General features: G+C 60.2%; 51 protein-coding genes (2 of these 51 cut by a window edge). 27 read left to right on the plus strand and 24 right to left on the minus strand.

Translation table 11 applies throughout. The features are described 5' to 3' along the window. A protein-coding gene (locus ACSQ83_RS06050; protein WP_414952847.1) for a response regulator crosses the window boundary here: on the minus strand, positions 1-107 show its 5' end (the start). Its footprint begins 355 nt before the window's first position; only the first 107 of its 462 coding nucleotides appear in the window; the start codon lies at positions 105-107; the stop codon falls past the left edge of the window. Positions 108-384: 277 nt separating this feature from the next. Between ACSQ83_RS06050 and ACSQ83_RS06055 the strand changes: the two genes are divergently transcribed. Both ACSQ83_RS06055 and ACSQ83_RS06060 read left to right on the plus strand, forming a co-directional pair. After that, on the plus strand, positions 385-1,089 hold the full coding sequence (locus ACSQ83_RS06055; RefSeq protein ID WP_414952848.1) for a response regulator: 705 nt from the start codon (positions 385-387) through the stop codon (positions 1,087-1,089). Between the two features lie 68 nt (positions 1,090-1,157). Continuing rightward, positions 1,158-1,397 (plus strand): hypothetical protein, encoded by a 240-nt coding sequence (locus tag ACSQ83_RS06060; RefSeq protein WP_436227522.1) that lies wholly within the window; start codon positions 1,158-1,160, stop codon positions 1,395-1,397. 73 nt (positions 1,398-1,470) lie between these two features. Here the strand turns inward: ACSQ83_RS06060 and ACSQ83_RS06065 are convergent, their stop codons facing one another. After that, entirely contained in the window at positions 1,471-3,498 is a 2,028-nt protein-coding gene (locus ACSQ83_RS06065; RefSeq protein WP_414952850.1) for an ATP-binding response regulator, read from the minus strand. Positions 3,499-3,729: 231 nt separating this feature from the next. On the opposite strand from ACSQ83_RS06065, the gene ACSQ83_RS06070 reads away from it, so the two are divergent. After that, on the plus strand, positions 3,730-4,503 hold the full coding sequence (locus tag ACSQ83_RS06070; RefSeq protein ID WP_436227523.1) for an SDR family NAD(P)-dependent oxidoreductase: 774 nt from the start codon (positions 3,730-3,732) through the stop codon (positions 4,501-4,503). 16 nt (positions 4,504-4,519) lie between these two features. On the opposite strand, the gene ACSQ83_RS06075 is transcribed toward ACSQ83_RS06070, so the two are convergent. Further along, positions 4,520-4,903: a VOC family protein gene (locus ACSQ83_RS06075; RefSeq protein ID WP_436227524.1), complete on the minus strand. Its 384-nt coding sequence runs from the start codon at positions 4,901-4,903 to the stop codon at positions 4,520-4,522. A gap of 1 nt (position 4,904) precedes the next feature. After that, positions 4,905-5,867, minus strand: a complete 963-nt coding sequence (locus ACSQ83_RS06080; protein ID WP_436227525.1) for a hydroxymethylglutaryl-CoA lyase — start codon at positions 5,865-5,867, stop codon at positions 4,905-4,907. 190 nt (positions 5,868-6,057) lie between these two features. On the opposite strand from ACSQ83_RS06080, the gene ACSQ83_RS06085 reads away from it, so the two are divergent. Further along, the gene (locus ACSQ83_RS06085) at positions 6,058-6,462 is read left to right on the plus strand and encodes a PaaI family thioesterase (protein WP_414952854.1); all 405 of its coding nucleotides are present in this window, start codon (positions 6,058-6,060) and stop codon (positions 6,460-6,462) included. A gap of 89 nt (positions 6,463-6,551) precedes the next feature. Here the strand turns inward: ACSQ83_RS06085 and ACSQ83_RS06090 are convergent, their stop codons facing one another. Beyond that, a complete protein-coding gene (locus ACSQ83_RS06090; protein WP_414952855.1) occupies positions 6,552-7,688 on the minus strand; it encodes a glutathione-independent formaldehyde dehydrogenase in 1,137 nt (378 codons plus the stop codon). Positions 7,689-8,030: 342 nt separating this feature from the next. On the opposite strand from ACSQ83_RS06090, the gene ACSQ83_RS06095 reads away from it, so the two are divergent. Continuing rightward, positions 8,031-9,401, plus strand: a complete 1,371-nt coding sequence (locus tag ACSQ83_RS06095; RefSeq protein WP_436227526.1) for an MFS transporter — start codon at positions 8,031-8,033, stop codon at positions 9,399-9,401. Here the strand turns inward: ACSQ83_RS06095 and ACSQ83_RS06100 are convergent. The 8 genes from ACSQ83_RS06100 to ACSQ83_RS06135 form a co-directional block, all read right to left on the minus strand. Then, entirely contained in the window at positions 9,390-10,523 is a 1,134-nt protein-coding gene (locus ACSQ83_RS06100; RefSeq protein ID WP_436227527.1) for a zinc-binding metallopeptidase family protein, read from the minus strand. The two genes, ACSQ83_RS06095 and ACSQ83_RS06100, sit on opposite strands and share 12 nt — an antisense overlap. A gap of 286 nt (positions 10,524-10,809) precedes the next feature. After that, on the minus strand, positions 10,810-12,312 hold the full coding sequence (locus ACSQ83_RS06105; protein ID WP_414966708.1) for an efflux transporter outer membrane subunit: 1,503 nt from the start codon (positions 12,310-12,312) through the stop codon (positions 10,810-10,812). Beyond that, complete coding sequence (locus tag ACSQ83_RS06110) at positions 12,309-13,325, minus strand: efflux RND transporter periplasmic adaptor subunit (protein ID WP_436227528.1); 1,017 nt, start codon at positions 13,323-13,325, stop codon at positions 12,309-12,311. Before ACSQ83_RS06110 ends, ACSQ83_RS06105 begins: the two co-directional genes overlap by 4 nt. Before the next feature lie 7 nt (positions 13,326-13,332). Further along, positions 13,333-13,542 carry a DUF1656 domain-containing protein gene (locus tag ACSQ83_RS06115; RefSeq protein WP_414952860.1) on the minus strand — a complete coding sequence of 70 codons (210 nt, stop codon included), beginning with the start codon at positions 13,540-13,542 and terminating at the stop codon, positions 13,333-13,335. A gap of 40 nt (positions 13,543-13,582) precedes the next feature. Continuing rightward, the gene (locus tag ACSQ83_RS06120; protein ID WP_436227529.1) at positions 13,583-15,724 is read right to left on the minus strand and encodes an FUSC family protein; all 2,142 of its coding nucleotides are present in this window, start codon (positions 15,722-15,724) and stop codon (positions 13,583-13,585) included. Positions 15,725-15,730: 6 nt separating this feature from the next. Then, entirely contained in the window at positions 15,731-16,264 is a 534-nt protein-coding gene (locus ACSQ83_RS06125; RefSeq protein WP_414966737.1) for a MarR family winged helix-turn-helix transcriptional regulator, read from the minus strand. Between the two features lie 101 nt (positions 16,265-16,365). Continuing rightward, positions 16,366-18,087 carry a cobaltochelatase CobT-related protein gene (locus ACSQ83_RS06130; protein WP_436227530.1) on the minus strand — a complete coding sequence of 574 codons (1,722 nt, stop codon included), beginning with the start codon at positions 18,085-18,087 and terminating at the stop codon, positions 16,366-16,368. A gap of 27 nt (positions 18,088-18,114) precedes the next feature. Beyond that, on the minus strand, positions 18,115-19,320 hold the full coding sequence (locus ACSQ83_RS06135; RefSeq protein ID WP_436227531.1) for an AAA family ATPase: 1,206 nt from the start codon (positions 19,318-19,320) through the stop codon (positions 18,115-18,117). Between the two features lie 584 nt (positions 19,321-19,904). On the opposite strand from ACSQ83_RS06135, the gene ltaE reads away from it, so the two are divergent. Then, the gene (ltaE, locus tag ACSQ83_RS06140; protein WP_414952864.1) at positions 19,905-20,936 is read left to right on the plus strand and encodes a low-specificity L-threonine aldolase; all 1,032 of its coding nucleotides are present in this window, start codon (positions 19,905-19,907) and stop codon (positions 20,934-20,936) included. Between the two features lie 13 nt (positions 20,937-20,949). On the opposite strand, the gene ACSQ83_RS06145 is transcribed toward ltaE, so the two are convergent. Further along, the gene (locus tag ACSQ83_RS06145; RefSeq protein ID WP_414952865.1) at positions 20,950-21,840 is read right to left on the minus strand and encodes a LysR substrate-binding domain-containing protein; all 891 of its coding nucleotides are present in this window, start codon (positions 21,838-21,840) and stop codon (positions 20,950-20,952) included. A 116-nt stretch (positions 21,841-21,956) separates the two neighbouring features. On the opposite strand from ACSQ83_RS06145, the gene ACSQ83_RS06150 reads away from it, so the two are divergent. The 7 genes from ACSQ83_RS06150 (at position 21,957) to ACSQ83_RS06180 (ending at position 30,305) form a co-directional block, all read left to right on the plus strand. Next, positions 21,957-22,967: an aldo/keto reductase gene (locus tag ACSQ83_RS06150; RefSeq protein WP_414952866.1), complete on the plus strand. Its 1,011-nt coding sequence runs from the start codon at positions 21,957-21,959 to the stop codon at positions 22,965-22,967. Positions 22,968-23,120: 153 nt separating this feature from the next. Further along, a complete protein-coding gene (locus ACSQ83_RS06155; RefSeq protein WP_436227532.1) occupies positions 23,121-24,029 on the plus strand; it encodes a pyridoxal-phosphate dependent enzyme in 909 nt (302 codons plus the stop codon). 28 nt (positions 24,030-24,057) lie between these two features. Then, positions 24,058-24,672, plus strand: a complete 615-nt coding sequence (locus tag ACSQ83_RS06160; protein ID WP_414966700.1) for a nucleoside/nucleotide kinase family protein — start codon at positions 24,058-24,060, stop codon at positions 24,670-24,672. A 425-nt stretch (positions 24,673-25,097) separates the two neighbouring features. Beyond that, positions 25,098-26,852 (plus strand): oxalyl-CoA decarboxylase, encoded by a 1,755-nt coding sequence (oxc, locus tag ACSQ83_RS06165; protein WP_414966699.1) that lies wholly within the window; start codon positions 25,098-25,100, stop codon positions 26,850-26,852. A gap of 111 nt (positions 26,853-26,963) precedes the next feature. Beyond that, on the plus strand, positions 26,964-28,214 hold the full coding sequence (frc, locus tag ACSQ83_RS06170; RefSeq protein WP_436227533.1) for a formyl-CoA transferase: 1,251 nt from the start codon (positions 26,964-26,966) through the stop codon (positions 28,212-28,214). Between the two features lie 119 nt (positions 28,215-28,333). Then, on the plus strand, positions 28,334-28,789 hold the full coding sequence (locus ACSQ83_RS06175; protein WP_436227687.1) for a PAS domain S-box protein: 456 nt from the start codon (positions 28,334-28,336) through the stop codon (positions 28,787-28,789). Between the two features lie 64 nt (positions 28,790-28,853). After that, positions 28,854-30,305, plus strand: coding sequence for an aldehyde dehydrogenase family protein (locus tag ACSQ83_RS06180; RefSeq protein WP_436227534.1), 1,452 nt, complete (start codon positions 28,854-28,856; stop codon positions 30,303-30,305). Between the two features lie 124 nt (positions 30,306-30,429). On the opposite strand, the gene ACSQ83_RS06185 is transcribed toward ACSQ83_RS06180, so the two are convergent. Both ACSQ83_RS06185 and ACSQ83_RS06190 read right to left on the minus strand, forming a co-directional pair. Then, positions 30,430-30,780, minus strand: coding sequence for a hypothetical protein (locus ACSQ83_RS06185; protein ID WP_414966696.1), 351 nt, complete (start codon positions 30,778-30,780; stop codon positions 30,430-30,432). 132 nt (positions 30,781-30,912) lie between these two features. Beyond that, positions 30,913-31,833, minus strand: a complete 921-nt coding sequence (locus ACSQ83_RS06190) for a LysR family transcriptional regulator (protein WP_414952932.1) — start codon at positions 31,831-31,833, stop codon at positions 30,913-30,915. A 411-nt stretch (positions 31,834-32,244) separates the two neighbouring features. Here ACSQ83_RS06190 and oxlT point away from each other — a divergent pair, with 411 nt between their 5' ends. The 9 genes from oxlT (at position 32,245) to ACSQ83_RS06235 (ending at position 42,385) form a co-directional block, all read left to right on the plus strand. Beyond that, a complete protein-coding gene (oxlT, locus tag ACSQ83_RS06195) occupies positions 32,245-33,597 on the plus strand; it encodes an oxalate/formate MFS antiporter (RefSeq protein ID WP_414952873.1) in 1,353 nt (450 codons plus the stop codon). Next, positions 33,594-34,580 carry a LysR family transcriptional regulator gene (locus ACSQ83_RS06200; protein ID WP_414966695.1) on the plus strand — a complete coding sequence of 329 codons (987 nt, stop codon included), beginning with the start codon at positions 33,594-33,596 and terminating at the stop codon, positions 34,578-34,580. Before oxlT ends, ACSQ83_RS06200 begins: the two co-directional genes overlap by 4 nt. A gap of 135 nt (positions 34,581-34,715) precedes the next feature. Continuing rightward, on the plus strand, positions 34,716-35,744 hold the full coding sequence (locus tag ACSQ83_RS06205; RefSeq protein WP_436227535.1) for a 2-dehydropantoate 2-reductase: 1,029 nt from the start codon (positions 34,716-34,718) through the stop codon (positions 35,742-35,744). A gap of 114 nt (positions 35,745-35,858) precedes the next feature. Then, a complete protein-coding gene (locus ACSQ83_RS06210; protein WP_414952876.1) occupies positions 35,859-36,080 on the plus strand; it encodes a hypothetical protein in 222 nt (73 codons plus the stop codon). A gap of 64 nt (positions 36,081-36,144) precedes the next feature. Continuing rightward, positions 36,145-36,825, plus strand: coding sequence for a GntR family transcriptional regulator (locus ACSQ83_RS06215; RefSeq protein ID WP_414966735.1), 681 nt, complete (start codon positions 36,145-36,147; stop codon positions 36,823-36,825). 1,264 nt (positions 36,826-38,089) lie between these two features. After that, positions 38,090-39,337: a formyl-CoA transferase gene (gene frc, locus ACSQ83_RS06220; protein WP_436227536.1), complete on the plus strand. Its 1,248-nt coding sequence runs from the start codon at positions 38,090-38,092 to the stop codon at positions 39,335-39,337. Positions 39,338-39,438: 101 nt separating this feature from the next. Then, positions 39,439-40,221: a fumarylacetoacetate hydrolase family protein gene (locus ACSQ83_RS06225; protein ID WP_436227537.1), complete on the plus strand. Its 783-nt coding sequence runs from the start codon at positions 39,439-39,441 to the stop codon at positions 40,219-40,221. A gap of 13 nt (positions 40,222-40,234) precedes the next feature. Further along, the gene (locus ACSQ83_RS06230) at positions 40,235-40,954 is read left to right on the plus strand and encodes a hypothetical protein (RefSeq protein WP_436227538.1); all 720 of its coding nucleotides are present in this window, start codon (positions 40,235-40,237) and stop codon (positions 40,952-40,954) included. 186 nt (positions 40,955-41,140) lie between these two features. Then, the gene (locus ACSQ83_RS06235) at positions 41,141-42,385 is read left to right on the plus strand and encodes a YbfB/YjiJ family MFS transporter (RefSeq protein WP_436227539.1); all 1,245 of its coding nucleotides are present in this window, start codon (positions 41,141-41,143) and stop codon (positions 42,383-42,385) included. A gap of 141 nt (positions 42,386-42,526) precedes the next feature. On the opposite strand, the gene ACSQ83_RS06240 is transcribed toward ACSQ83_RS06235, so the two are convergent. From ACSQ83_RS06240 to ACSQ83_RS06250, 3 genes are all read right to left on the minus strand, one after another. Further along, positions 42,527-42,874 (minus strand): DUF4148 domain-containing protein, encoded by a 348-nt coding sequence (locus ACSQ83_RS06240; protein ID WP_436227540.1) that lies wholly within the window; start codon positions 42,872-42,874, stop codon positions 42,527-42,529. Between the two features lie 286 nt (positions 42,875-43,160). Beyond that, entirely contained in the window at positions 43,161-43,940 is a 780-nt protein-coding gene (locus ACSQ83_RS06245) for a carbon-nitrogen hydrolase family protein (protein WP_436227541.1), read from the minus strand. A gap of 29 nt (positions 43,941-43,969) precedes the next feature. Beyond that, complete coding sequence (locus ACSQ83_RS06250; protein ID WP_436227542.1) at positions 43,970-44,869, minus strand: LysR substrate-binding domain-containing protein; 900 nt, start codon at positions 44,867-44,869, stop codon at positions 43,970-43,972. A gap of 123 nt (positions 44,870-44,992) precedes the next feature. Between ACSQ83_RS06250 and ACSQ83_RS06255 the strand changes: the two genes are divergently transcribed. Then, positions 44,993-46,159 (plus strand): mandelate racemase/muconate lactonizing enzyme family protein, encoded by a 1,167-nt coding sequence (locus ACSQ83_RS06255; protein WP_414952885.1) that lies wholly within the window; start codon positions 44,993-44,995, stop codon positions 46,157-46,159. A gap of 121 nt (positions 46,160-46,280) precedes the next feature. Further along, the gene (locus ACSQ83_RS06260) at positions 46,281-47,912 is read left to right on the plus strand and encodes an NAD-dependent malic enzyme (protein ID WP_436227543.1); all 1,632 of its coding nucleotides are present in this window, start codon (positions 46,281-46,283) and stop codon (positions 47,910-47,912) included. A gap of 81 nt (positions 47,913-47,993) precedes the next feature. Here the strand turns inward: ACSQ83_RS06260 and ACSQ83_RS06265 are convergent, their stop codons facing one another. Further along, positions 47,994-48,518, minus strand: coding sequence for a hypothetical protein (locus ACSQ83_RS06265; protein WP_436227544.1), 525 nt, complete (start codon positions 48,516-48,518; stop codon positions 47,994-47,996). A 278-nt stretch (positions 48,519-48,796) separates the two neighbouring features. Between ACSQ83_RS06265 and pyrE the strand changes: the two genes are divergently transcribed. Continuing rightward, positions 48,797-49,312, plus strand: a complete 516-nt coding sequence (pyrE, locus tag ACSQ83_RS06270) for an orotate phosphoribosyltransferase (protein ID WP_414952888.1) — start codon at positions 48,797-48,799, stop codon at positions 49,310-49,312. Positions 49,313-49,418: 106 nt separating this feature from the next. Beyond that, entirely contained in the window at positions 49,419-49,814 is a 396-nt protein-coding gene (locus ACSQ83_RS06275; protein WP_436227545.1) for a VOC family protein, read from the plus strand. 22 nt (positions 49,815-49,836) lie between these two features. On the opposite strand, the gene ACSQ83_RS06280 is transcribed toward ACSQ83_RS06275, so the two are convergent. Both ACSQ83_RS06280 and ACSQ83_RS06285 read right to left on the minus strand, forming a co-directional pair. After that, positions 49,837-51,204, minus strand: a complete 1,368-nt coding sequence (locus tag ACSQ83_RS06280) for an endo-1,3-alpha-glucanase family glycosylhydrolase (protein ID WP_436227546.1) — start codon at positions 51,202-51,204, stop codon at positions 49,837-49,839. A gap of 1,062 nt (positions 51,205-52,266) precedes the next feature. Then, the gene (locus tag ACSQ83_RS06285; protein ID WP_414952891.1) at positions 52,267-52,698 is read right to left on the minus strand and encodes a hypothetical protein; all 432 of its coding nucleotides are present in this window, start codon (positions 52,696-52,698) and stop codon (positions 52,267-52,269) included. A 407-nt stretch (positions 52,699-53,105) separates the two neighbouring features. Here ACSQ83_RS06285 and ACSQ83_RS06290 point away from each other — a divergent pair, with 407 nt between their 5' ends. Next, positions 53,106-54,638: a sensor domain-containing diguanylate cyclase gene (locus ACSQ83_RS06290; protein WP_414952892.1), complete on the plus strand. Its 1,533-nt coding sequence runs from the start codon at positions 53,106-53,108 to the stop codon at positions 54,636-54,638. A 107-nt stretch (positions 54,639-54,745) separates the two neighbouring features. Here ACSQ83_RS06290 and ACSQ83_RS06295 read toward each other — a convergent pair whose 3' ends face one another. Together ACSQ83_RS06295 and ACSQ83_RS06300 are read right to left on the minus strand one after the other, a co-directional pair. Beyond that, complete coding sequence (locus tag ACSQ83_RS06295) at positions 54,746-55,216, minus strand: hypothetical protein (protein WP_414952893.1); 471 nt, start codon at positions 55,214-55,216, stop codon at positions 54,746-54,748. 168 nt (positions 55,217-55,384) lie between these two features. After that, positions 55,385-56,501 carry the 3' portion of an NAD(P)/FAD-dependent oxidoreductase gene (locus ACSQ83_RS06300; protein WP_436227547.1) on the minus strand. Its footprint extends 176 nt past the window's final position, so the window shows 1,117 of its 1,293 coding nt (coding positions 177-1,293); the start codon falls outside the window, past its right edge — the gene reads right to left on this strand; its stop codon occupies positions 55,385-55,387.

A 56,501-nucleotide genomic window follows, 5' to 3' on the forward strand; every position in this document is an offset into this window, starting at 1 on the left:
TCCTGATGGGCGATCAGTACCCGCGGCGCGCCGATCGGCATGCGTGCCTGCTTGTCGCTCCACACTGCAAAGTGTCTCTCGTCATCCGTGCCTGAACGATTGCTCATGGTGTCCTCCTCCTGGTTTTATGTGACTTGACGGGGCGCCGGAGCCGTCGCTGAACAAATGACATCCAGAAACGGCAACTGCGGGTCCGGCGTTGGGAGTGCTGCGGAATCGATGAGCTAGTGTCGCGATTTAACGTTTTCCGCAACACCCGGTCGAGGAGGGGACGGGCGCGAACTTTTCGGGGGGGCCGCGAACCCCCCTTCGTATCCCTGCGAAAGGGGGGTGGCGAGACCCCGTCATGCCGTTACCATCAGGGTGTGATTTACGGGAATAGCAATGGAAAACGGTAATTTCAAAACGGTGCTGCTGGTCGAGGATGAGGGGCTTACGAGAAGCGCCATGAAAAGCCTGATCCTGGCCAACGAACCGTTGCTCGATATCGATGAGGCCGACGGCTTCGAACAGGCCACGGAGAAGCTGTCCGCGCGCTCGTACGATCTCGTTTTCCTCGACTATCAATTACGGGGCAATTCCACGGGACTCGATCTGCTGAACTGGATCGGGGAGCAGGAGCGCGAGGTACAGACCATCATGTTGTCCGCACAAGACGACCGCGATACGGTGCTGGAATGCATCAGGAGCGGCGCATGCGGCTTTATTTCGAAGGCGAGTGAGCAAGGGGCGGGCGTGTTCCGCGAGGCCCTCAAGACGATTCTGAGCGGCCGCGTGTATTTGCCCAACAGCGTGCTGGGAAAGGGCGGTCACAGCCCCAAGCCGGTGGCGACACATTCCGGCGTGACGGTGGAGTCGCTGAATTTGCCGCCGCGCCTGACCGAGACGCTGCGCTACTTGCTGCAGGGTTTGTCGAACAAGGCGATCGCGAGAAAAATGAATATCAGCGAAAACACCGCCAAGGAGTATTCAAGCGATCTGCTCGCCCGGTTTCACGTGACCCGGCGAACGTTCCTGATCGTGGAAATGGCGCGGCGCGGGATCGAGATGCCGATGGGCAACCCGGCGACCGCGGGTGCAGCACGGTAGGGAAGCTGGACCTGAGAGGTTTATAAAAATAAGCGCGGAAGGGATTTGCCGGTATTTGTGCCTCCAAAATGCCGCCTCGGTCTTGCCGCAGTGGCAAGACCGAGGCAATACCGGAACCCCACCTGCGTGAAAAGATAAAAAAACTGGCGGCAGCGCCGCTTACGACCGGTGAGGACGCCGGGCGCATCGGCACGATGCCTGCGGGTTTCCCCGCGTACGACCTCAATCACCTGCTGGCTGGCATTCCGCCATTCAACCTGCATGCTGAGGTTTGCTTCGGCCCGGCGGTTGGCGCTGAAGTCTTTTGAAATTGCCTTTTGCCGGTGAGATGTTCCGACGAAGTTAACGACCGCTTGTCCTCCAGCCGGTCGGTTTTTCTCCTCAGCAAGCGCTTGCAGCTTCCTCCACCGAACGCCTCGATATCAGCGACGCAATCTGCCGGCGCAACTCCGCCGGACTGACGGGCTTGCTCAGCACGTCGTGATCGCAGGCGAGCGGCACGATAGTCGCAGACGGCTCTCCGGTCACGACCAGGCATGGGCAACGCCGCCCAAGTTTCGCGGCCCCCAGCATGGCGACTTCGCGCGCCGTCTTCGAATCGCGCAAACGGAAATCCGTGATGATGAGATCCGGATAACGTTCGATGGTATTCAGCGTTTCCTCAAATTCCTCAAAGCTGCTCGACGAGTCGAACAGGATGCCCCATTGCACGAGCAACGCTTCCGTCGATGCCCGCACGAGGCTGTCGTCTTCAACCAGCAGCACATAGAGTCCATCGAGCGGCACGGTTTGCAAATCGGCGGCCTCGCCTCGCGAACGCGGCGCGGTTTCGCCCAGAGGCGAGCCGCAAATGGGCATTTCAAGCGAGAAGCGTGAACCGCGTCCTTCCGTCGATTTCAACTCGATCCGATGCTCCTCCAGGATGGACACCACGGCGTTCACGATCGACAGGCCGAGGCCGAGTCCCCGGTCGTTGTCCTGCTCGGCGTTGCCCACCTGGAAGAACGGCTGGAAAATCGAGTCCCAATGTTCCGATGCAATGCCAATGCCGTTGTCCACCACATCAATGCGCGTTCGCGTGGCCGAACGCACGACGCCCACGATGACCACGGGCTCGGCTTTCTTGCTGGCATCGGCGTAACGAATGCCGTTCGACACCAGGTTCACGATGGCCCGCCCAAGCCAATGCGCGTCACTGCGCACGTACACGGGCGCCTCGGGCATCCGCAGCCGCAGCTCGACGCCGTGCATGGCCGCGAGCGGGCGCAATTGCTCGGCCGCTTCCAGCACGGCGATCTTGAGGTCGAAGACGTGATAGCGCGGCACGACCCGGCCCGACTCGAGCCGCGACAGATCGAGCACGGCGTTCAAGAAGCGCGCGAGGATCACGGACGACCGGCCGGATTCATCGATCAGCCGCGCGGCTTCGGTGACATCGTCGTGATGCAGCGCTTCGGCGGCAGCTTGCAGGAAGAGATTGAGCGCGTGCATGGGCTGCCGCAAATCGTGCGTGGCGGCGGCAAGGAAGTTCGACTTTTCCCGGCTGGCGGTTTCCGCGGCCAGCATCTGCTGCTCCTTGAGCGCGAGCAGTGCATTCGTCTTGGTGTCCTGATCTTTCCTCGATGCCAGCAGGTCCAGGTTCTTTCTTTCCAGTTGAACGTTTGCGGTGAGAAGCTCGTTATTGAGCACACCGAGTGCACGCTCTGCCGCGAAGCGTTCACGCGATACCCGCTCCGCATGCACGCACACGCCGTGGCCGATCACGACCACATTGAAGAGATAGAACAGGCCCATGTAGAAGTCTTCGGGCGAGAGAATCCTGATCGTGAATTGCAGGATGATGATCGCTGAAAACGTGACCACGGCGGCGGTCAGCGCCACGCTGGACTTCAGGTAAAAGAAGCCGAACTGGAAGAAAAATACGAGGTAGAGACCAACGAAATACCACGTGTAATTGAATGGTCCCGGGCTCAGGGCCACCAGCAGGAGCAGGATCAGGTTGCAGCCGTAGACGCCGGTGAGGATCACGCGCTGGGACGTGGCATGCGTCGCGAACGACGCCCTCAAGGTCAGGCTGCCGACGAACACGAGCAACACAATGCCGGCCAGTCGCAACGCCATGATCTGCATGAAGACCGGGGCAAGCACGGCGCTTTCGCGGCCGAAATTGAAGTCATACCAGAGGAAGCAGACCCATACGCTTAACGCGAGAAGCGCCGATGCACGGCGAAAGGCGCAGAAACGGCGGCAATGGTCTTCGAGGAACTGGGCTTCGAAAGCGGCTTCGGGGAAGGGCTTCGGTATCGAAAGATTGCGGACGAGGCTCAAGCCCGCATCGCGCGCGGACGAGGAGAAGAGCCGCGACGGTTTGGTCGCGCCCATGTCGGCAATATGTTCGGGAACGTCCATGATTCGCTCACTCGAAAAAGGGCGTGACCGATTACTTTAGCTGACCACGCGCCTGAAGCAAACATCGTTTTTTACAAATCCCAAGTGCCTATCCGCCATGACTGCATGTCATTGGCGTCATGACCGCCGTGCGCTCGCTAAGGCCAAGCTCTCACGTTACGCTCGCTTTCATGTTTTCCGGATCAATATTCTTCCAGAGCGTATTTGTCTGATCTTTTAAAAGGTACCGACATGTTACGCATTTTCATCACAGGGTCTGCCGATGGGCTCGGTCAAATGGCCGCCCGTCTGCTCGTGGCGCAAGGGCATCAAGTGGTCTTGCATGCCCGGCACGCCGAACGCGCGCATGAAGCAATGCAAGCCGTAAAAGGCGCAGAAGCCGCCATCTCCGGTGATTTATCGAGTATCGAAGAGACTATGCGGGTGGCCCAGGACGTTAACCGGCTAGGTCATTTCGATGCCGTGATTCATAACGCTGCGGTAGGGTATCGCGAGCCGCGGCGCATCGAGACGGTTGACGGTCTGCCGCACGTCTTCGCCATCAACACGCTCGCGCCCTACATCCTGACCGCGTTGATAGATAGGCCTCAGCGCCTGGTTTATCTCAGCTCCGGCCTGCATGAAAGCGGCGATTCCAGTCTCGACGATCTGCTTTGGCAGCAGCGGTCCTGGCAGGGGGCAAGCGCTTATTCCGATTCGAAATTGCACGATATCCTGCTCGCGTTCGGCGTGGCCCGCCGCTGGCCCGGCGTGTTGTCCAATGCCGTGCATCCCGGTTGGGTGCCGACCAAAATGGGCGGCTCGGGTGCACCCGATGACCTTAAAGCCGCGCCGCGAACGCAAGCATGGCTTGCCGTCAGCGATGAACCAGCCGCAAGCGTGACCGGCGAATATTTCTTCCATATGAAACGGCGTGAGCCGAGCGCCGCCGCCCGCGATTCGGATTTGCAGGACCGGCTAATCGAGGCGTGTGAGCGCTTGTCGGGGATTCGGCTGCCGGAGTGAGGTACGCCACCGTCCCTCAAATCAACTCGGAAATCTCGATCAGGTTCAGGTCGGGATCGCGGACGTAGACCGAGCGAATCCTCTGCGTGGCGCCGGTACGCTCGACCGGCCCTTCCAGGATCGGCCACTCGCACTGCTTAAGGTGCGCAATCACATCATCCAGCGGCACGGCTGCAATGAAGCACAGGTCCAGCGCGCCCGGCACCGGCACATGCGCCTTCGGTTCGAACTCCTTGCCGCGCACATGCACGTTGATCTTCTGGTTGCCGAACTTGAACGCAGTCCTTCCCGCGCCGAACGTTTCGAGCTTCATCTGCAGGACTTCGGTGTAGAAATGGCGCGTAGCCGCTTCGTCGATGCAAGTCAAGACAAGGTGATCCAGGTGATCGATGATGGTCATATCAGGCTCCTTCCTTGGCAAATACGTGTTGTGCGGGGGCGCCGCCTACGTCTGTTGGCGGCGCGTCGTGCAGGTCGAGCCGGCGGCCGGCCTTGAGGATCTGGCTCGGCACGTCGTGACCGATCAGGCGCGGCAGCAACTCGGCGGCGCGGAGCGTTGCGGCGAGGTCGACGCCGGTGTCGTAGCCGTCCAGTTGCAGCATATGGACTAGCTCCTCCGTACACACGTTGCCGCTTGCACCCGGCGCGTAGGGACATCCGCCAATGCCGCCAAGCGATGCATCGAAACGATCGATGCCTGCTTCGAGTGCCGCCAGCGTGTTGGCCAGCGCCATGCCCCGCGTATTGTGGAAATGCAGCGTGAGTTCGAGTGCGGGGAACGCCGCGCGCACGCGCTCGCAAAGTGCCTTCACCTGGGAGGGGAACGCCATGCCGGTGGTATCGCAGAGCGTCACGCCACGCACGCCGAGTCGAGCGAAACGTTCAGTCCAGCGCAGCACTTCTTCCACCGCGATGTCGCCTTCCATGGGGCATCCCATCGATGTGGACAACGATACATTGATGGCGACTGGCGTTGCCTTGACCACTCCAATCACATCGCTTAATTGCGCGAATGACTGGTCGCGGCTCATGCGCAGGTTCGCGCGATTGTGGGTCTCGCTCACCGACATCACGAGATTGACTTCATCGACACCGCATGACAACGCGCGTTCCGCTCCGCGCACATTGGGTACGAGCACCGTGTAGACCACGCCGTCGCGCCGCGCGATGCCATGCATCACGGCTTCGGCGTCGCGCAACGCGGGAATAGCTTTCGGCGATGTAAACGACGTCACTTCGATCTTCGCGAATCCGCACGCACTTAAGGCGTTGACCAGGGCAATCTTCGCGTCGGTATCGACGAATTGTTTTTCATTCTGAAAGCCGTCTCGGGTCGCGACTTCCTGGATATACAGGCGTTTCATAGAGCTCCTCATGTCGGATGGTGACGCGTTATACAGACATGATGAACCTGCATCGATAGCCTGAAAATCGCTGGATTTTCCACGACCGTTTCCAAATTGGAAAGGCTCACGCGGGCGGCATTGCACGCCAATCGTTTCGTCATGGCACAGTCTGGGTTAATCCCACCATTTCCGGCAGGAGCTTTCTTCGATGTCCGACTTCGTTCTCGACAATCCGTTTCTCGAATTCCTCGATGCACGCCTCGTTGCGTGGAGGAGCGGTTACGCCGAGTTCCGCATGCCCATTCAAGCGCGTAATCTGAACCGGCAAGGTGTGTTGCAAGGCGGCGCGGTGGCAACCTTGCTCGATGCCGCATGCGGTTATGCAGGTCTCTATGCCGAGCAGGATCAACCGGCCATTCATGGTTTCACGCTTTCGCTGACGGTCAATTATCTCGATACAGGGTTGGGCGAGAGCGTCACGGCAAAAGGGTTTATCGAACGCCAGGGACGCAGCATTTTTTTCTCGCGCGGGGAAGCATGGGTCGATGACAAGCTCCTGATTGCAAGCGCGCAAGGGACGTTCAAATATGCCGGCACGCATGGGAAGAAGTGATTTTTTGCAGGCCGTAAGCAGTCAAAAAAGCGCCGGTATTCAAGTTCCCGGCGCTTCTGCTTCAACCGGCATGTACGCACTTCACGAACTCAAGCTGCCGGCTTGAGCACCACCTTGGTCCAGCCGTCGTCACGCGCGTCGAAGTGTTCGTAACCTTCGGGCGCTTTCTCAAGCGGCAATTCGTGCGAAATAATCACCGATGGTTTCGCCTTGTCCGCCGCAATCAGGTCACGCAGCTTGCGGTTATAGGCCTTCACATTGGCCTGTCCCGTCGCGATGTGCTGGCCCTTCATCCACATCGTGCCGAAGTCGAATGCAAGCTGACCCTTCTGCATCAGCTTGTCTTCGGACTTCGGATCTTCGGCCACGAACACGCCGACCACGCCGATACCGCCCGTCGCGCGCACTGACTTGACGAGGTTGTTCATCGTCAGGTTCGGCACTTCATGGCCCTTGCAACTGCATTGATAACCGACGCATTCGCAGCCCCGGTCCGCGCCTTCGCCGCCGGTCATTTCCAGGACTTGGTCGACCGCTGAACCATCGCTGTCGTCAATGGGGATCGCGCCGATTTTCTCCGCGAGCCTGAGCCGGTCCGGGTGGGAATCGACGACCATCACCTTGCTCGCGCCTTTGATGCCTGCGGACATCGCGGCCATCAACCCGACTGGTCCCGCGCCGTAGATGACGACGCTATCGCCCGGTTCCACGCCGGCCAGCACGGTCGCGTGATACCCGGTCGGAAAGATGTCGGACAGCATCACGTAGTCGTTTTCCTTCTCCTCGGCATCGGGCGGCAGCAGCAGGCAATTGAAGTCGCCAAACGGTACGCGCAGGTATTCGGCTTGTCCGCCTTCATACGGTCCCATGCCGGCGAAACCGTACGCCGCGCCTGCCATGCCCGGATTGGCCGTCAGGCAGAAACCCGTCAGGCCCTTCTCGCAGTTCTTGCAAAATCCGCAGCCGATGTTGAACGGAAGACAAACGCGATCGCCCTTTTTGATGCGCTCGACCCCTGCGCCGACTTCAACGACCACGCCCAGATTCTCGTGACCGAAGATGCGGTTCGTTTCCATATTGGTCCGGCCTTCGAACATATGCAGGTCCGAGCCGCAGATGTTCGTGGTGGTGATCTTGACGAGTACATCCGTCGGTCGTTGAATTTTCGCGTCCGGCATTTCCTTCACTGTCACCTTCCGCGGTCCTTCGTATACGAGTGCTTTCATCGTTACTCCTTGGGTGGTTATTCCTTAGGGCCGCCGACGGCGGATAACGATGGTTTCAGCAGTGCGCGTTCCTGCGGCGGCCCGTTCGAGGAACCGGTAACGATGACGTGCGCCGGCCCGCTGTACGCAGATTTTGCGAATGACGGAGAGCTTTCCGCTTCGTCAGGAGCGTGTGTTCACGCCGGCTGTGCGTGCAGCCGGCAGAACCGATGTCGCTTCGGTCCTATCACCATGACGTGATCGTTCTAGGAGCAGGGTTTATGGTCGCATCTACTCGGAGGGATTGATCCAACGCGTATCCGGTGTGCCGGTTCGCTAAAAACCTTATCCGGGAGTCATCGAATGTCGAGAACGTTGGAAGCGCCGCCCCCTGAAGTCGACCTTAATACGCTGCGTAAGGTGATCCTCGCGGCATCCATCGGCAATTTCGTCGAATGGTTCGACTTTGCCGCGTATGGTTTTCTCGCGACCATCCTCACGAAGGAGTTTTTTCCGAGCGGGGACCCGGCTATTGGATTGCTCAAGACCTTCGCCGTCTTCGCCGTGGCGTTTGCGTTCCGGCCGCTGGGCGGCATTGTGTTCGGCGTGATTGGTGACCGCATTGGCCGCAAGCGCACGCTTGCCTTGACGATCCTGATGATGGCCGGAGCGACCACCCTGATCGGATTTCTGCCGACGTATGCCGCCATCGGCGCAATCGCGCCGTTCCTGTTGACGGTCATCCGCTGCGTGCAAGGTTTCTCCGCCGGGGGTGAATATGCGGGCGCGTGCGCCTACGTGATGGAACACGCGCCGCAGCATAAGCGGGCGCGTTACGGCAGCTTCGTGCCGGTGTCGACGTTCTCGTCCTTCGCCGTGGCTGCGATCGTTGCCTACGCACTCGACGCGTCGCTTTCCGCCGATGCCATGAGCACATGGGGCTGGCGCGTGCCGTTCCTGGCCGCAGCGCCGATTGGCCTGATCGGGCTGTATTTGCGGATGAATCTCAGCGAAACCCCCGCTTTTCGCGCACTTGAAGGCGAGCATGACGTGGCGCATGCGCCGCTGCGTGACACGCTGCGCACGCAAGCGGGCGGCATCCTGAAACTGGGTGCTTTCATCTCGGTGACGGCGTTGTCGTTCTATATGTTCACCACGTATTTCGCGACCTATTTGCAAGTGGCGGGCGGGTTGAATCGCGCGACGTCGCTGCTGATCACGGTGATAGCGCTGTTTTTCGCGGCGGCGCTGTGTCCGCTGGCGGGGCTCTATTCGGACTGGGTCGGGCGCCGGAAGACTGTGTTGACAGCATGCGTCATCCTGATCGCGACGGTTTACCCGTCGTTCTCGCTCGCGGGATCGGGGCACTTTTTGCCGTCGGTGCTTGGCGTGGGCATGCTGGCGATTGGCGCGGCGCTGGCGAACGTGGTGACGGCGCCTTTGTTGTCGGAGGTCTTCCCAACCCGCACACGCTATACGGCTTCAGCCATTACTTACAACCTGGCCTATACGGTGTTTGGCGGCACGGCGCCGCTCGTCGCCACGTGGCTGATCACGACAACGGGCAACAACATGTCGCCTGCGTTGTATCTGATCGTGATCTCGGTGATGGGATTGATTGGTGGATTGATGTTGTCGGAGACATCGAAGGTCTCGCTGCATGGCGCGAGTCCGGCTCTCCCCGATGCAACCACCGCCGCAACATTGAAAAGCGCACCGGGGTCAGTGGCTTAATTTACTCTTTTTGCGGCTTGCCGACGGCTTGATAACCGCTGCGACGGCTACGTCCGGCAATGGCTGGACGTGCCCCGCGGCGGCGATCACGCGATCCACGAAGCGCAGTTTCTCGACGACGGGCGGCGCGAGCGCAAACGGATAGGCGTCCGGCATGCCGAGACTGCGATTCAGGCTGTTTAACGCGTAGGTGAGCGGAAACCACTGTTTCATCAGATGATCGAACGTGGCTTCACCGGGCGGCACCTCGACCGCCAGCGTAGGGTCCAGCGAGTTCCCCGGCATCAGCGCGACGCCGCAGGCCATGGCGGTATCGACGGTATCCACGATATGCAGGTAATGCGCCCAGGTTTCCGCCCAATCCTCCCACGGATGCGTGGTCGCGTAGGCACTCACAAACGATTTGCCCCAGTTTGGCGGCGCTCCCTCCTTGTAATGCCTGGTCAGCGCTTCACGATAACTCGCGCGCTCATCGCCGAATAGCTCACGAAAATCCGTGATCCACGGAGTATTGGCGACGAGACGATCGAAATAGTAGTGACCAATCTCGTGCCGGAAATGCCCGAGCAACGTGCGATACGGTTCGCCCATCGCAAGGCGGACGCGCTCGCGCTGGGCGTCATCGGCTTCCGCGATATTCATGGTGATCAGCCCTCGATCGTGACCTGTCAGCACTCTTTTGCCGCGTTTATCTTCCAGGAATTTGAACTGCAGGCCGTTTTTCGGATTGTCCTGGCGTGATTCCACGCGCAGTCCCAGTGCACCCAGCGTGTAGAGCAGGCGGCGTTTGGCCGCTTCCAGCCTGAACCAGTAATAGCGGCGGTTCGGCACGCCCAGGTTGGGAATGGTGTGGGTCAGGCGGCAGGCGTGACACAGCGGGTCGGTGGATTCGGCCGGGACCATCCAGTTGCAGACTTTCTCGACTTCGTAGTTATGACAGCGTTTGTACAGCGTGTCCCGGTGTTCAGGGTGCCGGCTGCGCCAAAGACCGTCGCCTGCGTCTTCGAAAGCACTGATTTCAGCTATTTCGGGGATAAAACCAAGTAGCGATTCGCAGCGTTCGCAGCGAAAATTCTCGAAGAACACCAGTTGATTGCAATGATTGCAATGGAACGTTTTCATAGGCCCGGGGTATCGAAGTGCATGGAGCATGTTTCCCTGGTATGGGCATGCGCGCCGGTAGTTCATCCGAGCAACCTGCGTGCCGCGGGGAAGCGATTCCAAGGGTAGTGGTGGGCCTAGCTTACGCGCTCTGTCAGACAGACGTGTTCGTGCCCGGGAGCGGGCAGGGAAGTGTGAGGGATGTTCTGCTGTCAGAGCCGTGATGGATGCGCCAACGCGGACAGCGTCGCGCGGTTCGCCGGCATCATCATTCAGGATGCCGATCTAACGCCGATTTAACGCTAGCTCACTGATTTGTGGTGCTAGCGCTTGCTGCCACCGGCACGGTGGCGGCCTTGGCCGGGTCCGGGTTCGAGTTCGAGTTCGGGTCCATCTCCCATCCGCCGCCCAGTGCGAGGAACAAGTTGACCTGATCGAGCGCGACCTGTCCTCGTGCGGCAGCCAACTGCGAATTCGTCGTGGTCAGCACGCGCGTCGCATCCAGGTCGGCGATAAACGATTCCCGCCCGGCGAGAAAGAAACGATGAGTCTGGTCCGCGGATTCGGCTGCGGATTTCTGCGCGGCGGTCAATGCGTCGGCGCGGGTGTAATCGGCGGCATAGGTGGCGAGGCTCGACTGCGTTTCCCGCAGCGCTTTCAACACGACGCCATCGAACTGGGCCAGCGCGGCATCGGCGCCGTACTGCGCTTCCTGAATCCGGCCGCGCTGTCCGTTCGCCGGGAAGCTCCAGCTGATCAGCGGTCCGAAGCCCCATCGTGCGGTCGGCTGCGTGCCAAGATCCTCGAGCACGCCCGTTAATCCCGCCGATGCCCCAATGCTCACCGTCGGAAACAACGCGCCCGTGGCTACGCCAATCCGCGCTGTCGATCCAGCGAGCTTTCGCTCCGCCTCGCGCACGTCGGGACGCCGTCGCAGCAACGCAGCGCCGTCGCCGACAGGCAACGGCTGCGCGATCACCGGCGTCTTGTCGCAGGCAAACACGCCCTTGGGTAAGTCGGCGGGCGCACGCGCGAGCAGCGTCGCGAGCTGGTATTGCGCGATCCGCCGGCGTGCCGTGAAGACCGGAATGTTCGCCGAAAGCGTTTCCACTTGCGTCTGGCCGCTCGTGACATCGGGTGCGTTGCCGCGACCTGCCTGCTGCAAGCGCCGCGACACCGACACGCGCTGGCGCTGCAAGTCAAGCGAGCGCTGCGCGATGCGAAGCTCTTCCGCCGCGGAACAATTCTGCACGTAAGCCCGCACCACGTCGGCTACCACCGTGATGCGCGCCAGGTCGGCTGCGGCCTGCGTCGCATCGCTGTCGGCGCGCGCGGCTTCCACGCCGCGTCGAAGCGTGCCGAACAGATCGAGTTCGTAAGAAATGTTGATGCCGACATCGCCTTCATTCGCGACCGGGATCTTTTCAAAGATCAAATATTGTTCCGCCGATTCCTGTGCGCGTTTGAACGCAGCGGATGCCCCGCCTGAGAAGCCGCCTTGCGCCTGCGCCACGCCGAGAGCCGCGCGCGAGCGGCCGAGATTGGCCGCGGCAACGCGCAAATCCGTGTTCGATGCCATGGCTTGCTGGACCAGATCGTCGAGGACGGGGTCGTCGTAGAGGCGCCACCAGTGCGCCGGCACTGACCCGGTCGACACGGTCGACTGACCATCGGCACCGTCGAGCGGGGCGTTGGCGAAGGGCGCGTTAACAACAGCTTCTTTCGGCACCGAGTAGTCGGGACCGACCGTAAAACACGCGGCAAGCGCGAGCACGAACGGCGTCAGGACGAGAGCGCGCGGCGGCTTCATTGACTTGCACCCAACGTGGATACGGCCGGTGCGGAAGCGGCCGGCGTGGAAGCTGCGGCAGCGGCGCTCGCTGGCGCAGTACCTGAAGCACCCGAGGCAGCAACGACGCCGCTCGCGTCACCCGTCCTATTCGATTTGCCGAGCGGCGTGATATCGCGCACCGATACCGTCGCCGTGCGTCCCGCGATCATGCGAAAGTCTGCCGGCACTTCATCCAGCGCGATGCGCACCGGAATCCTCTGTGCCAGCCGTACCCAGCTGAACGCCGGGTTCACGTTCGGCAGCAGGTTCGATCCCTGCACCCGGTCGCGATCCTCGATCCCCGCCACGATGCTCTGCACGTGCCCGTGCAGCATCTTCGTCTCGCCCATGATCTTGATGTCCACCTGCTGCCCGATATCGATCCCGTGGAGCTTGGTCTCCTCGAAATACCCATCGACACGGAAAGAATGCAGGTCCACCACCGACAGCACCGAGCGTCCCGCCGTCACGTATTCGCCCGTGCGCGGCGCGCGATCGTTGAGATAACCGTCGACGGGACTCACAATCGTCGTGCGCTGCAGGTTGAGTTTTGCGGTATCGATAGCAACATCAGCATCCGCCAGCGCCGCTTCCGCGGTTTGCACGCGCGAGTGGCTTTCCTCGGTCACTTCGCGCGCGACGAGGTCGCCGAGCGTGCGGTTGCGGGCATCTTCCCTTCGCGCCTGATCGAGCGTCGCGCGGCGCTGCAGGGCCGTGGCCTGCGCCTGACGCAGCGTGAGCGCATAACGCGCCTGATCGATGACAAACAGCACCTGGCCTGCGTTCACCGGCTGGTTATCGACCACGTTCACTTTCACGATCAGGCCGCCCACATCGGGCGCCACTTGCACGACATCGGCGCGCACGTGGCCATCGCGCGTCCAGGGCGCGAACATGTAGTAATCGACCAGCCGCCACAACACGAATGCGGCGATCGCCACGACGACGAGCGTAAAGAGGATCTGTCCAACGGAGAACCAGGCTTTTTTCACGATAATTTCACGGTAATAGCCGATGCGAAACAATGACCACGATGCCGAGCACGATCACGTAGATCGCAAGGTCGAAAATGGAGCGATGCCAGACGAAACGGTACAGGCCGACGCGAGCAAACACCCGCGTGACGACCAGGCAGAACAGGTACGACACCAGCATCAGTACGAGCGCGGCGGGCAGGAACACGCCATAGATATCGACTTCACCGATCATCGCGCGGCGTCTTGCAAAAAGGAGTGGAAGGAGCGGCGTGTCATGCAGCAGGCCCCGGTTGGGCGGGCGATGCGGGCGCGAGCTTGAACATCTCCGGAAACAACGACAAACGCATGCCCACGAGCGCATGCAACGCATCGCGAATCTGGCGTCCGGGGAGGGCGGGCGTCCCGGCAGGCTGCGCTGCTTCGGCCGCCGCTTCTATCTGCACCGCGCCGCCGCGCCGCGTGATGCGCTCAAGCGCTGTATCGATAGCTGTCTCCAGGCTCGCCGGCACCGGCTGACGCGCGCCGCGCTCGACGCACTGCTGGAAATAGGCGCGCACGCCTTCCAGCACGTGATCGATGGAAGCAAGGTCGGCGTCGTGCAGGCGTCGCCGCAAACGCCGCAAATCGAGCGAGTTGAATGCGATTCGCAGATCGCGAAAACTTTCGATGGACGGATGACGCTGATCGTCGCTGGCGGCGAGACGCGGGATGACTTGCATGAGACGGTCGATCATGCGCGCGGTGTGATTTTTCTGGTCGTCGATGGCCCGCGCCGATGCGCTCAGCGCCACGTCGCGCCAGCCCGAGCGGATCAGCCGCGCGGCCGCCAGTTCAGCGCCGAACGGCCGCGTCACGCGAGTCCAGACGAACGCGAATAACAAACCCGCCGGTCCCGCCAGATTGCTGTTCATGAAGGTCAGGAAGTTCGCGTCGTAGGTGCCCTGGATGCTGATGAAGGTGGCGGTGTTCACGGCGGTCAGCATGGTCGCCAGGTTGAACTGCGGCCGCGGGATCAGCGTGCCGATCAAAATGAATGGGACTGCGAACATGATCACGAGCATGGGGAAGTCATGCACGGTCGGCAGGATCACGAAGAGATACAGTCCCGCGAGCACCACGGCAAGGCATGTGTAGGTAAAGAACGCGAATACCTGAGGCGCGGGTTCATCGAGGGCAGCGAAGAAACAGCACGCCACTGCGGCCAGCGTGACCGCGCCCGCGCCGTCGTTCCACCCGGACGAGATCCAGAGGCTCGACGCGATAAAAATGGCCAGCGAGGCCGATCCCGCCGAAAACAGCAGCATGCCGCGGTCGAAGTACTGCTGCGTACCGCCGAGCCGCCAGTGCCGGTAACGGGGTCGCCAACTGCCCTGTTCGTTCGCGATGATGACCCGCAGCGCGCGGCAATCCTGCCAGACATCGACGAGTTGTTTCAGGCGCCACAAGGTGTTCGACAGCAGCGCGCCTTCCCAGGTCTGCAGAGCGTCCGCGTTGGGTTGCAGGCTCGCGATCCGGCTGCGCAACGCGTCGGCCTTGGGGTCGTTATTGGCGTTGATGGCCGATGCCGCACCGGTGCGTGAGGGCAGCGGTTCATCGAACCATGTGACGATATCGGCGAGAAGTGACGCAAGACCCTCTGGCGGCGGGTTCTGGCCGTTGAACAACGCGGCCAGCGGGTCGCTGATTGCCGACATGATCGGCATCAGCAACTGCATCCGGCCACGCAGCGCCTGCGTGCGTGCCAGTACATCGGGCCGGGTATGGTCGTAGGCAAGCTGGCTCAGCAGGAATTCAAGCGCGTTGACGGTGACCGCGAGGCGTTGCCGGCATGCCGAGATCGCCGTGCCGCTGGTTCGCCCGGAAAGCGTTTCTTTCGCATAGAAAGCGGCGTCGCGGAACCACGCGTCGGTCCGTTCTATGAGCGTAGGCGCGAGGCGGCTCGGCAAGATCACGCCGCCGACCACGCTGGCGCACACAATGCCGAGCACGATCTCCTCGGTCCGCGACACCGCGAGATCGAAGATGCCCGACGGGGCCATGACGGAGGGCAGCGCGATCAACGGCATGGTGTACGCAGCCAGCATGAACACATAGCTGCGCGCGGTGCGGTCGGAGATGGCGAGCAGCAGCAGCGTGCCGGTCCATAACGCGACGACCGCGCTGAACAAGTAGGGCGACTCGACGAAGGGCGGCACGAACAGCACGGCGGCCGATGCGCCGATCATGGTGCCGAGCGCGCGATACAGCGCCTTGGAACGCGTCGCCCCCACGAACGGATTCGACACGATATACACCGTCGCCATCGCCCAGTAAGGCCGCGGCAACTCCAGCTTCAGGCCGATATACAGCGCCAGCATGGAAGCGGCGAAGGTCTTGACCGAGAATATCCATTCGCGTGAACTGGGGTACGTCATGGTGCGCTAGACGCCTTCTTCCGTATCGGTTCGGTCGGGGCCGATGGTAGGGCCTTGGTGTGACGCGTTTATTGGTGACGCGTGTGCTGGAGCCTGCTGCGTTTGACTGGATGCGCCAAGTTTAAACGCAGCGAATACCCGCAGGGTCGCCTCCAGGTCTTCCCGGCTGACATCGTTCAGGACGTCCGCACGCAATCCGATCAGTTCTTTCTCGATCTTGGCGGTGACCGACCGGCCTTCATCGGTCAGCGATATGATTTTCGCGCGCCGGTCGTCGGGGTCTTCGTCGCGACGCACGAGGTTGGCCGCGCACAGTTGGTCGAGCAGGCGCACCAGCGACGGCCCTTCGATTCCCGTCAGCTCGGCGAGCGCCACTTGGCGCACGGGTTCGTCGAGCCGCGCGGCGATCAGCAGCGGCGTCGCGCACGCTTCGGAGACGTTATAGGCTGCAATCACGCTTTGGCTCGTGCGCCGCCACTGACGCGCCGCGATGACGAGCGCGCTGCTGACGGATTGGCGAAGGACATCGATAGGCGGCATGGCGCGCATTGTATTTCGACAACAATTCGTTAGCAAGCTATTGAATTAATTTTTTGGGGCGGGATGCTTTTTTGATACAGGTGGGGCGGACAAATGGCGGGTTAGTGCCTGCTGCCGCGCCGGAGCAAGAGTTGGCTCAGGACATTGAACGCCATCGTGGGGAGTTCATCAAGTTTGCGCACAACAATGTTATGCGCATAAAACTTTTCTACGGCGTCGTCGAGCATTCCGATACCGATCAGTTCGATTCCCAAGCTTGTAATCTCGTCGATGCGCGCCCGCAGATCGGTCCGCAAGATGACCGGATGGCCATCGCCCGTAGCGGGATAACCGTCGGACAGGACCATCAGGATGCGCCGGCCGGCGCGTTGCGCGGCCAAACGCCCGGCGGCCCACGCGAGCGCTTCGCCGTCCGGATTCTCGTGACCGCAATCAATCGCACTCAGGCCGGCCGGATTGTTCGAGCCGAAGCGCTTGTAGATCTGCAGATCGAGCCGTTCTACGCGCCGGTTGAATCGGTTCACGTCCACGCCTTCGGCCAGCTTCTGCTCATAAAGTGCCCGCATTTCCGGCGATTCAACCGAGCTGTAACCTAGCACTTCGCACTTGAACGATAGCTGCATCAACGCGTCGCACAGCGCGGCGGCGCAGAGCCGGGCGAGCGCGATTTTTCCACCGGCCATGGAGCCGCTGCGATCGATCAGCAGCGTGACGGCGGCGTCGCGTCCTTCGGTCGTGCGCTTGACGCGAAACGGTGTCCGATATCCCGGCGACACCACCAGCTTCGCCAACGCCGGCCGGTCGATTTCCCCGCGCTCCTGTTCGCGTTTCCAATGCGTCTGTTCATCGGCTTTCAGCGCGCGTTCAAGCCGCGCGGTCAGCGGCGCAGTTTCCGCACGGGCGAGTGCGCGCAAGTTGCGCCATTCGGTTGCGTTTCCGTGCCCCGTGAGATCGGTGATGAGGTCGAATTCGGTCGTGAGCGGAATGGACAGGCGAGGGCGGCCATCGATCATGTCGATATCGAAGGTCATTGGCGGTGCCGGCGAGCTTGCTTCCGAGGCCTCCGCGTTGGCGTCCGATGGCGCCTGGGCTAGGCTCGCGGCATCGGAGGACGATGCCGCGTCAGAGCTTTCCTGCGATGCCGCGTCCTGTGCATCCGAGCCCGCTTCCTGCTCGGCGTCCAGCGCCTCATCGGCATCGGCGGAAAACATCATGGTGTTCACATCGCCGGCTGCCAGCGACCTGATCCGTGCCACGAGCGCCCGCGCGCCGGCCACGCTTTCCGCAGTCGAACGGCTCGCACGGGTGGCCTGGAGCAGCTCGCTCACGGCGCCCAGCGTGGCGATGAGCGCCGGCGTTTGTTCGGTCACGTCGGGCGCTTCGTCCCAGAGCGTGCGGTCGATAAACCAGATCAGCTTGTCGCGCCACGGCAAGGTCGGCCAGCGCGCGTGCGTATTTCGCGCAGTTTGTTCGCGCAGTTTCCCGACAAACCTGCGTGCGCCCGGATAGTCGATGAACAGCCGCTCGCAGACGCGCCGGTCTTCAATCGCTTGCGCAATCTGCCGGGTCACGCCGGAATTGAGCGCGTTGATTTCGCTGAGCGTGGAGTACTTCGAACGTGCCACCAGCAAGTCGAGCTGGCCGGTGAGTGCGTCCAGATCGACCGCGCCGGCAGCCTCCGGCAGCACGATCCGGTCGCGTTCCACCCGCGGACCGGTTGTGTCGAACGATACCGTCACGCCGTATCGGCCCGTAAGCACGCGCGCCATCTTGCCGAGCATGGCGTGCATCGAGTCCGGGCGGGTCAGGTTAGAGGTAGGCACGTTCAGGGTTGCGCATAAGCACGTATTTCATTCGTCGAACGCGATGTGATGCCGGATGATGCTGCGGATCAGCGCGGCGTCCTCGGCGCTGACTTTGGCGTAGATCGCCGGGCCGGCGGCGCGTTCCGGGTCGCCGGAACGCAGCATCAGGTCGGCCCAGTCGAGCAGGCGCCGGGTTGAAAACGCGCTCGCCAGGTCTTCGCGGGCGAACGCCGCGCGGCAATCGGCGGCAATGGCGGCGAGCGTTTGCGCCATCGGCCGCGTGCAACGCGCTCCCAGCGTGCGCATCAACACTTCCGCCTCCTCCGCAGGCGACAGGTAATTCATCAGGTACACGCGCCAGCGATCGAGAAACGCCTCGTTCATCAGGTTGGCGCCCTGATACAGATGCCGATACACGCTCATGGCGCCCACCGCGTTTGCGGTGGCGAACAGGCGGAAAGACGGGTGCGGCGCCACCAGTTCGTTGCCTTTTTCCTTCAGCAGCAAACGCCCGTGGGGTTCCAGCACGGCGGTGAGAACGGCGAGGATCGAAGGTTCGGCGAAATCGATTTCATCGACTACAAGCCACAGGCCTTCGCGCAAGGCGGTTGGCAGCACACCGTCCACCCAGAGCGTTTCTCCGCCTTTCACGGTCCAGAAACCGACGAAATCGCCGATAGTCGTCTGGCCGTTCATATTCGCCCGCAGCACGCCGCGTTGCGTACGGGCCGCGACCTGCTCGATCAGGCTCGTTTTCCCCGCGCCGGTATGGCCGATCAGCAGCACGCGCCGGTTCTCCACGATGTCCTGAAGGATGTCGCCGAATCGCTCGGGAAAGAGATACGCAGGGTTCAGGCGCGGCACGAGCGGACCGGGCTGGCCCATTGGCATATCTACCGTGCCGATAGCCGTTGTTGCTTCGTTTAAATCCTTGGCTTGCGGCATTTGCCCCATGGCGTGCCGAAGTTCTTTCAGAAAGCTGGTTCGTCCTTCTGCGGGCAGCGGCGCGAGCGCGGGATCGTTGGGTCGAGAAAACCCCTCCCGATGCCACTTTTGCAGCTTCGACTTGAGGTTTTCCAGGTCAACGACGGTATCGATATTGGCCGGCCCGTCGCCGTATCCATGCGCGATCCGATACATCTGCGGCCGTTCGGAGAGGGTCACTTCCCACCACTCGGCGGCCTGGCCGGTCGAGCGCGCGTAGCGGCCGGTGTGAGGATCGTCTTGCAACTTCGGTTCGGGCGCGTTCATTGGCTTACGGGCTGGAGCGTGGATGGGTGCGGATGGATGTTCGAAACTTTACACGGTCGAGGGATCAGACTTGGCGTGATGAGGTGGTTTCAGGTCTGCTTGCACGAGGTATTTAGGGTGAGATCAGCACCGGATTCTGCACTCACACGTTAGATGATGTATCGGTTCAAAAAAACATCATAACATATTGAAAAATAACAAAATTATGAGAATGATCCGCCACTCTGGAAATGTTCTCAAAAAGATCATTCAAGCCCTTGATCCGTCTAGAGAAATGCGAACATACCAGCAACACTTCTTAAAGTGTTTTCTAGAAATTTTATTCATGCTCTTCCTTAGCTGCATAAAAACTCACTAAACAATTGATTCCAAATAGAAAACTGCAAAATTAAATATTTTAGATTAGAGATCAAGCGTATCTATATGATTTAATACAGTTAAGCAGAAAATAACACGAAATTTCACCATTCCCAAATCTAGAATCCGCATGAACTAACGCCCGCAAAACCTTCACCCTCCAACACGCCACGCCACGCCTCCTCCCTGCGATGGCAAAATACCCGCTCCACCCACCAGGAGCCGCAATGAGCACCCCGATCCAGCACGATTTCCGTTCCGATACCGTCACGCGACCCAGCCCGGCCATGCGCGCCGCGATGGCATCGGCGGAGGTCGGTGACGACGTTTTCCGCGACGATCCCACCGTCACGCAACTGGAAGCCGTGATGGCCGAGCGCTTCGGCAAGGAAGCAGCGGTGTTCCTGACCTCGGGTACGCAATCGAACCTGGTCGCGCTGATGGCGCATTGCGAACGTGGCGACGAGTACATCGTCGGCCAACAGGCGCATGCCTACCGCTGGGAGGCAGGCGGCGCGGCGGTGTTGGGGAGCATCCAGCCGCAACCGCTGAACAATCAGCCGGATGGTTCGCTGCTGCTAGCGGAGATTGAAGACTCGATCAAGCCCGACGATTCGCACTACGCCCGCACGCGGTTGCTGGCGCTGGAGAACACGATCGGCGGCAAGGTTTTGTCGCAGGAGTACATGGAATCGGCGACGGCGCTGGCGCGTCGGCACGGTCTTGCCACGCATCTGGACGGCGCCCGGATCTTCAATGCCGCAACGGCGCTGAACACGCCTGTTGCCGCGCTGACGCGTTCCTTCGATACGGTATCTGTGTGTTTATCGAAGGGATTGGGTGCGCCGGTTGGCTCGGTGCTGGTCGGCAGCGCGCCGTTGATCGCGAAGGCGCGGCGCACGCGCAAGATGGTCGGCGGCGGTTTGCGGCAGGTGGGCATTCTCGCGGCGGCCGGGCTGTACGCGCTGGAGCACAACGTGGCGCGTCTCGCCGATGACCATGCCAACGCGGCCACGCTGGCGAAAGGCCTGGCGTCGTACGGACAATTGAAGGTGACGATGCCGGACACGAACATCGTGTTCGTGGAAGTCGACAGCGCCATTGCCGCTGACTTCAAGGAACATCTGGCGTCGCGTGGAATTGGCATTACGTCGGCATACAGCGCGACGAAACAGCGTTGGGTCACGCATCTGGACGTGGACAGCGCGGCGGTGGAAAACGCACTGGCAGCGGTCCGGGCGTTTTTCTCCGAACGGTAATCGCCACGCGCGTTCATTCTTCCTTGATGAAGTCGATGAACGCGCGCAACGGCGCGGGCATGTGCGTGCGGCTCTGGTAATACAGGAACGGTCCGGAAAAGCTCTCCCACCATTCGTGCAGCACGGGCACGAGTGCGCCGCTTTGTATTGCCGGCCGCAAGAACTCCTCGAACGTATAGATCATGCCCAGGCCCGCGGTCGCGGCGCCCACTTCAAGTTCCATGACGGACGCCACCAGCGGCCCGTCCGGTGTGAATCGAACCTGTTCGCTGCCGTGCTCGAAGCGCCACGCCGCCAGTACGCCGCTCGCGAATCGATGCCCGATGCACGCGTGTTCCAGCAAATCGCGCGGGTGTTTCGGCCATCCGTGCGCCGCGAAATAGGCCGGCGCGCCCGCCGCCACGAAATGCTGCGTGCGCGGGCCGATGGGCACCGCGATCATGTCGCGCTCGATCCGTTCGTCGTAGCGAATCCCGGCATCGAAACCTGCTGCCAGCACGTCGATAAACGTATCGTTCGACACCACTTCCAGCGTGATTCCCGGATGCGCGGCGAGAAACCGCGCGACGATGGGCGGCAGCACATGCATGGCCACGATAGTCGGCACGTTCAGGCGCAAGGTGCCGGTCGGGCTGTCGCGGAAACTGTTGATGGCGTCGAGCGCGCCGGCAATCTCGCCGAGCGCCGGCCCCAGCCGTTCCAGCAAGCGCTGTCCGGCTTCCGTGACCGTCACGCTGCGGGTGGTGCGATTGAGCAAACGCACGCCAAGCCGCGCTTCAAGGCGGCGAATCGCCTCGCTCAGCGCGGACGCCGAGACGCCGCGCAAACGCGCCGCTTCCCTGAAACTGCGCACCTTGGTGATGGCTACAAAAGCGCTGAGATCGGAGAGATCGGGATCGTTCATTGTGCGTTTTTTCGTACAGCCCGTGCTGTGAGGATCGGATTGTCGCACGACAAAACGCCTCGCATACTCTCTCCAACGCTCGCAATCACGCGACGCCTGACCTCAGGAGACTTGATATGAAGCATCTGCAACTTGGCGCGACGGGGCCGCGCGTATCGGCGCTTGGACTCGGTTGCATGGGCATGTCCGGCATGTACGGACCGTCCGACCGGAGCGAAAGCGTCGCCACGATTCACGCCGCGCTCGACGCCGGCATCACGCTGCTGGACACTGGCGACTTCTATGGCAGCGGCCACAACGAAGCGTTGATCGGCGAAGCGCTCAAGGGTGCGAAAACCAAACGCGACGCGACCATCATCAGCGTGAAATTCGGTGCGTTGCGCGATCCGGCTGGCGGCTGGGTGGGTTATGACGCGCGGCCGGCCGCAGTGAAGAACTTCCTGACGTATTCGATGCAGCGCCTCGGCGTGGATTACATCGATATCTATCGTCCCGCGCGACTCGATCCCAACGTGCCCATTGAAGACACCGTGGGCGCGATTGCCGAGATGGTGAAAGCAGGTTATGTGCGTCACGTCGGCCTGTCCGAGGTCGGCGCCGAAACAATCCGGCGCGCGGCTGCCGTGCACCCGATCGCCGATCTGCAGATCGAATACTCGTTGATTTCTCGGGGTATCGAAGGCGATATTCTCTCGACGTGCCGCGAACTCGGCATCGGCGTGACGGCTTACGGCGTGTTGTCGCGGGGGCTGATCAGCGGTCATTGGCAAGCGGCGCAAAATCTGGCTGGCAACGATTTCCGCGCGCATAGCCCACGTTTTCAGGGCGAAAACGCCGAACGGAACTTGCAACTGGTCGAAGCGTTGCGGCGGATTGCGGAAGCGAAGGGCGTGTCGGTGGCGCAGATCGCGATTGCGTGGGTCGCGGCGCAGGGTGACGACATCGTGCCGGTGGTCGGCGCGCGGCGGCGCGACCGGTTGACGGAAGCGCTCGGCGCACTCGACGTTGTGCTGACGCCGGATGAACTCAGCGCAATCGAATACGCCGTGCCGAAGGGCGCTGCTGCCGGCGACCGTTACGCGGCCGCGCAAATGGCCCATCTCGACAGCGAGACACGCCACGGCTAACGGGTCGTTATCCCCGGCTCGCGATCACCTCGGCGTTCGATCATTGCGCGAACAATGTCGCGATAACTGCAATAAACTAGCAAACTCGAATCCAGCCGCGGCCCTCATGGCAACCGTCTGGTCCCCCGGAATTCCCGTTTGTAAGGACTGATCTTGCTGCACATCGAAACCCCGTTGATCCTGCATCCCGGACTGTCTACATCCACGCGCCGCATCTGGCTGAAGCTCGAAAACCTGCAGCCTGGCGGCTCGTTCAAAATGCGCGGGATGGGCTTGCTGTGTTCGCGGGCGAAAGCGGCCGGCAAACTCCGTGTGGTGTGCCCGTCGGGCGGCAACGCTGGTTTTGCAACCGCGTTTGTCGCGCGCCTGCTCGACATGCAGGCCGAGATCGTAGTGCCTTCCACGACCCCCGAAAGCACCCGGAAGCGTATCGTCGCGCTCGGTGCAACAGTCATCATTCATGGCGATGTCTGGGACGAAGCGAACGAGCATGCGCTGGCACTGTCGGCATCGGATGAAGTGGAGTACGTTCCGGCCTTCGATCACCCCGTGTTATGGGAAGGACATAGCACGATGGTCGACGAGATTATCTCCGTCCTGCCGCAAGTGGACGCGGTCGTGGCCAGCGTGGGCGGGGGCGGTCTGCTTGCAGGTATCCTGACGGGTTTGTTGCGCCATGGCCGCACGGATTGTCGCGTGATCGCGTGCGAGACGACGGGCGCGGCTTCCTTTCGCGCGGCGCTCGATGCAGGGCATCCGGTGAAACTGGATCGCATCGACAGCATCGCAAAGTCGCTTGCTGCGCTTCAGGTGGCGAGCTGGCCAGTCGATGCGATCAAGCAGTTTCCGCACGAGTCGGTTGTGTTGTCCGACGCAGACGCGATCATGGGCGTGACGCGTTTCGCCGATGACCATCGGCAGCTTGTGGAGCCGGCTTGCGGGGTGTCGCTTGCTGTCGGATACCTTGATCATCCGGCGATTGCCAACGCGCACGACGTCGTGATCGTTGTATGCGGCGGGGTCAGTATTGATGCGCGGATAGTGGCGGACTGGGCGCTGTAAAAACATAAACCACGACAGGATAGTGCCGATGATCGAAGACCGTTTTCTTGTACGACTGGAGCAGCTTGTAGCGGATGGCAAGCGTCGCATCCTCGGGCTGGTGGGTGCGCCGGGCGCGGGCAAATCAACGCTGGCGGAGGCCATCCTGGAAGCCTTGCCGGGGCGCGCGGTCGTCGTGCCGATGGACGGCTTTCATCTTGCAAATATCGAACTCGAACGTCTTGGCCGCGCGTCCCGCAAGGGCGCCGAGGATACATTCGACAGTGCCGGTTATGTCGCGCTGCTCGCGCGCCTGCGGGCGCAGCGTCACGACGAGATGATCTATGCCCCCATGTTTCGCCGGGAGATCGAGGAGCCCATTGCCGGGGCCATTCCGGTCATGCCGGACGTGCCGCTGGTGATCACCGAAGGTAACTATCTGCTGTTGCAGCAAGGCGAATGGAAGGCCGTTCGCCCTTTGCTCGACGAAGCCTGGTTTGTCGATGTCGATCAAGAATTGCGTGTGCAACGGCTCATCGCGCGCCACGTGCAGTTTGGCCGCGATGAAGACGCCGCTCGCGAATGGGTCCAGCGAAGCGATGAAGTGAACGCGGCGCTCATTAATACGACGCGCGGACAGGCCGATATGGTTTTTCAGTTTTAGTATCAGTCAGCACGGGAAGTGACAATTCCAGCGCTTCCTTCTTAGTAGGCAGTCGCGCTTCATCGCGCCCTGTCCAAGCAAAAACCGCGCCGCCGATCTAACCTGGATTGGCGATCCATACCGCTCTTTCCACGTTCAAAGAGCGGGTAATCCCATCCCTCGCGCACGACATTTTTAATCGCGCCGCACGTCCCCAGCACCACTCGCATTCACCGCATTTTCCAGCCGCGAAACCGCCGGTACCGCTTAAACCTCCCTCATCGCATCGCAGCAAAAAAAACGGCAAATCTACCGTAGCGCTAGCGTTTTCGAGCGAATCGCACCGCACCACTCTCGACGCCTCAAACAAATCCACTTGACTAATACTGTGTGTGGAATATTGTATATCACAAACCAAGCAACGCCAGCCAAGGAGGAGAGACGTTATGGCAGAAGTACTGAACCACCCGCAGACCGCCACTGCAGCCGAAACAGCGAAGCAGGAGACACCGGCGACGACCGACGGTTTCCATCTGGTCATCGATGCACTGAAACTGAATGACCTCGACACGATCTTCGGGCTGGTCGGCATCCCCATTACCGACCTGGCGCGCCTCGCGCAAGCTGAAGGAATGCGGTTTATCGGCTTTCGTCACGAGCAGCACGCGGGCAATGCGGCGGCCATCGCCGGCTACATGACGCAAAAGCCGGGCATCTGCATGACGGTTTCTGCGCCGGGTTTCCTGAACGGCCTGACGGCGCTGGCCAACGCGACCACCAACTGCTTCCCCATGATCCTGATCAGCGGATCCAGCGAGCGCGAGATCGTCGACTTGCAGCAGGGCGACTACGAAGAAATGGATCAGCTCAACGCCGCGAAGCCGTACGCGAAGGCCGCTTACCGTGTGCTGCACGCGGAGGACATTGGCATCGGCATTGCGCGTGCGATCCGTGCCGCCGTGTCGGGTCGTCCCGGCGGTGTCTACCTCGATTTGCCGGCGAAACTCTTGTCGCAGACTATCGACGCCGTGAAGGGCAAGCAGTCGCTCGTACGTGTAATCGACGCAGCGCCGCGCCAGCTGCCGGCGCCTGACTCGGTCAAGCGCGCGCTCGATGTGCTGAAGGGCGCGAAGCGTCCGCTGATCCTGCTCGGCAAGGGCGCGGCTTATGCGCAGGCCGACGCGCAGATTCGCGAGCTCGTGGAAAAGAGCGGCATTCCTTATCTGCCGATGTCGATGGCCAAGGGATTGTTGCCCGATACGCACGAACAATCGGCGTCCGCCGCGCGTTCCTTTGTGCTGCAGGAAGCCGACGTCGTGCTGCTGATCGGCGCGCGCCTGAACTGGCTGCTGTCGCACGGCAAGGGCAAGACGTGGGGCGCAGCGCCCAAGCAATTCATCCAGGTCGACATCTCGCCGACGGAAATCGACAGCAACGTGGCCATCGCCGCGCCGGTGATCGGCGATATCGGTTCCTGCGTGTCGGCGTTGCTCGATGGCATCGATGCAAGCTTCCCGAAGCCGAGCACCGAATGGACTGGCGCAATCTCCGAACGCAAGAACAAGAACCTGGAGAAGATGGCCGCGACGCTGGCCAAGAACCCTTCGCCGATGAATTTTCACAGCGCACTGCGCGCGATCCGCGACGTGTTGAAAACGCGCCCGGATATCAACGTGGTCAACGAAGGGGCGAACACGCTGGACTACGCCCGCAGCATCATCGACATGTATGAGCCGCGTAAGCGTTTCGACTCGGGTACGTGGGGAATCATGGGTATTGGCATGGGCTTCGCGATTGGTGCGGCGGTCACGAGCGGCAAGCCGGTGGTCGCCATTGAAGGCGACAGCGCGTTCGGCTTCAGCGGCATGGAACTCGAAACGATCTGCCGATACGACCTGCCGGTTTGCACGATTGTGTTCAACAACAACGGCGTGTATCGCGGCACCGACGTGAACCCGACCGGCGGCAAGGACGTTGCCCCGACGGTGTTCGTCAAGGGCGCGCGCTACGACAAGATGATCGAGGCATTCGGCGGTATCGGCCGGCATGCGACGACGCCGGAAGAGCTGACCGCGGCACTGCAGGAAGCCATTGCGTCAGGCAAGCCGACGCTCATCAATGCGGTTATCGATGAAGCCGCCGGTACTGAAAGCGGCCGCCTGACGAATCTGAACCCGCAAAGCACGGCGATGAAAAAGTAATCCGCTTGGACGTTACCGCGGGCATCGGTGGTCTTGTCAAACCGCGCCGCCGATGCCGCAGCCAGAACATGAGTCACCCACCTTTAGCCAGTGAGTCAGGAGACAGCAACCATGAGCAAGCCACTTGAGGGAATCAAGATTATCGACTTCACGCACGTGCAGGCAGGTCCCGCCTGCACGCAATTGCTTGCGTGGTTTGGCGCCGATGTAATTAAGGTGGAACGCCCGGGTTCGGGCGACGTTACCCGCACGCAATTGCGCGATATCCCGGACGTCGATGCACTGTATTTCACGATGCTCAACAGCAACAAGAAGTCGCTCACGCTCGACACGAAGAAGCCGGAAGGCAAGGAAGTCCTGGAAAAACTTATTAAGGAATCCGATGTAATGGTGGAAAACTTCGGTCCGGGCGCGCTCGACCGGATGGGTTTCCCATGGCAGTACATCAAGGAACTGAATCCGAAGATGATCCTGGCTTCCGTGAAAGGCTTCAGCGACGGCCACCATTACGACGACCTGAAAGTCTACGAAAACGTCGCTCAGTGCGCAGGCGGCGCGGCCTCGACCACCGGCTTCTGGGACGGTCCGCCGACCATCAGCGCGGCCGCGCTGGGCGACAGCAACACGGGTATGCACCTGGCCATCGGCATCCTGACGGCGCTGATTGGACGCGACAAGACGGGCAAGGGGCAGAAGGTCGCTGTATCGATGCAGGACAGCGTACTGAACCTGTGCCGCGTGAAGTTGCGCGACCAGCAGCGTCTGGACCGGCTGGGCTACCTGGAGGAATATCCGCAATACCCGCACGGCGAATTCAGCGATGTGGTTCCGCGAGGCGGCAATGCCGGCGGCGGTGGTCAGCCGGGCTGGGTGCTGAAATGCAAGGGCTGGGAAACCGATCCGAACTCGTACATCTACTTCACGATCCAGGGTCACGCGTGGGCGCCGATTTGCCGCGCGATCGGCAAACCTGAGTGGATTGAAGACGCGAACTACAACACGGCGACGGCGCGTCAGCCGCATATCTTCGACATCTTCAAGACGATCGAAGAATGGCTCGCCGATAAAACCAAGTTCGAAGCGGTGGACATCCTGCGCAAGTTCGATATTCCGTGCGCGCCGGTGCTGACGATGAAAGAACTGGCCAACGATCCGTCGCTGCGTGAAAGCGGTACGATTACTGAAGTTCCCCACAAGGAGCGTGGCTCGTATCTGACGGTCGGCAGCCCGATCAAGTTCTCGGACATGAAGCCGGAAATTACTGCATCGCCGTTACTGGGCGAGCATACGGACGAAGTGCTCAAGCGCCTCGGTTACAGCAGCGCGCAAATCGCCAACTTGCATAAGCAACAAGCCGTTTGAAACGTGAAGTAAGCGCGGAATAAGCGCGAAACAAGCACGAAAGTGCGGCGCCGTGGATGGCCTTGATGGACCCACGGCGCGGCAAGAATCGCTACCTGAATAGAAAGGCCATTTCAATCATGAATAGCGCCGCGCAGACAACCCCCCCCATCGATTTCGAGCAGCTGATCAACGTGATCGGCGACGCGGTCGTCATCTCCGACGCCAGCGGCGCAATCACTTTATGGAACCCCGCCGCCGAGCGCATGTTCGGCTTTACGCCTGAAGAAGCGCTGGGCAATTCGCTGGACCTCATCATCCCCGAACGCTTGCGCGGGCGTCACTGGAGCGGCTATGAAAAAACCATGGCGACCGGTGAGACCCGCTACGGACACGACGTGCTGCGCGTGCCGGCCGTGCACAAGGACGGCCGGTCTTTATCGATCGCATTCACGGTCGCGCTGCTGCATTCAGCGGGCCCGGAGAAGAGTGTGACCGGCATTGTCGCCGTCATACGCGATGAAACGAGCCGCTTCACTGAAGAACGAAACCTGCACAAGCGCCTCGCTGAACTCGAAGCAAAATCCGGCGCGTGATCCGGACTCAGGGACTAAACCCGGGACGACGCGCGGGACTGCATTACGGTAAAAGGAGAGAACAATGACCGCCCAAGCGGACGTGAAACGTTACGAGCTGCTGATTGGTGGCGAAGCAGTGGCGCCCGGTGGCGGCGCGTATTCGAGCATCATCGATCCATCGACTGAGACGCAGATAGCGAGCGTCGCCCAGGGCACGGCGGCTGATGTCGACCGTGCGGTGCAAGCGGCGCGCGCCGCGTTGAAGCCGTGGAATGCAATCAGGGCATCCGAGCGCGGCCGGATCCTGATGCGCTTTGCCGAACTGATGCGCACGCATCAGGATGAAATTGCCGCGGTAGAAAGTCTGGACGCCGGCAAGCCAATCTCCGGCGTGCGGCGCCAGGATGTACCGGCCGCTATCGACACCCTCGCGTATTACGCGGGCTGGTGCGACAAGATCAATGGACAAGTGGTGCCCACACGCCCCGACGCGTTGACTTATACCGTCCGCGAACCGGTCGGCGTGGTCGCGGCGATCGTGCCGTGGAATTTCCCGTTGATGATCGGCATGTGGAAGATCGCGCCCGCGCTTGCGTGCGGCTGCACGCTGGTCGTCAAGCCTGCGGAGCTGACGCCGTTATCGGCGCTGATGCTGGGACGCCTGGCGCTGGAAGCAGGCGTACCGCCAGGTGTACTGAATATTGTTACCGGCAAGGGCTCCGTGGTGGGCGACGCGCTAGTCGCGCATCCCGGCGTGGACAAGGTCACGTTCACGGGCTCGCCATCGGTTGGACGAGGAATCCTGCAGGGTGCGGCGGTCAACTTCAAGCGCGTCACGCTCGAACTCGGCGGCAAGTCCGCCAACGTCATTTTCGCCGATGCCAACCTCGATCAGGCCGCACGCGCGGCTGCGTCGGGGATCTTTTTCAACGCGGGGCAGGTGTGCTCGGCGGGCTCTCGGGTGCTGGTCCAGCGACCGGTGTATGACGAGATCGTCGAACGTCTGGCGCAGCGTGCGAAGTCGATCACGCTGGGTGATCCATCGCAGAAAGAAACGTCGATGGGACCGCTTATTTCCGCGAAACAGATGCAGTCGGTGCTCGACTACGTGGACATTGGAAAGAGCGAAGGGGCGTCAGTGGTATCCGGTGGCAGGCGATGGGGCGAGCGAGGCTATTTTGTCGAGCCCACAGTGTTTGCCAATGTCGAGCACGAAATGCGCATCTCGCAGGAAGAGATCTTCGGGCCGGTGGTCAGCGTGATTCCCTTCGACGATGAAGCAGACGCCGTGCGCATTGCCAACGGGACGCTGTACAGCCTCGCAGCGGGCGTGTGGAGCAGGGACATAGGACGAGTACATCGGATGGCGTCGGCGCTCAAGGCGGGCACTGTCTGGGTGAATACGTACGGTTATACCGATGTGAGATTGCCGTGGGGCGGCTCAGGCGATTCGGGCTTTGGCCGCGAGCATGGGGACGTGGCTATCGAGAACTTCACGGAGCCGAAGAGCGTGTGGGTGTCTTTGGCGCAATGAGCAGGATGCAAGAAAGGGGCGGGTTGATTAACCCGCCCCTTTCGAGAGCTTAGTAGTTGCTCATAAGCTGATGCTGGGTACCTGAGGCATGACCTCAGGCGCGATTAACTCTATGCATTCAGTATCAAGCGGCTTTAGCGTGGGGGCTGTCGCACTCCGGGCGCCACATGCGTGCGCCGCGGGTGTCGTCGGCCCGGGCGATGGTCGTTGCACGGCACGCTTCGTAATACGCGTTTTTCCTGTCCACGATGGCCTGGCAGAGGAATTCCGCGCTGTACGCCTTGAGCAAGTGGGGGCAATGCGCTTCGATGTACTGCTCAATGCGCGCCTGATCGCTTGCAGCGTGCGCCAGCGACTGAAGCGTTTCGACGTCCCAGCGGAACATCAGGTCAAGTTCTTCGAAGGCGCTGTTGTAGGCGCAAAGCTGAGTCTGGAGTTCGCGCGCATCGGCGATCGTGGCTTGTGAACGGTTCATGGTCGTCTCCTAATTAAGCATGACGGGCAGCGTGATGTGGGCTGCTTGGCTTAACTGCAGGATAGAAAGAACCATCCATATACGATAGTCACTTGTTTTTAGCCTGACTATTAAAGATACTTAATAGATGGTTTACCCGATATGTGTAATGGCCGAGATTTGCGCCGCCCCTTCGTCGATGAGGAATTGCTTGAACGCCATCGCCACTGCCGGAAGCCGCTTGTTATGACGATGCACGAGATACCAGTTGAGCATCACGGGAAAACCCGCAATGTCGAGGACCGCCAGCCGCCCGATCTGCAACTCCATGCTGACCGTATGTGCCGACAGGAAGCTGATCCCCATGCCTGCGATAACCGCCTGCTTGATCGTTTCGGTACTCGTGATTTCCATCGCGATGTTCAGCGGCTTGAGCCGTCCCGCGAAGCCTTCCTCCATCGAATTCCAGGTGTCGGAGCCGCGCTCCCTGACGATGAACGGCTCGTCGACAAGCGACTCCAGCGCAATGTTCTTCTTGCCCACCAGCGGATGATCAGGCGGCGCCACGATCACGTAGGGATGCGGGGCAAACGACACGTTCTCGGTGTCCATGTCCTTCGGCGGGCGAACCATGATCGCGAGGTCGGTGAGGTTGTCGGTGAGCTGGTGCAGCAATTCCTCGCGGTTATGAACGGCGAGGTTCAGCTTGACGTCGGGATTGCGTTTGGTGAATTCGGCCAGCAGGCGAGGGAAGAAATAGTCCCCGGCGCTGATCACAGCCACGTTCAGCGTGCCCCCGGAAATACCCTTGAGCCGGGCCATGGCGTCGTCAGCTTCCCGAAATTGTTCGAGGATCGCGCGGCTGTGGTGAAGCATTTCCTGACCGGCAGATGTCAGGTAGATCTTCTTGCCGAGCTGCTCGAACAGCGGCAGTCCCGCGTGCTCCTCAAGTTGCTTGACCTGCGTGGAGACGGCCGGCTGGGTGAGGTAGAGCTCTTCGGCGGCGCGGGAAAAGCTGAGCCGCCGTGCCACCGTTTCGAATATTTTCAGTTGCCTGAGCGTCGCATTACGCATCATGGCGGATCTCCACCTATAAACGATCCTGTATTTATACAATAAATTTTTCTAACTTTCCCTAATCGTTTTTCTGTCGCAGGATGCTTTCAACGTGCGGTAGTTTCGTAAGGTGCACGCGGGGAGAAGGCAGAAGTCAGGGTCATCCCTATAAGAACATCGCACATTGGGAATCGCTTCAAAAATGATTCTTCTTTCACCGCTTTTAATCGCTTTTACTTTTTACGGCCTGGGGGATGGGCATGGCCGTATCCGCCCAACGGCGCCACGAACACGTTTCCTGACCGACCAAGTCCCTTCACACCGGTGAGCAACCCACGGTGTGCCGCAGTCGATTGAATCATTGGCGAAGCTGTCGATGAAGAAGCTGATTACGCGCCGCACGAGCGCTGAAACATAACGGAGACAGACATGGCAAACGCAGCGACGGCACCGGCCGCTGGTCAGCCCAAAATGGGATTGCATAACAATCGGTGGGCTCAGCTAGCCATCGGCATTATCTGCATGGGCTTGGTCGCCAACTTGCAGTACGCGTGGACTTTGTTCGTAGTCCCCATGGATGCGAAACATCACTGGGGCCAGGCAGCGATTCAAACGGCGTTTACCATTTTCATCGTCACGGAAACCTGGCTGGTGCCGCTCGAAGGCTGGCTCGTCGATAAATTCGGTCCGCGGCCGGTCGTCATCGGCGGTTCGATCTGCGCGGCGCTGGGCTGGATCATCGATGCAAACGCAACCAGCCTGATCCATCTCTACATTGCAGCCGTGATTGCCGGCGTGGGCGCGGGGTGCGTGTACGGCACCTGCGTAGGCACCGCGCTCAAGTGGTTCCCGGATAAGCGCGGCCTCGCTGCCGGTTTGACAGCAGCAGGTTTCGGCGCAGGCGCGGCGGTCACGGTCATCCCCATCTCGAACATGATCCAGCGCTCGGGCTACGAACACACCTTCGTGTTCTTCGGCATCTTCCAGGGCGTCTGCATCCTGTTGCTGGGCATGCTGCTGGTGCGTCCGAGGCCGCCGGCTTATGCCGTTCCGGCCAAGCGCGTAGTGGCATCGAAGATCGACTACACGACCGGCCAGATGGTGCGCTCGCCGCTCTTCTGGGTGCTGTACATGATGTTCGTGTTCGTGGCGGCGGGTGGTGTGATTGCCACTGCGCAACTCGGTCCGATCGCTAAGGAATACGGCTTCGCCAAGATGCCGGTCAACCTGCTCGGCGTGACCTTGCCGCTCCTGACCATGGCGCTGTCGATCGATAACCTGTGCAACGGCTTCACGCGTCCGCTGTGCGGCTGGATCTCCGACAAGATCGGCCGCGAGAACACCATGTTCTTCATCTTTATCGGCGAAGGCGTGGCGTTGCTCGGCCTCATGGAGTTCGGCCACAACCCGTACCTGTTCATGTTCTTCGCAGCCGTGACGTTTCTGTGCTGGGGTGAAATCTTCTCGATCTTCCCGGCCACGTGCGCCGATACCTTCGGCAGCAAATACGCCGCCGCCAACGCCGGTACGCTCTACACGGCGAAGGGTACGGCCTCCATGCTGGTACCGCTCGCCTCGGTGCTGTCGGCCATCGGCTCGTGGGACGCGGTGTTCATCGTAACAGCGACTGTTTCGATTGCTGCAGGCTTGTGCGCGAAATTCGTGCTCGCGCCGATGAGAAAGCGCTGGATCGATAACACGGTTGCCGAGTCGAGCCGGCTCGACGCCGCCAGGTTTCAGACAGCCTGGACAGAAACCCCGCGCAACTCGTCGGCACAATGACTCGAAGCCAGACTGATTCCGCGCAGGGACAGGGAGGATTGAAGTCGTCGGGCGTGTCGCTGCAGCAGTTACGCTTGTTCGTGATCCTTGCGCAGCATCGGAGTTTCACGCAGGCCGGCAATGCGCTCGGCGTCACGCAGTCGGCGGCGAGCCGCAGCATCAGGGAACTGGAAGACCTGCTCGAACTGAGGTTGTTCGACCGCACGACGCGGCAGGTCGCTCTCACCGATACGGGCCGCGCATTGCTTCCCCGCATTGCGTTACTGGTCGATGAACTCGAAGTGGCGCTACGTTTTGGCCAGCAGGTTTCTACGGTCGAAAACGGCGTGGTGTCCATTGCGAGCAGTTCCAGCCTGGTCGCTTCGGTGCTTCCGGCGCTGCTTTCATCATGCCGGGCGAGCTACCCCAATATCGCGCTGACGTTGCATGATGCGCCGCAGGGCAGGGTGCTCGAACTCGTGCGCGCCGGCGATGCCGACATGGGTGTGCTGACCGGTCCGCTTGATATTAGCGATCCTAACTATCTACGCGATTTATCGACGGAAACGCTGTTCTCCGATCCTGTGTGTGCGATCGTGCCGGCGCGTCATACGCTGGCGTCCCATGCCACGGTGCGATGGCGCGACCTGAGCGGCGCGAGTCTGTTCGTTCTTGACGACGGCGCCGGCAGTTTCGATGTCATCGCGCGTTCGCTCGATGAACACGGCGCGTCGAACGTCAGGCTTCAACGATTGACGCAGGCCGCAAGCGTCGAGCACATGGTCGCGGCGGGACTGGGAATCGGCATCCAGCCGATGCACGCAGGCGCAGCGTCGGCGCAGGCGTTGGTTCAGTCAGTGCCGCTGTGGCCGTCGGTGACGCGAACCGTTGCGCTCGCGAAGCGGAAAAACCGTACGTTGCCGGTGCAGGCAGCGCGTATCTGGACGCACGTCGTTTCGTCCTATGATGAGGAACATAAGCCGCTGCAAACCGCACACGCCTGACCGAAATCCGCTGAGTATTCGAAGCGCGGCTCCTTGAAAAAGAGTCGCGCTTTTTTCTTGCGCTTTCGCGGCAGTTATCCAATACTGAATCTAATATGTTGTATATCAGAAGATGGAATGGTCCAGGAGACGACAATGAAAATTTGCATTTACGGCGCCGGTGCGATCGGCGGTTACATGGGGGCGCTGCTTGCCCGGGCGGGAGCGGATGTCAGTTTCGTCGCACGGGGGCCGCATCTGGCCGCCATGCAGGCAAACGGCGTGCGCTTGCAGATTGATGGCGCGGAGCACACCGTCAAGGTGCGCTGCACGAACAATCCCGCGGAGCTCGGGCCACAGGATTACGTGGTGATTGCGCTCAAGGCGCATTCGGTGCCGGGCGTAGTCGACTTGATGCAGCCGCTGCTGGGGCCGGATACCGCGGTGGTCACGGCAGTGAACGGCCTGCCGTACTGGTATTTCCATGAGCACGGCGGCGCATTGGCCGGCACCACGCTGGAAAGCGTCGATCCGGGCGGCCGGCAATGGCAAGTGCTCGGACCGGAACGGGCGATAGGCTGCGTGCTGATTCCCGCCGCCGAAATTGCGGAACCCGGCGTGATCCGTCATGTGTATGGCAAGAAGTTTCCCATCGGCGAGCCGAGCGGGCTGGTGACGCCGCGCCTGCAGGCGTTCCACGACATCATGAGCGCCGCCGACATGGAAGCGCCGATGCGCGACAACATCCGCGACGAGATCTGGCTGAAGCTGTGGGGCAACCTGTGTTTCAACCCTATCAGCGCGCTGACGGGCGCCACGCTCGATGTCCTCACCAGTGATCCGGCCGTACGCAAGCTGTCACGCCAGATGATGGAAGAGGCGCAGGGCATTGCGGAACAACTCGGCGTTCATTTCCGTGTCGATGTGGAGAAGCGCATCAACGGCGCGGCTGCGGTCGGGGCGCACAAGACCTCGATGCTGATGGATTGCGAAGCACGGCGGCCCATGGAAATCGATCCAATTGTGACCGTCGTGCAGGAAATCGGCCGGAAGCTTGCCGTCGACACGCCGATGATCGATGCCGTCCTGGCGCTCATCAAGCTGCGGGAAGGCGTCAACCAAGGCACCGCCAAGCCAAGTATCAAAACGATTGAATCCTTCACGCGTTCGCAAAAAGCCGCTTAAACTGCGAACACAGAAGGGTTGTTGTTTCTGATATATCACATACGAAATATGTTGCGTCGCATTGCGACGCAACATATACTGAAGGCTCTTGGAGTAAACCACTAGGAGCCGGAAATGAGCATCGTTTTATTAGTCGTGATCGGGATTGCCTTGGTAGCGGGTGGTGTGGGTGTGACGTTTGCACTGGCATCGGCGTTGCCGCAAGACGTGTTGCAGCGCGCGCAGGAGAACGGTCGGTACGCTGGTTTGACGGCGGATGACCAGAGCGGCGGCACGGGTACACGGGCGACGACGGGCGCGCGGAACCTGGGACATCAAACCATCAATGCCATCTGATACTGAAGTTGCTGCAACACCGGCCGGTCTTCTTGAGCCGCGTGGGGAAGGTAAGCCTGCTGGCGTGACGCTTTCGCTGGCGCCGATCAACGCGACGGTATCGTTGCGGGATCAGGCGTATGCGCGGCTGCGCCAGGCCATTTCCGAGGCGGATATTTATCGTTCGCGGGAAGAGATCAGGCTGGATGAGAAAGACTTGACCGAGGCGTTGGGCGTGAGTCGCACACCGATTCGCGAAGCCATGACGTTGCTTGAGCAGGAAGGGTTTCTGCGCACGGTGCCGCGGCGTGGGATTTATATCGTGCGGAAGACGAAGCACGAGATTGTCGAGATGATCAACATGTGGGCCGCGCTGGAAAGCATGGCGGCGAGGCTTGCGACGCAGCGCGCGACGGATGCGGAGATTGTTTCGTTGCGGCATATGTTTGACCATTTTCAGAATCAGGCGCCGGCCGAGCATATTGAGGAGTATTCGGAGGCGAATATTGCCTTTCACCAGGCCATTGTGCAGTTGAGCAAGTCGCAGATCATCTTCGATACGATCAAGAATATTTTCGTGCACGTGCGCGCGATCCGGAAGATGACGATTTCGCAGAGTGATCGGGCGGCGCGCTCGATTGAGGACCATATGAGGATTATCGAGGCGCTTGAAGCGCGGGATACCGAATTGGTCGAGAGGCTGGTGCGCCAGCATTCGCTTGATCTGGCCGCGTTTGTTGAGGCGAATTGCGATTTTCTGGATTAAGTGGGAAGGGCGGGGCGCTGGCGCTTGGGGGTTAGCGGGTTGGCCTTTTTTGGGTTCTGGCGTTAGCGGTCGGGGTCAATGCCGGGTTGCACGGGTTCTGCGTTCGCGGTCTGGTTCATTGCCGGGTTGCACGGGTTCTGGCGTTAGCGGTCGGAGTCAATGCCGGGTTGCTGCTTTCTAGGTACTCGCGGGTTTAGTGTTGGCTCATTTCTTTTGCTCTATTAGCCACTGCGCGTGGCGGCGCGTCATTTCTTTGTCCAAAGCGACAAAGAAACGAAGCAAAGAAAGCGCTTTTAACGGCTCTACCCTAAGTGTCCACAGCGTGCAGTTTTGATTCATGGGTGCCCCAAAAGCACGGTGCTCGCCAGAGCCACGGATGTGTGAACCCCTCTTTCTCCGAACACGGATACCCCACGCTTCGCCACCAGTGACTGAACCTGCCCAAGGTGCGCCCCGCGCTATCCGCGGAAAACCGGTCTCCAAATTAATATGCATTTCTAACAACTGCGTACCCGCCAAAGACTTGCAATCTAAAATATACGTGATGCAGTACGGATTCCTGAGCAATAGTGCTTGCCCGAGAGCGTACGGGGCGAAGCGTTTTACTGTCAGGATTCGCGAGAAGGAGGGTTTCACACATCCGGTGCTCTGGCGAGCACCGTGCTTTTGGGGCACCCATGAATCAAAACTGCACGCTGTGGACACTTAGGGTAGAGCTGTTAAAAGCGCTTTCTTTGCTTCGTTTCTTTGTCGCTTTGGACAAAGAAATGACGCGCCGCCACGCGCAGTGGCTAATAGTGATAAAGAAAACATCCAAGATAGAACCCGCGAAGACCTGGAAAGCAGCAACCCGGCATTGAACCCGACCGCTAACGCTAGAACTTGGCGCCACTCGGCCCACAACCGAGAACTCCACCGCGAACAGCCATAAATTCATCCCCTCTCGCGTCGCAGCAAAACCCGCCTACCATCCGCCACCGCGCAAGCATCTTCGCTGTACCGCACCGCACAACCCCTCGCGTGCCGCGCAAAATCCCTTGACTAATACTGTGTATAGAATATTGTATATCAGAAGAGCAGCGCGGATTCACCCCACCATGAGGGGCCACCCCAACTACAGAACCGCAGAAAAACGGCCCATCATGGTCAGAAGAAATGCAAACAGCAAAAAATCCGCAACACTAAAGCCCGGCACGGCCACATGGCATGACCGAAGCGCATCGCAAGTACCACGATAAAACCTGCTAAAGGTTAGGAGACAGGCATGAGCAAAGCCCTCGACGGGGTGCGTATCCTCGATTTCACGCACGTTCAATCCGGCCCCACCTGCACGCAATTGCTTGCATGGTTCGGCGCCGATGTCATCAAGGTCGAGCGTGCCGGCGCAGGCGACATCACGCGCGAACAACTGCGTGATCTCCCCGACGCCGACAGTCTTTACTTCACCATGCTGAACCACAACAAACGTTCGATCACCATCGACACGAAAAATCCGGACGGCAAGAAAGTCCTCGAGTCGCTCGTCAAAACATGCGACGTGCTGGTCGAAAACTTCGCCCCCGGTGCACTCGACCGAATGGGCTTCACGTGGGAACGCATCCAGGAACTGAACCCGAGGATGATCGTGGCGTCGGTGAAAGGCTTCGGTCCCGGCCCCTACGAAGACTGCAAGGTCTACGAGAACGTCGCGCAATGCGCAGGCGGCGCGGCATCGACAACAGGCTTCGACGACGGCCCCCCAGTCGTCAGTGGCGCGCAAATCGGCGACTCAGGCACGGGCCTGCATCTCGCGCTTGGCATTGTCACCGCGCTCTATCAACGCAACGCGACCGGCCGCGGCCAGAAGGTGCTCGCCGCGATGCAAGACGGCGTGCTCAACCTCTGCCGCGTGAAGCTGCGCGATCAGCAACGGCTCGAACGCACCGGCACGATGAAGGAATATCCGCAGTACCCGAACGGCACGTTCGGCGAGGCCGTGCCGCGCGCCGGCAACGCATCGGGCGGTGGTCAGCCGGGCTGGATCCTGAAGTGCAAGGGCTGGGAAACCGATCCGAACGCGTACATCTACTTCATCACGCAAGCGCCGGTCTGGGGCGAGATCTGCAAGGTGATCGGCAAGGAAGAATGGATCGATCATCCCGACTTCCGCACGCCCGCCGCACGGCTTCCGCACCTCAAGGGCATCTTCGCCGAGATCGAACAGTGGACCATGACCAAGACCAAGTTCGAAGCCATGGAGATCCTGAATCAGCACGATATTCCGTGCGGACCGATTCTCTCGATGAAGGAAATTGCCGAAGACCCATCGTTGCGCAAGACCGGCACGATCGTCGAAGTGGACCATCCGGTGCGCGGCAAGTACCTGACCGTCGGCAACCCGATCAAGCTCTCCGATAGCCCCACGGACGTCGTGCGCTCACCTCTTCTGGGCGAGCATACGGATGAAGTGATGGCGGAACTTGGCTATTCGCCCGATCAGGTCGCGACACTGCGAAGCCTCGGGGCGATCTAGGTTCGTGTCGCGTTTGCGTGCCTGCATGCGGGCGCGCATCGCTGCCGGTTCCGGCTGCCGCTCTTCAACGACGGCAGCACCACTTCTTCAGGGCTTTCAACGTGGCTAACTGGATTCGTTTTTCCCGCGCCGATGGCATGGTGGGCTTTGGCACGCTGTCGGAAGATGGTACGCGTGTGATGCAGTACGAGGGTTCTCCCTTCGACATTGGCAGCATAGAGCCAAGCGGCAAGGAGTTGAGCATCGACGAGATCGCGTTGCTGGCACCGTGTCAGCCAAGCAAGATCGTCGCGCTCTGGAACAACTTCTACGCGTTATCGAAGAAACTCGATAAAGCGCCGCCCAAACATCCTCTGTTCCTGATCAAACCTGCACGGACCGTTATCGGCACGAATGAAGCGATACGCCGGCCCGTCAGCTACGACGGCAAGATCGCCTACGAAGGCGAGCTCGGCATTGTGATTGGCCGGCGCTGCTCGTCGGTATCGGTGGAAGAAGCCGAGGCCGCGATCTTCGGCTACACGTGCGTCAACGACGTCACGGCCGGCGAACTCTTGCAGGAAGATCCGAACTTTCCGCAATGGTGCCGCGCGAAGGGATTCGATACATTCGGGTGCCTCGGACCTACTATCGCTACCGGATTCGACTGGCGTGCGGCGCGCGTGATCACCACGCTCGATGGCGTCGAGCGGCAGAATTATCCGATCGACGACATGATCTTCACGGCCGCCGAACAGGTCAGCCTGATCTCGCATGACATGACGCTCGAACCGGGCGATGTCATCGCTTGCGGCACGTCGCTCGGGATCGGCTCGATCAAGGATGGCGCCGAGGTGCGTGTCTCGATCGAAGGGATCGGGACCCTGGTTAATCGCTTGCTCTGATGCGGAGACATCAATGCTCGACGGTGCGTTGTGTGCGTTTGCAGTGATGGCGTCGATGCAAAGTTTGAAGGCACCGGGCCGAGTCTCGCCCACGCGGCGGCAGGCATTACGCGATGCAACGGGCGTGGGCGCGGCGGTGATCGTGGCTTACGGCATGGCAACGGGCTTCGACTCGACGCTCGTGGCGCTGGCCATCGCTGCGTTCGCCGTGCTGATGCCGCGCTTGGGCAGGACCACGCCGGCGTCGCTGCAAAGTGCGCTGGCGCTGGCCGCGCTGGCGTCGGCATCGGCGGATCGTGCGCTCGGCTTCGATCCAGGCGCTTCAATCGAGTGGACGGCGTTCGGCGGCATCGTGGCGATTGCGTTGGCGTTCGTATTGAGCCGCGTGCGCTTCAGGGTTTCGAATACAAAACTGACTAGCACGATGCACTTTGCCTGCGCTGCGTTGTGTACGGTGATTGCCTACACAGCAGGGTTCGAAGGCGGCGCGGTGGCGGTGGTGATCATCGGCGCGATGGTCGCGTTGATCGGCGCTTACCTCGCAATGGCAATGGCCGATCGCGCGTATCCGGCTTTTATCGCGGCGTTGAATGGATATGCCGCGTGTTCGGTTGCCGCTGCCGGCGTCGGGCTGGCAAACGGCGCGCTGGTGGTGACCGGCGTGGCGCTCGTGTTGGGATGCGTGGTCACGTGTACGAGTGTCAGGCCATCGGGTGCGCCTAGCGAGAAGTAGGGCGGCTTAAGAGTGTGGTTTCCGCCAAAGCATAAGGGCGGACCAGGCATCAGGGCTTTGAGCCGGGCGAGGTCGCATTGAGTCTAAGGCGTTGCCATAGCAACATGCTGCCAGATATCGTGGCTGCATCGAATAACGCTAACGTCCGACTCTCTTAGCCCGTCAGCCCACAGGCCGACTTAGCCGATGATCGACGACACACGCAGTACCGCGGCACACTTAGCACCCGTTCACGCATCACGCTCTCGCCAGCACACGCTCGTTCTCGCCGCGGGTTTGTCGTTCGGCAGCGCAATCGCGCTGGGCCTCACGCGCTTCTCCTACGCACTCCTGCTGCCCGCCATGAAGGCCGATCTCGGCTGGAGCATCGCGCAAGCCGGCGCGATGAACACCGCTAACGCGCTAGGTTATCTGCTAGGCGCGCTTGCATTTCCGTTTGTATCGCGTCGATGGTCAATGGGCGTTTGCTTTATCGCCGGATGCGTCCTGACGGCGGCGTTGATGACCCTTGGCGGACTGGTTTCCGATACCCATGCGTTGCTCGCTCAACGGGTCGTCACCGGTATCAGCAGTGCGTTGATCTTCGCCGGCGGCGGGGTGTTGGCAGCGCGTCTTGCAACGGCTCATCCACGCGATGCAGGCCTCGTGCTCGGACTTTATTACGGTGGTGCGGGCAGCGGGATAGTCGTCGCGGCATTGCTGGTGCCCGTGACCACGTTCAACGGTCCGCATGGCTGGCAATGGGCGTGGTTCGCTTTGGCCGCGGCCTGCGCGCTGGCGTCCATAGCGGCCATTGCCGCCGCGCGCAAGATCGAACAAAGCGAACCTGCGCTGGATATTTCCCCCGCACATGTGGCATCAGCACAGCGTCCGGGTGCTTTGCCCTGGCGACGTGTCGGTTTCATACTGGCCGGTTACGCGATGTTCGGTGTAGGTTATATCGGCTACATGACTTTTCTGATCGCGCTGCTTCGAGCGGCCAACATGAGCGCGGCGGTCGTGACCGGGTTCTATGTGCTGCTCGGTCTGGCCACTATTGTCTCAGCGAGGCTCTGGTCAGGCCTGCTCAATCGCATGAGCGGCGGCCAGGCATTGGCGGTCTTTAACGCGATCCTCGCGTCCGCGACCTTGACGCCAGCGGTGTTCACTCAACCAGCAGTGGCATTCGTATCGGGTGCGTTATTTGGGGCGACGTTTTTATCGGCCGTGGCGTCAACTACCGCGTTCGTCCGGCACAATCTTCCGGCTACGCAATGGACGCGCGGAATCGGCGCATTTACGATCGTGTTTGCTGTGGGGCAAATCGTCGGGCCGATGTTCATCGGCTGGATTTCGGATGGTGCGGGCTTAGCTCGCGGGCTCATCTATTCATCGATCATGCTTGCCGCCAGCGCTGTTCTCGCGATATTGCAGAAACCAGTGCGTGGTTAAACCTGGCTGTTGCTGAGCATGACTTAGTTGTTTGCCACATAAAAAAATCGCTCAGCGCCTTTAAGCAATGAGCGATATTTTTGTTCGTGCGCTTAGCGGACTACTTAGCGACTTCTTAGTACTTAGCGGCACGATCAAATGCTAGTGACCAAAGTAGATCGAGTGCTGGGCGTCGCCGGAAGCGGGTTCAACAGGAACGTGCAAACCTGAAGCTGACGTACCGCTAGTCGATGGGCCATAGGCTTGCGCCGCAGTCCCGTTCGACGCATCAACGCGTTGCTGTGCTTCCTGGAGCGCTTGAGGATAGTAGTTGTCGTTTGTCGCCGGGCTGTAGCCTGCCTTCTCCAGCTGGGTCAGTTGGGCGCGGACCTCCGCACGCGTCATTGGTGCGTTGCTGTCCTGCGCAAACGCAATGGCAGGAGCGGCTAACGCAGACGCAACAAGCAGCGCCGGCAGCAATAACGCAGATAACTCGCCTGACTTAGTCATGATGTCACCTCCAGAGTTTGTTTTCGATTTCGGAAGCCGTAGAGACCCAATGTGAATGTCTGCATGCGCTTCTGATGAAAACAAGTCTAGGCCGCCTATTGTCGATATTGAACGATAGTTTCGGCGAAAAATATTTTCCGATACCGCAACAATGGGTCCGGTTCCCCAGGGTGGTGCATATGAGTTGATCGCTTTCGGCAATAAAATCGAGTAGCTCAATGGTTACCGAACAACTCAGCAATAAATGCTCGCCATCGTGCGTCTGTCGGATGTGGACCCGTCCGAATCAGGGCATCTCTTTCACGTAACACGGGTACTGCGCTTTCTGCGTGCGAGCTTCATCAAGGTCGATTGTGACAATGCGCATCGGCGTTGCTTCACTGGTTTCCTCAAGCGGAACACCCTGAGGCGACACCACGAATCCGACGCCGCCAAACTGTTGGCCAAGCGCCCCTGGACCATGCCGGTTCGAACTGATGAACCATGCACCCGACACGATAGCCGCCATCGTGCCCGCCGTTTTCCATCGCGACAACGACGTTCCAGACGCGCGCGGCGTGACGATCAGATCCGCTCTGTCACGGCCATACGCACGCGCGCGGTCGTTGAAGAACAACTCGGTGCAGAGCAGAACACCCACTTTGACCTGTCCGACCTGCACGCAGTCGAATCCTCCCGCGCCACGGTCGTACCACGCCTCCTCGAAGAAACCCGGTTCCTGCGGGAAGTACTTCTTGTGATGGATCATGCGATACGTATTCGATTCCAGCACGAACGCCTCGTTGGCGAGACGCCCGTCGAAAGCAACCGGACGCGATGAAATCACCGCTGCCGCACCCAGCTTGCTCAATGCATCGAGGGCTTGTTCGTGCAGTTCGATGCTACGTTGCGCGGCTTGCGCATCGAAGTTTTCATGCTCCGCGAGCCACCGGCCGAACGGCATTTCATTCGTGACGAGGATGTCGGGACGGCCCGTTTCCACGGCGCGACGAATGGTGTCCCATGCCGGTCCGGCCGGTTGCAATCCTTCGGGCCACTGTACATACGCAATGCGGGCAGTTGTCATGGCAGAGCAGTCGATACGCCTAAGCAGGGTTACTGGGACGCGCGGAAATGCTCGACCAGGAAATCGATGAATGCACGCATGCGCGCGGGTTGATTGCGGCGGCTTGGATAATAGACAAACAAGTCCGCCGGCGGGAGCAGGAACTCGGGCAGCACGACTTTCAGCCGGCCGCTTTCCAGGTATTTTGCGAGATCCCATTCTGAGCGGATCGAGATGCCGTGTCCATCGAGCGCCCATCCGAGCACGATGTCGCCGTCATTGCTCGAAAGCCCGCCATTTACTTTGACCGACACCGTCTCGCCGTCGCGCGTGAAGCGCCAGACGCCGTAGGCGTCGTCATTCTGACGGTGAAGGATAGTCCGGTGACGCGTGAGATCCGCAAGCGCGGCCGGGTTGCCGTACCGTTGCAAATACGCCGGAGATGCGCACAGGAAGCGCCGGTTCGACATGATGCGGCGCGCGTTGAGCCGCGTATCGGGTAGCGCGCCGAAGCGGATCGCGAGATCGAAACCCTGCTCGACAATATCAACGGGGCGATCCGTGACATCCAGCTGGACCTCGACTTGCGGATAACGCTGCACGAACGCGGAGACGAGCGGCGCAATGGTCGTGCGGCCGAAACCGAGCGAGGCATTCACGCGCAATATGCCGCGCGGCGCCTCGCGGCTGCGCGAGACCGCATCTTCCATTTCACTGACGGCCGCAAGAATACGCGTAGCGTGCCGCAGATATGTGTCGCCTTCATCGGTCAGGCTCGCGCTGCGCGTGGTGCGATTGACCAGCCTTACGCCCAGCCGCTGCTCCATTAGTGCGAGCCGCCGCGTAGCGGCAGGCGGCGTCAGATCGAGCGCACGTGCGGCAGCCGACAAGCTGCCGAGGCGCGCCAACTGGACAAAAAACTCGAGATCGGAGGTGACGTCGTTCTTCACTTAAACTGAATAATCATATGTGTAGCGTTGAAGTGTAATACGACTGCACGCGCGTAAGCTTCGTTATGCGCTCAGGCGTTCCCAATCGCACCCGGCCTTGCGCGGCATTCAGGAGACAGTCACATGAAAATCGTGGAAATCCGCGAGCAGACCATTCCGATCAGTTCATCCATTCGGAATGCGTATATCGACTTCAGCAAGATGACGCTGAGTCTCGTCGCTGTCATCACCGACGTCATTCGCGACGGCAAGCCCGTCGTAGGCTACGGTTTCAATTCGAACGGACGCTATGGCCAAGGCAAGCTGATGCGCGAACGGTTTATTCCGCGCGTGCTTGAGGCCGAGCCGGATTCGCTGCTCGACACGTCGGGTAACAATCTCGATCCGCACAAGATCTGGGCTGCGATGTTCACGAACGAAAAACCCGGCGGACATGGCGAGCGTTCGGTGGCCATCGGCACGATCGACATGGCGGTATGGGATGCGGTGGCGAAGATTGAAGGCAAGCCGCTGTTCCAGTTGCTCGCGGACCGCTATGGCAACGGCTCGCCGAATCGCGAGATCTTTGTTTATGCTGCCGGCGGTTATTACTATCCCGGGCAGGATTACAGCAAGCTGAAAGACGAGATGCGCAGCTACATTGACCGCGGTTATACGGTGGTCAAGAAGAAGATTGGCGGCGGTTCGCTTGACGAAGACTTGCGCCGGATCGACGCCGTGTTATCCGTGCTGCAAGAGGGTCAAAAGCTTGCCGTCGATGCAAACGGCCGCTTCGACCTGGACACTGCAATCCAGTACGCAAAAGCCCTCTCGCAATACGATTTGTTCTGGTACGAAGAGGCGGGCGATCCGCTGGACTTCGAGTTGCAAGCCACGCTAAGAAATTACTACGACAAGCCAATGGCGACCGGCGAAAATTTGTTCTCGATGCAGGATGCGCGTAACCTGATCCGCTATGGCGGCATGCGCGCCGACCGCGATTATCTGCAATTCGATTGCGCGCTGAGCTATGGGCTGGTTGAATATCTGCGTACGCTGGACATGTTGCATCAGCACGGCTGGTCGCGTTCACGCTGCATTCCGCACGGCGGCCACCAGATGTCATTGAACATTGCAGCGGGTCTCGGCCTGGGCGGCAACGAATCGTACCCGGATCTGTTCCAGCCATTCGGCGGCTTCCCGGACGGCGTGAAAGTGCACAACGGTTATGTGACCTTGCCGGAACTTCCCGGCATCGGCTTTGAAGGCAAGAGCGATTTGTATGTCCACATGCAGGCGTTGTCGTCGTAAGGCTTGCGTCTTTTCGTCGTCGCGTGGCTTGGCTAATTGCCAGCGTTTGGAGGGGCGGCACGCGACGTATTCATACGCTATCCGGCGCCGTCCATATGCGCCGGCTTAAAGGAATATTGCAATGCAAAAACCTTGCGAGCTTACCGGCCGCGATATCCTTCGCGATCCCCGTCTGAACAAAGGCTCTGCCTTTACCGAAGCCGAGCGCCGCCAATACCATCTTGAAGGGCTGCTTCCGCCGGGCAGCAGTTCGCTGGAATTGCAGGTTGCGCGTACTCATACGGAGCTAGCCGCTCTCGACAACGACCTGCAAAAATATCTCCTGCTGTCCGATCTCCAGGCTCGTAACGAAACCTTGTTCTACGCCACGATCATGTCCGACCCGGCGACATTCATGCCGCTCGTGTACACACCGACGGTCGGAGAGGCGTGCCAGAAATTCAACCATATCTTCCGTGCGACGCGGGGCATGTATGTGCCCATTTCGGCGCAGGGAAGGGTGAAGGAGCTGCTGCAAAACTGGGCTGAGACGGACGTCCGGTTTATCGTGGTGACGGATGGCGAACGCATCCTCGGACTGGGCGACCTGGGTGTCGGCGGGATGGGCATTCCTATTGGCAAGCTTTCGCTCTACACGGCTTGCGCAGGCGTGCCGCCGCAATACTGCTTGCCGGTGACGCTGGACGTGGGCACCAATAACCGCGACTTGCTTGACGACCCCCTGTATCTGGGCTTGCGTCAGGAACGGGTACGCGGCGACGAATACCACGCATTCGTGAACGAGTTTGTTGAAGCCGCGCTGGAGCTGCATCCGAAATGCTGCATCCAGTGGGAAGACTTTGCGAACTTCAACGCCGTGCCGCTTCTCGCGCGATACAAGGACAAGATCTGCACCTATAACGACGACATCCAGGGCACGGCCGCGGTCGCGCTGGCGGGCATTTTTGCCGCGCTTCACATCTCGAAGCAGAAGCTTGTCGACCAGCGGTTCCTGTTCCTGGGCGGCGGCTCGGCCGGGACCGGCATCGCCGAACTGATTAGCCAGGCGATGGTGCTGGAGGGTCTGACAATCGACGAAGCGCGGGCGCGCAGCGCGCTATTCGATGTGAACGGACTGATGGTGAAGTCGCGCCAGGACATGGCCGATTTCCAGAAGCCTTTCGCGGTGGATCATGCACCCGTGGACACCTTTGCCGATGCAGTGAAGGCGCTGAAGCCGACCGGCATCATTGGTGTCAGCACCGTGCCCAAGCTGTTCAACCAGCACGTAATCGAGGCCATGGCGGAGATCAACGAGCGTCCGATCATCTTCCCGTATTCCAACCCGACCTCACGCTCCGAGTGCACGGCTGAGGAAGCGTACCGATGGTCCTCCGGCCGCGCTATTTTCGCGAGCGGCAGTCCATTCCCGCCAGTGGAAATAGAAGGGCGCACGTTCGTGCCCGGTCAAGGCAACAACGTCTATATTTTCCCCGCGCTCGGCATGGCCGTGTTCGCGACGCAGGCGACTCGGGTCACGGACGAAATGTTCATCGTCGCCGCGAAAGCAGTGGCCGAGCAGGTCTCTGAAACCAGTCTTGCAACCGGCCTGATCTATCCGCCGCAAAGCAAGATTTTCGAGGCTTCGCTCCATGTCGCAGTGCGCGTGGCGGAGTGCATTTTCGATAACAACCTGGCACGCGTTCCAAGGCCGGACGACATCACCGCGATGATCCGCGAATGTGCTTACAAGCCGGCGTACGCGCCGCTCTGAGTCTAGCTGGCGTTCGATTTACCGCCTTGGGCCGGAGACTTTGGCCCAAGCGTTTCCGCCTGCTTTTATGAGGCCGATGCGTTAAGCGAGCGCAGCGCGGATCCGGTCGATCGCCGTGATATCTGGCGCACCATCGCCAAGCCGTCCACGAGGGCACCACGGGTACGGAAGGGCGTCCGCCCACCGCAGGATCGGCTCGACCGTGTCCTGCGGCAGCGTGGTCATCTCTTCTATCGTGATTCGAAATTGCCGGACCTGTCCCGAATTTTCCGCCGCCAGCCAGTCGTATCGGCCGAAACCGGCACGCGCCAGACCGGTGCGTTTCTCCGACATACACACAAGCCAGTTGCAACTGAACGCGGGGCCAGCGGCGGGCGGATCGCCGATGCAAAACGTGTACACGTTCTCGTGACGCTCGGCAAACTCGCTCACCAACACCTTCGAAATAGCTTTCGCCCCGGTGACGGTGGCCGGGAACGAGATTTCCGACGTATTCACTTGCATCGTGAGTTCGGCATCGGCGGTAAACGCGTCCGCGATCAAAAACGGGCGATTGCCATCCTTCGCCCGAATATAGGTTTCGATGGATTTTTGCAGGGTGATCATGGGCGTGTTCAGTGACTGTGCAGACTGGATGGGAAAGGGTGCGGGCCCTGAGTCTATCGCCGCCCGACGCGGGCAGGGCCGTATCCCTTCTCGCTTTGCAGCCATGTTGGATGCGTTTGATCTAGCGCTTCGACGGCTGGATAATTCAGGCGGGGCCTTGCCATCAGGTCATTCTGGATCATCGGGCTTGGCATTATTGCTTCCGCGAAAGCAAGTTTTCGCGTAGATTTGCGACCGCGAAACAATTGTTACCCGGTAAAAGTAAGAGGAAACCATTCATGACCATTGCCCGGCGAATCCGCGAAGTATCCAAATTGAGCGGCGATTTTCTATTGCGTTCAGGCAAGCGCAGCAACACCTACTTCGATAAATACCGCTTCGAGTCCGATCCCGTCCTCCTGAAGGCGATTGCGGAAGCGATGGTGCCCCTGATCCCGCCCGGCACGGAAATATTGGGTGGTCTCGAGATGGGCGGCATTCCAATCGTGACCATGCTGAGCCAGGTGACGGGCTTGCCGGCCGCTTATATCCGCAAGGAAGCGAAAGAGTACGGTACGTGCAAATATGCGGAAGGCGCGGATCTGGCCGGCCGCAAGCTCGTGCTGGTCGAGGACATTGTGTCGAGCGGCGGTGCAATTTCCGACGCCGTGGCGAAACTGCGTGCCGACGGCGTGCCGGTCTCGCTGACGTTATGCGTGATCGACCGTGAAAGCGGCGGCAAGGAAATGCTTGAGGGAATCGGGATTGAATTGAGGTCTCTGTATACCTTCTCGCAGATAGAAGCGGGGCAGTAAGTGGGCTAATAAGCGGGGATTTTGCTTAGCCGTCCCTCGCTTTCCAGCTCTGCTTCTAGTGCTATTAAGCACTCCACCCTGAGCCTCTGTTCCTGAGCGGCCGAGCATGCAGCTTCTCGATCATGTTTCCATCGGTGTTCCCGATCTCGACATTGCGCGGCGTTTTTACGACGCGATCATGAACACGCTCGGCGCAGCGAAGGTGTACGACCTTCCTCACGCGCTGGGATACGGCGAACGATGCACCCCGCAAGATTTTGCGTCGACCTGTCTCGCGGTGTACCTGGATCAGGGTGCGATAGGCGAGAACAAGCGCCACTGGTGTTTCAAGGCCATGTCCCGTGCGCAGGTCGATGCGTTCCACGCGGCCGGTCTTGAGGCCGGAGGCCGCTGCGACGGCCCTCCCGGACTACGATCCGACTATCACTCAGGTTATTACGCCGCGTTCCTGCGTGATCCGGCGGGCAATCGCGTTGAAGCGGTATGCCATATCGCCGGCTAACGACTGATTTGCCCATGCTCGGCTAGGCATCTGCACTCCCCGAAAAATAGTTGTAGGCGCCGGAGAAGTCATCGGCAGAGATGGCTTGGTCGCCGGTTTTATCGATGAGCGTTTTGCCGTGCCGCTGCAGCACAAAACGGGGCGTGCCGGCCCGCGCATCCACGCTGACGTGCGTGACGCCCGCGGGCACATCGAAGCGCTTAGCGGCGTCCTGAACCGACCCCAGCGAGACGACAAGCACGGCCGGCGCTGTCAGGAACACCGACACATGGATCTGCGACGACAGCGGTTCGCTGGTGCGCGGTGGTGTCCTGGCATCGTGTGCGTCCGACGACCCTGGATGATCCTGCCCGAGCAGATTCAACCGATAAAAATAAAACAGCCGATCCTGCATGATGGTTGGCTTGCTGCCCGACTTGAACCATTCGATGTAGTACTTGCTCGCATCGAGATAACCGGTATGCGAGAGCAGATCACCGAAGCGGTCGTCGTAGACGTGAGCGCGGCCAGTGCCACCGATGGGCGCGACATACGTGGATTCGGCCCAGTCATTCCAGGTCACGATCTGCACCCACGTCGCACCCGACGTGATCGCCGCTTCCCATTCAGTCGCCATGCCGGAGAAGCCGCTGGTTTCGAACGCGCGATAATTGGTGCCCGCCGACAGCCCGCGATAGGTCGGCGTGACTGGCGCCATGAAAACCTTGCTCCGGCTCTTGAGTTCCGCACTTAGTGCTTTAGTGGACTCCGCGATCAGGTTGGGCGAACCTGCCGCGCCGAAGTAGAAATAACCATCAGCACTACCAAGCTGTTCTGCGATCTGGGCGGCGTCACGTGCGGATATCTGCCGCTCGCCCGAGGACGGGAAAAAGTGCGGAACGAAGAAAGCGCCTAGCCGGCCTGCTTCGCGCATAAGCGCGGCGCCACTCGTGAAATCCTTGCCTCCCGCGGCATAGGCTGATAGCACTGGCTTGTTATCGACGAGCAATTGCGCCTTCAGGCCGCGCGTAGTGGCGACAATATCCTCGATTTCGTCCTGCGCCCGGCCGTCGGCGGAGACGAACAGTTTGAAGTCGAAGTCCAGGTGCGCGGCAGCGTCGTAGAGGTGCAGCACGCGTTGTTTGTAATGCGGCTCGCTTCGATTCCAGCCACCGCAATTGAGCGCGAAGCCGTCGATCCCGCGCGCGTGCGCGTCGCGGCACTCTGCCTCATAGGAGGCGACAGTTGCGTGCGTGCCGCCGCGCGGCCACGCGACCATGTAGTGGGCGAAAACACGTTTGCGACGGCTGTCCGCTCCGGGCGGCGGTACGGTTGCGTCAACGTTGGGGGGACAGTGCAGGACAACGACAAGCAGGCAAGCATAAAGCGACGGCGGCCCGTGATCGGACATGATGGCATGGAGGGCAGGCTCAAAGAGTATCTGCTCCGATAGTATCGCGATCATAAGGACTGCATGGGGAAGTCGTGCATGTGGACGACAAGCCCGAAACCAACCTCGAGATTATGAACGCGAACGCGCAGTATGCCGATTCAAACGAGGTGCGTCAGCGCTTGCAATCCAGACATGCGGCGAGTGTTTAGCCGGCGTCTGGAGAACGGTAAACACTTGAGAAGGATACGTTGTTGCTACTGAGTTTGATCGGCGCCAGTCGAAGCTTGCTGATGCCTATGCCCATGACCTCTTCCGGTTGCGGCAGGAGCGCTGGCTTGAACCGGCGCTGCGGGCGGGTGGTTGATGTACTGGAAGTTCTGTGCGATCGCCGAGTTGGACGTGTCCGGAGTGGACTGTGCGTAGGCGGAAGAAATTGATAACAGACAGGCGATACCCGAAGCAAACAAGATACGGTTCATTAGAGACCCGGTTGTCATGATCAGCCCACGATGTTCCGGGCACGATTCGGTCGAATGGAAATAGCATGCTTCCCGCAGGCAGCGGCCGCTGATCTGGCCTCTTGAACGTGGTCAAAGCAATGTGATCAAGCGGCATGATCAAAGCGTGAAGAAAAAACGGCCCACCCAAAAGGGCGGGCCAAGCTGCAGTCACTTGCATCACTCACAACCGCGTCCTGGGAGAAGACGCATGTTGAGTGTATGTCGTGCTTTGCTCTCTTGCGTTGCAAGGCTGCTTACATGCGTTACGCCGCATGACAAGCAATGCTTGGACTAGGAGGAACACGCCTTGCGAATGGATATTCGCGTCAATTGGATAGCTCCCCCGAACTGGACGGATTACAAAATGCCGACATAGAACGTGGTTCGACTCAAGTACTGCCCAGGCCAACTCTGTATTCCCATCTTCGTCCTGATCCCATGCCCGATCCTCGTAAACCCCAACCGTTTTATTGCAAAAAATCTCGAAAAGTTGTTATCCATTTCGAATTTGCGCCGTTAACAGGGGAGTAGGTGAACAACCATCGACCGGCGGAATTTCTTGGGGTCGTGATCAACATCATCAACCGCGGAAGTCAGGTTGATCTGGTTGAAATCGTCTGCCGATGTCGGCGTCTGTATTACCTGTGCACGAAGCCACCCTTTGTGAAGCCACTACATTTTTACCTGCCTCACACTTTTGGAAAAGACCATGAAGAAAATCGCCATCGCTCTCGCTGTCGCAGCAACCACGTTCTGCGCTATCGCCCCGGCCTACGCTGCGCCGTATCATCATCACCGTGAGTGCCACAAAGTGCGGGTGCATCATCATTGGGAAAATCGCTGCCATTGATACGAGGAGCTGACCGGTTGATCGATGTGCCGGCCCGACATCGATAACCGGCAATTCCGCGGCATCCGCAGCGAGATCTTCAAGATCTCCAGCATCGCGATTGAGCAGTTCTTGAAAAAGCCGTTCCGCATTTCGCCGGGACGGCTTTTTCGTATCCGGCATTTCGCTGTTGAAGAGAGAATTGACGCTCTCTTAGTGCAATAACTGACTTGACGGGCAAGCGCATACAAGAGAAGGAAACAAGAGAAGCGAGCAATTAAAGAAAGATCGTCGCGGCGCGGCCTGGAACGCATAGAATATTTGCACGATGAATAGGCGGCGGAGCGCACACTAAGGGCCAGGAACAAGTAAGGCAGGAAAAGGCGAGACGCGCAGGCAGGGCAATGACGGATTGCGCGAAGAATCGAAGAATCAAGGCATCGAAGAATCAAGGCATCGAGTAATTGCTGCTTTAAGGAAAGCGTTTCCTGCAAGCGGCGAGGGTCGATCGGCGGAGTGCGAACCAGCGCGGGCCGACTCGGATCCGTTTCCGCGCCAGACAATAGCGCCTTAGCGTTGGAAGCCTTCGAATGTTAAAAAGACCGACTATTTTCTTTCGGCTAAGAGCGGCTTTAGCGCGCCATCCGAATGCAATAGGTTTAGGCAGCATTGCTTTCTCGGTGATCGTGCTCGGGTTCGCCCTGGCGATTCTGGTGCAGGGGCATCAGGACGCGACCGCTCGCGCGATCGAGAATGCGGACAACCTCGCGCGCGTGATTGAACACGACATCGCGTACACCACCGAGCTCACGGACCTCTCCGTCCAGGCGGCCGTGGATGGTGCTCAAGACGCAGATGTCATGCGGCTACCGGATCGCCTGCGCCGCGAACTTCTCTTCGATCGCTCCGCGACGGCTAGCCAATACATAGGCTCGTTGTTGTGCCTCGATTCGAAAGGCAAGATCATTGTGGATTCCACCAATGCGATTCCACGCAGCGTCGATCTGGCCGACCGAACGTGGTTCGTCGTTCATCGCGACAATCCGAAGCTGGGCCTGTTCGTCAGCCGCCCGCTGCAGTCGCGCCTGAATCCCGGCGAGGTCGACCTCATGTTCAGCCGGCGCGTGAACCATCCTGATGGCTCGTTTGCCGGCGTGGTAGTGGCGGCGTTCCGCCTTGACTACTTCGAGAACTTGCTATCGGGCGTCCAGCTCGGCCCGGGAGGGAACATCACGCTCTTGCAGGACGACGGTCATGTGATCCTACGTTATCCGAACGATGGAAATCCGGTCGATGAGAACTTCACCGGACGAAAGAATTTCGAGCGCTTCCAGAAGACGCATGAGACGTCGTTCATCGGCAAGTCTGGAAAAGACGGCGAGGAGCGGCTCTATAACTTTCGCAGGTTCGACAAGCTGAAGATGATCGTGATCATTGCGCCCGCGACCCGTTACGTCTTCGCGGACTGGACGAACCGGGCGTGGTTCATCGGCATTGTCACGGCATTGCTGATTGTCGCCCTGTTATTTTCCGCGCAACTTCTTTCCGTGGAGTTCCGGCACAGGCTGATCGTGGAGCAGCAATTGCGCGATATGACGCGTATCGATGGACTGACGGGCCTGAGTAACCGGCGCAGCCTCGACGATCGTCTCATGCTCGAATGGCATCGTTCAAAACGCTCGGGAAAACCATTGGCGCTTTTGTTCGTCGATATCGACCGGTTTAAAAGCTACAACGACACATACGGCCATCAGGCCGGTGACGACGCATTGACTGCCGTGGCACAGGCAATCGCGCGCAATAGCCAGCGGCCGGGCGACATTGCCGCGCGCTTCGGCGGCGAGGAGTTTGTCGTCGTGCTGCCGGAGACGGACAGCGTCTCCGCGGCCGTGGTGGCCGCCGCCATTCACGCGGCTGTCCGCGGTCTGGAGATCGAACATAACGGCAGCGAACACGGGGTCATCACGGTAAGCATCGGCGTAGCTTGCACCGATACCGAAGAGGTAGCCGACGCGCTCGCGCTGATCAAGGTGGCGGACCAGGCTGTGTATCGGGCAAAAGCCGCAGGCAGGAATCAAACGAGCGTGGCCGAGCCATTCGACGGAGCGGCTGTTACGATCTAAGCGGAGCTGCTTGACGCCTGGCGACCGCCGATGCGCCCTGGCGTCTTCGTTGAGAGCACTTCTAGTCGAAGACGCCAGGGCGGCAACATCCTTTCAACCGCGCGCTTTCATGCGGCGCCGGTCGCCGGACCTTTCTCGCGAATCAGCGTGACATGCTGCCGGGCCGCCTCGTTGCCATGGGCTAACGCGCGTACGGCAAGGGAAAACGCTAGCTGGGTATCGTGGGCGACTGCGCTTCGGTCATCGTCGAAAAGTTTGGCTGCGTGGCGCAAATGCTGCGCCGCTTGACCATGAAGTTCCGCCGCCGTTGCGTGATGCTGCGCTGCGGTCGTGCTCTCGGCTGTACCCGTTGGCGCCGGCAATACCGTCGACGCACCCGCGTTGTGTTTGACGACGCTGTTGGCTTCGTCTATGGCGTGAAGCGCGTAGCCGTGCGCCATGACCGCCTGATGGGCGGCATGGTCGTAATCCTTGCCGGCTCCGAAATGATGTGACGCCTCGCGATGAAATCGTGCGGCCTGCTCATGATGCGACGCTGCGGCTTCGAGATGTCCCTTTTTACTTTGTTTTGTATTCATGGTTGCTCCTCCTGTACTGCTTGTCCGACTTCGACGTTTGACCTATTGCGTGAGCCGTGCAACTGCCCTTCAACCGGCCGGAACCTATTCAATGAATTTACGCTTGTTCGGTTCGCGGAGGTCTTTTTTTTCGCCAGGCGGCGTACGTCAGCCGTTATCAGAAAGTTGTCAGGAAAGTGCATCCAGCAAGCCGTACCACGCCACGCCCGCACTGATATAAACGCGCTGCAGCGCATGAAAGGGAATGGGCTTGATCGATGTGGGCGGGAGGGGCAAACCCTGTGCCGCACCGCTCATGAACGCGGCCAGATGTTTGCCCAAGGTTGTCGCCATTGCAATGCCGCGTCCGTTGTAGCCCAGCGCGATGGTCAAGCCCTCGGCCGGCGTGTGCACATGCGGCAGGAAATCGCGTGTAATGGCAATGCGTCCCGCCCATCGATACTCGTATTCGATACCCTCGATTTGCGGATACATCAACCGCGCCGCGCGTTCAAGATGCGCCCAATCAGCAGCAGTACGCGGCTCGCGGAAGGGGCCTCGACCGCCCATCAGCAAGCGGCCTGCAGCGTCCTTGCGGAAGTACAGCAAGAGCCGCCGCGAGTCCGACGCAACCTCGCGTCCAGGCAGAACGGTCGCTGCAATATCGTCGGGTAAAGGCTGGGTTGCAACAATGAAACTGTTCGCCGCAATCACTGATTGGGCGAGGCCGGGCCAAAGCGCATCGGTATAACCGTTGGTCGCGAGCAGCACCTGTTTTGCATCGATGACAACACCGCTTGCACATCGCACACGCCAGCCGTCGGAACTTCGTTCGAGTGCAACAGCGCGCGTGGCCCCGTGAATAGCGACACCTGCCGCCTTCGCCGCACGTGCCAATCCTCGCGCGTAACTCAAGGGCTGCACGCTGCCGGCGCGTTTGTCGATCCAGCCGCCTATGAAGGTTTCAGTGCCGAGCCGCTTCGCAACTTGCGCGCGGTCGAGTAGTTCGACCGGCGCACCGCGCGCTTCCCACTGCCGCGCGCGGGCGTGCAGCGTGCCAAGCAGCTTGTCGGAATGCGTAGGTTGAATCCAGCCGTGGCGCGTGGCATCGCATTGGATCTGGTGGCGTTCGATCAGGTCGAAAACCGTATCAGCGGCCTTGCCCGCGATCTGCGCGAGGGCTTCGCCATCGCGTGAACCATATCGGCGGACGAGTTCATCTGGATCGTATTTGAGCCCGGGGATCACCTGACCGCCGTTGCGGCCGGAGGCGCCCCAGCCCGGTTCGCTGGCATCGATCACGCAG

The sequence above is a fragment of the Caballeronia sp. LjRoot29 genome (genome assembly GCF_964252755.1).
In the GTDB taxonomy this organism is placed as follows: Bacteria; Pseudomonadota; Gammaproteobacteria; order Burkholderiales; family Burkholderiaceae; genus Caballeronia.

What these genes read in the sequence shown, in the direction of transcription:
- ACSQ83_RS06145 (WP_414952865.1), bottom strand. Translation starts at nt 21,840, where the DNA reads ATGAACGATCCCGATCTCTCCGATCTCAGCGCTTTTGTAGCCATCACC.
- ACSQ83_RS06245 (WP_436227541.1), bottom strand. Translation starts at nt 43,940, where the DNA reads ATGACAACTGCCCGCATTGCGTATGTACAGTGGCCCGAAGGATTGCAA.
- ACSQ83_RS06180 (WP_436227534.1), top strand. Translation starts at nt 28,854, where the DNA reads ATGACCGCCCAAGCGGACGTGAAACGTTACGAGCTGCTGATTGGTGGC.
- ACSQ83_RS06090 (WP_414952855.1), bottom strand. Translation starts at nt 7,688, where the DNA reads ATGAAAGCACTCGTATACGAAGGACCGCGGAAGGTGACAGTGAAGGAA.
- ACSQ83_RS06205 (WP_436227535.1), top strand. Translation starts at nt 34,716, where the DNA reads ATGAAAATTTGCATTTACGGCGCCGGTGCGATCGGCGGTTACATGGGG.
- ACSQ83_RS06235 (WP_436227539.1), top strand. Translation starts at nt 41,141, where the DNA reads ATGATCGACGACACACGCAGTACCGCGGCACACTTAGCACCCGTTCAC.
- ACSQ83_RS06105 (WP_414966708.1), bottom strand. Translation starts at nt 12,312, where the DNA reads ATGAAGCCGCCGCGCGCTCTCGTCCTGACGCCGTTCGTGCTCGCGCTT.
- ACSQ83_RS06210 (WP_414952876.1), top strand. Translation starts at nt 35,859, where the DNA reads ATGAGCATCGTTTTATTAGTCGTGATCGGGATTGCCTTGGTAGCGGGT.
- ACSQ83_RS06070 (WP_436227523.1), top strand. Translation starts at nt 3,730, where the DNA reads ATGTTACGCATTTTCATCACAGGGTCTGCCGATGGGCTCGGTCAAATG.
- ACSQ83_RS06055 (WP_414952848.1), top strand. Translation starts at nt 385, where the DNA reads ATGGAAAACGGTAATTTCAAAACGGTGCTGCTGGTCGAGGATGAGGGG.
- ACSQ83_RS06075 (WP_436227524.1), bottom strand. Translation starts at nt 4,903, where the DNA reads ATGACCATCATCGATCACCTGGATCACCTTGTCTTGACTTGCATCGAC.
- ACSQ83_RS06115 (WP_414952860.1), bottom strand. Translation starts at nt 13,542, where the DNA reads ATGATCGGTGAAGTCGATATCTATGGCGTGTTCCTGCCCGCCGCGCTC.
- ACSQ83_RS06085 (WP_414952854.1), top strand. Translation starts at nt 6,058, where the DNA reads ATGTCCGACTTCGTTCTCGACAATCCGTTTCTCGAATTCCTCGATGCA.
- ACSQ83_RS06150 (WP_414952866.1), top strand. Translation starts at nt 21,957, where the DNA reads ATGAAGCATCTGCAACTTGGCGCGACGGGGCCGCGCGTATCGGCGCTT.
- pyrE (WP_414952888.1), top strand. Translation starts at nt 48,797, where the DNA reads ATGACCATTGCCCGGCGAATCCGCGAAGTATCCAAATTGAGCGGCGAT.
- ACSQ83_RS06160 (WP_414966700.1), top strand. Translation starts at nt 24,058, where the DNA reads ATGATCGAAGACCGTTTTCTTGTACGACTGGAGCAGCTTGTAGCGGAT.
- ACSQ83_RS06125 (WP_414966737.1), bottom strand. Translation starts at nt 16,264, where the DNA reads ATGCCGCCTATCGATGTCCTTCGCCAATCCGTCAGCAGCGCGCTCGTC.
- ACSQ83_RS06065 (WP_414952850.1), bottom strand. Translation starts at nt 3,498, where the DNA reads ATGGACGTTCCCGAACATATTGCCGACATGGGCGCGACCAAACCGTCG.
- frc (WP_436227533.1), top strand. Translation starts at nt 26,964, where the DNA reads ATGAGCAAGCCACTTGAGGGAATCAAGATTATCGACTTCACGCACGTG.
- ACSQ83_RS06190 (WP_414952932.1), bottom strand. Translation starts at nt 31,833, where the DNA reads ATGCGTAATGCGACGCTCAGGCAACTGAAAATATTCGAAACGGTGGCA.
- ACSQ83_RS06260 (WP_436227543.1), top strand. Translation starts at nt 46,281, where the DNA reads ATGCAAAAACCTTGCGAGCTTACCGGCCGCGATATCCTTCGCGATCCC.
- ACSQ83_RS06265 (WP_436227544.1), bottom strand. Translation starts at nt 48,518, where the DNA reads ATGATCACCCTGCAAAAATCCATCGAAACCTATATTCGGGCGAAGGAT.
- ACSQ83_RS06240 (WP_436227540.1), bottom strand. Translation starts at nt 42,874, where the DNA reads ATGACTAAGTCAGGCGAGTTATCTGCGTTATTGCTGCCGGCGCTGCTT.
- ACSQ83_RS06080 (WP_436227525.1), bottom strand. Translation starts at nt 5,867, where the DNA reads ATGAAACGCCTGTATATCCAGGAAGTCGCGACCCGAGACGGCTTTCAG.
- ACSQ83_RS06200 (WP_414966695.1), top strand. Translation starts at nt 33,594, where the DNA reads ATGACTCGAAGCCAGACTGATTCCGCGCAGGGACAGGGAGGATTGAAG.
- ACSQ83_RS06120 (WP_436227529.1), bottom strand. Translation starts at nt 15,724, where the DNA reads ATGACGTACCCCAGTTCACGCGAATGGATATTCTCGGTCAAGACCTTC.
- ACSQ83_RS06175 (WP_436227687.1), top strand. Translation starts at nt 28,334, where the DNA reads ATGAATAGCGCCGCGCAGACAACCCCCCCCATCGATTTCGAGCAGCTG.
- ACSQ83_RS06255 (WP_414952885.1), top strand. Translation starts at nt 44,993, where the DNA reads ATGAAAATCGTGGAAATCCGCGAGCAGACCATTCCGATCAGTTCATCC.
- ACSQ83_RS06295 (WP_414952893.1), bottom strand. Translation starts at nt 55,216, where the DNA reads ATGAATACAAAACAAAGTAAAAAGGGACATCTCGAAGCCGCAGCGTCG.
- ACSQ83_RS06100 (WP_436227527.1), bottom strand. Translation starts at nt 10,523, where the DNA reads ATGAAAACGTTCCATTGCAATCATTGCAATCAACTGGTGTTCTTCGAG.
- oxc (WP_414966699.1), top strand. Translation starts at nt 25,098, where the DNA reads ATGGCAGAAGTACTGAACCACCCGCAGACCGCCACTGCAGCCGAAACA.
- ACSQ83_RS06095 (WP_436227526.1), top strand. Translation starts at nt 8,031, where the DNA reads ATGTCGAGAACGTTGGAAGCGCCGCCCCCTGAAGTCGACCTTAATACG.
- ACSQ83_RS06185 (WP_414966696.1), bottom strand. Translation starts at nt 30,780, where the DNA reads ATGAACCGTTCACAAGCCACGATCGCCGATGCGCGCGAACTCCAGACT.
- ACSQ83_RS06135 (WP_436227531.1), bottom strand. Translation starts at nt 19,320, where the DNA reads ATGAACGCGCCCGAACCGAAGTTGCAAGACGATCCTCACACCGGCCGC.
- ACSQ83_RS06290 (WP_414952892.1), top strand. Translation starts at nt 53,106, where the DNA reads ATGTTAAAAAGACCGACTATTTTCTTTCGGCTAAGAGCGGCTTTAGCG.
- oxlT (WP_414952873.1), top strand. Translation starts at nt 32,245, where the DNA reads ATGGCAAACGCAGCGACGGCACCGGCCGCTGGTCAGCCCAAAATGGGA.
- frc (WP_436227536.1), top strand. Translation starts at nt 38,090, where the DNA reads ATGAGCAAAGCCCTCGACGGGGTGCGTATCCTCGATTTCACGCACGTT.
- ACSQ83_RS06230 (WP_436227538.1), top strand. Translation starts at nt 40,235, where the DNA reads ATGCTCGACGGTGCGTTGTGTGCGTTTGCAGTGATGGCGTCGATGCAA.
- ACSQ83_RS06285 (WP_414952891.1), bottom strand. Translation starts at nt 52,698, where the DNA reads ATGCCGGATACGAAAAAGCCGTCCCGGCGAAATGCGGAACGGCTTTTT.
- ACSQ83_RS06280 (WP_436227546.1), bottom strand. Translation starts at nt 51,204, where the DNA reads ATGTCCGATCACGGGCCGCCGTCGCTTTATGCTTGCCTGCTTGTCGTT.
- ACSQ83_RS06275 (WP_436227545.1), top strand. Translation starts at nt 49,419, where the DNA reads ATGCAGCTTCTCGATCATGTTTCCATCGGTGTTCCCGATCTCGACATT.
- ACSQ83_RS06060 (WP_436227522.1), top strand. Translation starts at nt 1,158, where the DNA reads ATGCCGCCTCGGTCTTGCCGCAGTGGCAAGACCGAGGCAATACCGGAA.
- ltaE (WP_414952864.1), top strand. Translation starts at nt 19,905, where the DNA reads ATGAGCACCCCGATCCAGCACGATTTCCGTTCCGATACCGTCACGCGA.